The organism is Salipiger pallidus, assembly GCF_014643635.1.
Taxonomy (GTDB): domain Bacteria; phylum Pseudomonadota; class Alphaproteobacteria; order Rhodobacterales; family Rhodobacteraceae; genus Salipiger; species Salipiger pallidus.
The window spans coordinates 1-56,296 of record NZ_BMJV01000010.1; the positions used below are offsets into that span (position 1 = coordinate 1).

Sequence of the window (56,296 nt, forward strand, 5' to 3'; positions counted from 1 at the left end):
TCAATCATTTTGTTCGAACTACACCTTCCGGCACCTCGCCGCGACGCAGCACATATAGGAATATCGAAACATTCTTGTTGACCGACGCAGATGGTAAGAACAATAGTACATCAGAACATTGATTTGTTCTAATGTGAGTTCTGCCGGTCTCAGGGGGCCTTTCCGGGAGGGAAAGGAAGGAGAGGGCGGCACAGACCATCAAGGGAGGAAACTCGATGGGTATCAGCGGAAAGCTGTCTCGGAGATCGTTCATAACGCGCACATCCGCCTTCGGCCTTGCAGCCGGAAGCACCGGGTGGGCGGGGCGCGCAATCGCGCAAGGGTCGCTGCCCGATCCGCAAAGCATCCTGAACGACATCTCGATCTCGAAATACGTGCGGCAGGACTACCAGGAGCTCTACGGCATGTCTGACGACAAGCCGATCTGGGACAACTCCAAGGACTGGATCCGCACCGTCGACTGGGAAGAGGTGCGCGCGCAGCTGTCGGGCACCACGGTGCGCTTTGCCGTAGGCGCGGCAGACGCGGAATCCGCCGCCGCAGGCCTCGTACCCTTCGAGCAGCTGTCGGGGATCAAGGTGGAACTTGTGCCGATCCCGGACGACAGCTTCTACGATAAGGCGCTGGCCGAGTTCATTTCCGGCAACGCTTCGTTCGACGCGCTGCAGTTCTTCTCGCCGTGGATCGGAGATTTCGCCGCGCCGGGCTTCCTGCACCCGCTGCAGGAATTCGCTGACAAGTGGTCGCTGCCGCTGGACGATTTCTACGACACCTACCGGATCAACTACGGCTACTTCAACGGCGAGATGTACGGCATCCCGTTCGATTGCGACGTGCAGATGGTCCACCTGCGCAAGAGCTATGTCGAACAGGTCCTCGGCGGCCCCATCGACCTGTCGCAATCGGTCCCGACCTATGACGAGCTGATCCGCCTTTCGGGCGAACTCAACAAGATCGAACCGGGTGTTTCGGGCGTCGGCCTGATGTGTGCCCCTGGCATGTGGTCCACCTACACGTGGGAGCATATTTCGGCGCAGGCAGGCATGATGCTGTTCGACGAGAACTGGGAGCCGATCTTCAACGGCGACGCAGGCCAGAAGGGCATGGACATCATCATGGCCCTGTCGAAGAACGCCAACGAAGGCTTTGCCGGCTCAGGCTGGCCGGAGAACCGCGCCGGATGGCTGGGCGGGCAGGTCGCCACCAACATCAGCTGGCAGGACAGCGGCACCCAGGCCATGCGCCCGGACCAGAGCCAGATCGTGGGCGATTTCGTCACCATCTACGAGCCGCGCATCTCGGGCGGGCGGTTTGCTCCGCCGAACATCGCGGGGTCGACCTCCTGCGTGGCGGCGGCGGCGCAAAACCCCGAAGGGGCGTTCCTCATGCTGGCGTTCCTCACCACCGCGTCGATCATGGCAATGAACGAAGCCAACGCCAACGGCGTGGGACCGGGCTACAAGTCGGTGCTGCAGAACCCCAACCTTCAGGAAGTGTCGCAGCCAGCAAAGGTCTGGGGCGAAAGCCTCGAGCATGCTTGGTGCGCCCCGCGCCTGCCCGGCGCCTTCCCCATCGAGCAGGCCATCGGCAACGAGATCAACCGCGCCGTCGTGGGCCAGATCTCGGGCAAGGAAGCGCTCGACAACGCCGCCGCGGCGGTGCGCGACATCATGGCATCCAACGGCTTCTACCAAGGCGCGGACCCGGTGGACTACGCCGAGGCGCTGCCCGGTCTTTATGTCGGTGAAGGCCGCGATTTGCCCTTCTGAGGGCCGGACGCATCAAGGACAGTGCAAAGGAGCTCGTCATGAGCAACCCATCCCTGTCGGTGTCCGGGGCGGCCAAGGCTGCCCCGGCCAACCCGGCACGCCCGACGATGAGACGCCGCAGCAAGCGCATGAAGGCCGCCCTGCCCTACCTTCTGGTGGCGCCCGCGGTGATCTACCTCATGCTGATCACGCTTTATCCCGGCGTCTACGCCATCATCCAAAGCTTCCACGAGGTGAAGTTCGGCCCGTGGCGGCCCGTCGGGCTTGCCAACTATGAAAAGCTGCTGACCGACTACCAGTTCTGGGGCGCGCTCTGGAACACCTTCGTGATCGGGTCGATCAGCCTGATACTGCAGTGCGTGCTGGCGCTGGCGCTGGCCTTCTACGCCTACCGCGATCCGTGGGTGAAGGGCTGGCGGATCATCTTCCTGGTGCCGATGCTGTTCATGCCCTCGGCGGTGGCCTTCATCTACAAGCTGTTCTTCCTCGATGGCCGGGTCTTTGCCGACCTGCTGATGAAGATCGGCCTGATCGACGGCAACATCGCCTTCCAGTCCTCCACCTGGATGAGCCGGGGCATCCTGATCCTTGCTGATGTGTGGCAGTGGACGCCGTTCCTGTTCATCATCTTCGTCGCGGGCCTTCAGGGGCAGGACGAAGAGGTCGAAGAAGCCGCGCGCCTTGATGGTGCGTCGTGGTACGCGATCTTCTGGAACATCTCGCTTCCGATGATGAAACCGATCATCGCCGTGGCGCTGATCCTGCGGGCGATCGACATCACCACGATGTTCACCAACGTCTTCATCATCACCAAGGGCGGCCCCGCCTTCGGCACCGAGACGATCAGCTATTTCATCTACCGCACCGGCTTCAAGTTCTTCAACTTCGGCTATGCCTCGGCAGCGTCGGTCATCATGCTGATCATCACCATCGTCATCGCGCAGCTTGTGGTGAAGCGCGCCTTCGTGTCGTCGAGGAGCTGACCCAATGGCATCCCAACGCAAGAAATCCAAAGGCGAGAACCTTGCCCTGCGCTATCTCATCCTTGGCGGATGGGCGCTGTTCTGCCTGGCCCCGGTGCTGTGGTTCCTGTCCATCGGTCTGCGCCCGAGAACGGAAATCATCACGCCGCAGCCGATCTATTTCCCCAGCTTCTCCTTGGATGCGTGGCACATGATCTGGTCGGACTGGCCCATGGGCCAGTATCTGCGCAACTCGGTGGCGGCCATCATAGGGTCGGTCATCATCGACCTCGTGCTGGCGATCCCGGCGGCCTATTCGCTGTCGCGCTTCACCTACAAGGGCCGCGAGGACATCGGCTTTTACATCCTGTCCACGCGGATGATGGCCCCGGCCATCGTGGCGGTGCCGATCTTCTTCCTGTTCCGCAACCTCGGGCTGCTCGATACGATCTGGGCGCTCATGCTGATCTATGCCGCGATCAACCTGTCCTTCGTGACGTGGATCATCCGCAGCTATATGCTCGACATCCCTAAAGAGCTCGAGGACGCCGCCAAGACCGACGGCGCCGGAGAGCTGCGCATCCTGTGGGAGATCATCATTCCCGCCATACTGCCGGGCATCATCACGGCCTCCGTCATCGCGATGATCTTCGCGATCAACGAATTCCTATTCACCCTGCTCATCGCCTCGACGCCCGACGCCTACACCATGTCCGTCGCGCTCTCGAACTTCACCGGCGGCTCGGACGGGGTCATCTACAACGCAATCGCTCTTGTCGCCTTCCTCGCCTTCGTGCCGGTCTTTCTCGTGGTGGTCGCCATCCAGAAGCACCTGTCGCGCGGGCTGACCATGGGCGCGGTGAAAGGATAACACCAATGGCACGCATCGAACTGAAGGACATCCAGAAAAGCTGGGGCGCGGTGAAGGGGGTGTCGGACGTCAACATCGACATCGAGGACGAGGAGTTCATCGTCTTCCTCGGCCCGTCCGGTTGCGGCAAGACCACCACCATGCGGATGATCGCCGGGCTCGAAGACCCCTCCGAAGGCGCCATCGTCATGGACGGCGAGACCATGAACGAGATCGACGCCCGCGACCGCGACGTGGCCATGGTGTTCCAGGGCTACGCGCTTTACCCCAACATGACCATCTACGAGAACATCCGCTTCCCGCTGCGCATGCGCGGGGTGCCCAAGGATCAGCATGACGCCAAGGTCCGCCGCGCGGCGGAATTCGTTGAGCTGACCGACTACCTCGACCGCAAGCCCGGCGCGCTGTCCGGCGGGCAGCGGCAGAGGGCGGCTCTGGCGCGGGCCATCGTGCGCCAGCCGCAGGTGTTCCTCATGGACGAGCCGCTGTCGAACCTTGACGCCAAGCTGCGGCAGGCCATGCGGGTGCAGATCAAGCACATCCAGCGTGAATTGAAGATCACCACCGTCTACGTGACCCATGACCAGATCGAGGCGATGACCCTGGCGGACCGCATCGTCATCATGGAAAAGGGCGCGATCCAGCAGATCGGCACGCCGGACCAGATCTACAACGACCCGGCCAACACCTTCGTGGCGGCCTTCATCGGCTCTCCACCCATGAACCTTGTCGAAGGCACGCTGGAGGGCGGCGTCTTTCGCGCGCCGGGCATTGCGGTCGAGAACCTCTCCACCCGCCATTCGGGGCAGGTGACGCTTGGCGTGCGCCCCGAGGATTGCACCGTCACCGGCATTCCGACGCATCTGTCGGGCACGGTCTACGGGGTCGAACCCACGGGGGATGTCACCTACCTGACGGTGAAGGCCGGGGACAAGCTCATCGAGGTGAAGGCCGACCGCGACTACCGCGCAACGCTCAACACCCCCGAGACGGTGACCTTCGATCTCACGCGGATTTATCTTTTCGACACGGCCACCGGTCAGCGGCTACGCTGACCCCGGAGGCCGGTTCGGGGCGGAGGAAGACCCGCGCCGAACCGGCAGGAGGAGGACATCATGACTTTCGACTACACGGCCCTTGGCTTTCATACCTTCGACGCGCTGGTGCGCCCGGTGAACGACATCCCGCCCGCGGGCGGCACCTATTTCGTCGATGATTTCGCCCTGGCGCTTTCCGGCGCGGCCGGGTCCGCCGCCGTGGTCGCTGCCAAGCACGGGCTGAAGGTGCAGGCGGTGGGCGGGGTCGGCAATGACCTCATGGGCGATTGGGTGCTGCGGCGCTTTGCCGATTTCGGCGTCGACACCGCGATGATGCAGCGTTGCGACGGGGTGGCCACTTCGTCCAGCGTCGTCACCACCCGCCCCGACGGCCAGCGCCCTGCCCTGCACAAGCTTGGCGCGACGGGGGCGTTCTTCGTCGGTGATGACCAGCTGGACCAGGTCCTTGATACGAAGATCCTGCATGTGGGCGGGGTCGGACTGATGGACGCCATGGACAAGGCCCGCAACGCCGAGATCATGGCCGAGGCCAAGCGGCGCGGCATCACCACGACGCTCGATGTCTTCGCCTCGACCCGGGACGATTTCGCCCGGATCAAACCGCTGCTTCCCCACACCGACTATTTCATGCCCTCCGAAGAAGAGGCCGCCGCGCTGTCGGGCCTCACCGACCACGAGGACATTGCGCAGTTCCTGCTTGATCAGGGTGCGGGGGCGGTGATCCTGACGCTGGGGGCCAATGGCGCCATGTACCGCGACACCACCGGCGCGCGCATCGACATTCCCGCCTACCGGATCGACATGATCTGCTCCTGCGGCTGCGGCGATTGCTTCAATGCAGGCTTCGCCACGGGGCTGCACCTTCGCTGGGATCTGGCGGGTTGCATCCGCATCGCTCAGGCGTCTTCGGCGCAGAACGCCACCGGGCTTGGATCACAGGCGGGGATCACGACGCTGGACGGCACCCTGAAATTCATGGAAACCACCCCCTTGCGTGTCTATGCTGAGGGAGACACCAACGGACGCAGTGATGAGACCAGCACCCTTCTTCCCGGACCCGAAGATCCCCCTGCGCGACGCGCTGCGCGGAGCGGCTAGCATCGCGGACGGCACCCACCACGCGCTTGGGCCGGCGGCAAAGATGCTGCCCGAGCCGCTGCGCGCCGGGCTGTCGGCGGCGTTCCGGTCAATCCGCTCCACCGGCAAGCGGCTGGTGAGCGCGCCGCTGTCGCCGGAGCAGATCGCCCTTGCCGCACGGCTCGTGCAGGGCGGCACAGACGAGCGGGCAGCGGCGGAAACCACCGCCGTGGTCATCGGCCATGCCTGGAACCACCTCGACCACGCGCGGGGGCCGGACACCTACCACCCGCTTTTGTCGGAGACCCTGCTGGCCAGTGAGCTGGCCCGCCTGCCGCAAGGCGCAGGCACACCGGGCGAGAATGCCGCGCGGCTGGTTCAGGCCGTGCTCGGGGCCGGGGTCATCGGAACGGCGCCGGGGCTTTACACCCACCTCGACGCAGGCGAGAAGGCCGACATCACCCTGTCGCTTCTGGCCATCGCGGTCTGGCTGCTGTCGGACCGGTGCACCAGCCTTGCCGAAGAGGACAAGCTGGTGGACCTCGCCCTTGCGCTGGTGCTTGCCACCAAGGGCGATGCCCTCGCCGCCATGCAGGACGAGGCGCAGCTTGCCGCCTTCCTCACCCGCGCGTCGGACCACCTTTAGGAACCTGCCATGACCCTGCCCGAGGCCCCCACCGTCCAGCCGCTTCACAAGGCCGCGCAGCGCCTGCGTTGGTTCGTGCGCGCCTTCGAGGAACAGGCAGACAAGACCGAGGCTGAAACCGGCAACCGCTTTGCCATCGACCATGCCGCGCTGGCGAAGGTCTTTGCCGAATGGCTCCGCGCCTTCGAGGCGCAAAAGCCGATCCACGCGGATGACAAGCAGGCCTATGTGGGCTTTGCCGCCGGGCTGATGCTGCGCACCCTGCTGGCGCTGAAACCCGCCACGCTGGAGGCGCGCCCCGAGAATGCGGACCAGTCGAACCCCGCGTATTTCTGGCCCGAGGGATACCTTTACGTGGCCTTCTGCCTCAACGTGCGGGGGCTGGTGCTGGAAAACGACTTCCACCACGAACAGCACGTCAGTCCCGCCATGGCCGAGGCCCGCACCTGGTGGAGCTTCCGCGAGAACGTGGAACAGGACCCGTCGCTGGCCATCGCCTTCCTCGACCTGTTTGCCGGGGACGAGCCGGAATGGTCGATGCCGGAACTCTTCCGGTCGGGCAAGATGCGCGAGATCGCCTCGCGCTTCTACGCCGCGCCCGCCATCGGCGAGGACGACTAAGCCTAGCACGCCAGGCACAGCCCCCCTACCCTATCGGCGTCGGACGTCACCCGGATGGGCGCTGATAGAATTTATCCCATCTTTACAAAACGATAGATTGCACAGCTGCGGCAAGCGGCAAATGCGGCGCGCCCCAGTCAATCCGCGGATCAGCGCCTTTTGCGCACCGACCCGCTGTCATCGCTGCCCATGGTCTGTCACGCCTCGTCCTCGTCCAGAAAAGCGCCGACGCGCTCCAGCAGCGCCTCGATCCGGGCCTCATCCATGTCAGCCCCGGCAAGGCGGATCGCCCAGCCCTGCCCATCCTCGACCGCCTGCAGCGTGATCCCGGCGCGGGTGCGCACCGCTTTGGCCTTGCGCTTTGGCGCGGGCTTTTTCGGGCGCCCGCCCTTGCTTGGCGCGCTTGCCGGGTCAAGCTCGGCAATGGCGGCGTTGATCAGCTCGGCTTCGTCGGCGGCGCTGTCAGGCACCCGTTCGGCCAGAGCATCGCGCAGCTTGGCCTCGGCGCCGCCCCGCAGAGCAGTGGCAAGGCGCAGCCCGTCCTTTTCCTTGAGCTGATCGGGGAAGGTCAGCATGTCGCCCAGTTCCTCGAAGATCAGGGCAAAACTGCGGATCTTCGACCGCTTGGCCTTGGACGCCGCCGGGAACAGCGCGGCGACGGCGGCATCGGTGCCAGCAAACGCCCCCTGCTGCGCCGCGATCACCGCGATGCGGCCGCGTTCGAAGGGCGACAGGGCGGCGCGGATCTCGTTCTCTTCGATCATCGCAGCGAAGGTGCCGCCCATGGCGGACGGGTCGCGCACCACCGCTTTGACGGTGGCAAAACGGTCATCGCCGGTCTGCGCATGCAAATCGCGGATCGCCCGCAGGCGACGATAGCCCGACAGCAGCCCCCAAGCGGGGCCTTCGCCATCGCGGGGAAAGACCTCGACGGGCAGGCGCAGACCGTTGGCGGCGATGGAGGCGCGCAGCTCTTCCATCTCGGCGGGGTCCATCACCACCCGGTCACGGACCAGCGCGTCGGCGTCGATCTCGGCGGTAGGCAGCTCGAGCATCACAAGCCCCCTGCCCTTCGCCTCGCGCAGCGCAGCCGCGTCGACCTTGTCACGGGCAGACGCCTCGCGCAGCTCCATGGGGCGCGGATCATGTGCGCCGGCGGCATCGGCGGCGATCTGCGCGATGGGCGCGGCGCGACCAAGGGGGCTGCCGGTATATTCTGCCTCGAGCTTCGAGAGTTCCTCGGCCGAGGGGGCCTCGAGTTTCCTGCGTTTCGCCATCAGCCTGCCTCCTCGTTGCGCTCGGCTTCCGCCATCTTGAGATCCCGCCACCAGGTGCCAAGGATCACCTCTTTCACCTCTGCCCAGGTGCGGTCAAAAGTCTCGCGCCCGCGCACGTAGGTGTCGCGGTTGAAATCTCGGTAATCGGTCTCGTAGATGCCGCTAACCTGTTCCCCCGCCTGCCCCACCATGGCGGTGACCTCCTGGCGGTATGTGGTCATGAACTCGCCGAAATAGGCCTGGATCACGTTGGCGAGGTCGGTCTGCTGGGCGGCGTCAAAGCGCGTCACCAGCGCGCGCACCGCGTCCCATTCGAACCGCGTCTCGGGCAGTCCCTCGGCGCGGCGGCGGGAATTCTCGCCCTCTTCGATGGAGGCGAAGGTGGAATAGATCATATCGAAGAACCGCCCCGTGCTGTCGAACTCGAGGAAGCTCGCCCCGAGCGGCACCAGCAGGATGTCGGCTGCGCTGAGCGCGTTGATGGTCAGATACCCCAGCGCTGGCGGCGTATCGAGCAGGACGATGTCGTACTCGTCCAGCATCCCGCCTTCGTCCAGCGCATTGAGCAGGCTGTCCCAGAGCGGCCAGCTGCGCGCCCGCATGCGCCACACCGGCACCTGGAATTCCGACCAGTAGAGGTTCAGCTGTGCGCCGATGAGATCAATGTTTGGCCAGTGGGTTTCCTGCACGAGGTTTCGCGGCGAAACCGCAAGCGCCTCTTTCAGGGTTTCGTCGAATTCGACGGGGGGCAGACCTTCGGCTTCACGAACGCGGTTCTCGGCTTCGAGGTGCTTCGCGAAATCACGGGCGAGCAGCGGGAAGACCGTCTGCCATTCGTCATCGACCTTGCCGCCCATGATGGAGGTCATGGAGCCCTGGCTGTCGAGGTCGATCACCAGAACCTTGTACCCGTCAAGCGCCGCGCTCATCGCCAAGTGGGCGCAGGTCGAGGTCTTGCCCACACCGCCCTTGAAGTTGGCGACAGCGACGACCTTCGCAGGCAGCCCCTCGGGTCGCCAGGCGCGGTACTCTCGATCCTTGGCGCCTTCCTCGGCGAAATGCTCGCGCAGGCGCAGGATCTCTTCGAGGGTGAACCACTTGGAATTGCCCTCGCCCTCGCCCTGCGGCAGGTCGGGGTTCTGGCGCAGCACCCGGCGCAGGTGTGCCGAGGCGACGGGGATCAGGTAGCGGCAGACTTCCCAGGTGGAAAAGCGGCGCAGGCGCTTCTGTCCATCCGGCGCATAGCCCCGGCGGGCGAGGTCATCGCGCCCCCGTGCGGCAAAGGCGGCGGCCTTGGCAAAGCGCGCGGTGTCTATCGGATCTCCAAGCTTGCCTTCGGCGGTCTCGGGGTCAATGTTGAAATAGGGCGGAAGATCAGGCTTCGAAGAAGCGCCGGGTTTCTGTGCCATTTTGCCTCTGATGTTCGCTTGTTGCCGCGATATGCGCTGAACTATGGCACATGGGGCTGCGGTTGGGAATCTCGGATGCACCCAAACAGTCCCTAACTAAGGAAAATCCTGCAAAGACAACGAGCAGTGTCTTTGATTATTTTTGAATCTTTAGAATCTTTCCGTTTTGATTCATCGTTTCATGGCAGTGACTTACGATACCCAAGGTGCCCATGTTCGGGATCGAGGGTACCCCGACGCGGGTCCAAGGGCACCCGGATACGGGATCTTTGGTGCCGATTCGCGGGGAACGCCGTCTGATTCGCAAATTCTCTCAGGAAAACGGCATGTATAGAGCCTTATTGCACCGTACGGTCGTTCTGCTCGCGCAATAGATCCCGTAACCGGGTACCCTTTGCGGACTAGGGTACCCGGTTACGGGAGCGGTCTTGAGGTGCCAGCGCCATTCTTGCCAGCGGATACCTTTTACCGGATACTGGGCGCAATCGGGGCGATGCCGAGTCGCATGACGACCCCAAACGCGTGAGGCAACGCGCCCAGCTTGGGCAGATGAGGGCAGCTATGGAAGACATTCCCCGGGACCGCCTGACAGGCCCCCTTCGCCGCGGCGCGGTCAAGAAACACGTCGCCGCCATCCACGTGTCGGGAAAGCTCACGCTGCTGCAGCGCAAGCTTTCGAACGTGCTGTTGCTCAACGCCTATGACACCATCACCTCGCAAAGCCGCCACCAGATCGACGCGCGCACGCTTTGCCTGATGATCGGTTACAATTCCAATGACATGGATACGCTCAAGGCCTCCCTGAGGGGACTGGCCGAGACCGTGGCGGAGTGGGACATGCTTGACGAGGAAGGGCGGCAGGAATGGGGCGTGTCCTCGCTGCTGTCCTACGCAAAGCTCAAGGGTGGAGTGTGCGAATACGCCTATTCCCCGGCACTGGCGGAAAAGCTGCACGACCCCAAGGTCTTTGCGCTGATCAACCTCAACATCCAGCGGCGGTTCACGTCCGGTCACGCGCTGGCGCTGTACGAAAACTGCTATCGCTTCGTGCGCACGGGCTCCACCGGATGGTGGTCTCTGGACATCTTCCGTCGGCTCATGGGCGTGGCCGACAGCCCCTATTACGAGACCTTCAAGCACCTCAACGCCAAGATCATCAAGCCCGCCGTGGCCGAGGTGAACAAGACCTCGAACATCGTTGTGACCCCGGAAGTGCGCAAGATGGGCCGGTCTGTCACCGACATCCGCTTCCGCATCAACGAGAACCCGCAGCTGGCGATCCTCGATCTCGACGATGGCGAGGGGCTGCGCAATTCGCCGGTCTATGCGCGGCTGCGGGCGCTTGGGGTGTCCGACCGGCTGGCGCGGCAGTGGATGGGCCAGCACGGTGAGGATTTCGTGCGCGCCAAGATGGATTACGTGGCCGGGCAGGGCGGTGTGACCAACCCCGTGGGTTACCTCACGCGGGCGCTTCAGGAGGATTACGGGGCAGGGGATGCGGCCCCGGTTTCGCCGCGAAACCCCGCGCCTGCGACGGCCACCTCCCCCCGGGCCCGGCGTCTTGCCCGCGTCCGGGAGCTGTCTCAGGCCCGCACGCCGACCCAGAGGGACGCGGACAAGCGCCTGTTCCTGACCCGCCTCGAGGGTGCGCAGCGCGAGGATTTTGAGCGGCATGGCTGGATGTCGGCGCTGAACGCCGACGCCATCGTTGCCTTCTGGGAAGACCTGTCGCCCGGGGCCTTTGACGAGGCGGAGTGACTGTCAGTCACCGTGGTGCAGGTTCATGCTCGCGGCAATGTCCCGGACGATCCCGCCTAGTTCCTGCTGCACCTCGGGCCGCGCTTCGGCGCTTGTCATGGAGATCGCGATGCCCGCGACGGGCCGTCCGCCGGGACCGATGATCGGCGCACCGAGGCAGACCATGCCGTCGCGGATTTCGCCGTTGTCGATGGCATAGCCCAGTTCCTTCCAGCGCTCTGACGCCTCATCGAAACTGGCAAGATCCGCCACGCTGTTGGCGGTGAACGGCGGATGCCAGGGCCGGGCCAAGATAGCGTGGCGTTCCGGCAGGGGCAGGCGGGACAGCATCGCCTTGCCGGTGGCGGAATAAACCGCCGGCAACCTCATCCCGATGCGGAAGGTGAACCCCAGCGGGCTGTCCGAGTTGCGGCAGGCCAGATAGGTGACCTGGTCGCCTTCCAGCGTCGAGAGCGTGACGGTGTACTGCGCCAGCCGATTGTCCCGGGACAAGATGCGCTGGAAGTCCGACACAAGCGAGGAGCGTTCGATATAGGCCCCGCTCCAGCGCAGGCAGTGGGCGGCAAGGCTGTAGCCGCGATCTTCGGAATTTAGCACCCCGGCCTCTGCCAGCGTCTCGCAGATCCCGTAGACCGAGCTTTTGGGCGCGCCGATGTCGCGCGCAAGGTCTGACACCCCCAGCGGCTCTGGCGTGGCGGCGAGCCGGTCAAGGATATGAACAGCGCGCAGCACGGCAGGGGCGCGGCGCTTGGCAGGATCGGTCATGGGGCCTCCAGCATGGGGTCGGAACGTTGCGTCACGTCTAGCATGAGCTTGACTCCGTGGCATACGGTCGCATACGTTCCAAATAAAGAACGGTGTTTCATATATGGAACAACTGGACAAATTGCAAGCGCCCGGAAGGACCGACATGCTCAAGCTCAACGACCCCACACTTCTCAAGGATGCCTGCCTCGTGAACGGCGCATGGGTCCAGGCGGCCTCGGGCAACGTGACAGAGGTGACCAACCCCGCCACCGGCGCCGTGGTCGGCACCGTTCCGGCCATGTCCCCCGATGAGATCCCCGCCGTCATCGAAGCCTCGCGGGTGGCGCAGCTGGACTGGGCGCAATGGGCCGCTGCCGAACGGTCGGCCGTGTTGCGCAAGTGGTTCGATCTGATGATGGCCAACGCCGATGACCTCGCGCTGATCATGACCTCTGAACAGGGCAAGCCCCTGGCCGAAGCCAAGGGCGAGATCGGCTATGCCGCGTCGTTCATCGAGTGGTTCGCCGAAGAGGCGAAGCGTGTCTACGGCGACACCATCCCGTCGCCCAAGCGCGGCCAGCGCATCACCGTGCTGCGCCAGCCCATCGGTGTCACCGCCGCGATTACCCCGTGGAACTTCCCCGCGGCGATGATCACCCGCAAATGCGGCCCGGCGCTGGCAGCGGGCTGTTCGATGATCGTGCGACCCGCCGACCTGACGCCGCTCACCGCTCTGGCACTGGGAGAGCTGGCGCAACGTGCGGGCATCCCGGCGGGTGTCTTCCAGGTGGTCACCGGCCCCGCGTCGAAGATCGGCAAGGTCATCACCGACAGCGACGTGGTTCGCAAGCTGTCCTTCACCGGCTCCACCGAGGTGGGCCGGCTGCTCATGGCGCAGTGTGCCGACACCATCAAGAAGGTCAGCCTTGAGCTGGGCGGCAACGCGCCCTTCATCGTCTTCGATGACGCGGACCTCGATGCGGCGGTCGAAGGGGCCATGGCCTCCAAGTACCGCAACGCCGGGCAGACCTGTGTCTGTGCCAACCGCATCCTCGTGCAGCGCGGCGTCTACGACAGTTTCGCCGCGAAACTGGCCGAGAAGGTCGCAGCCCTCAAGGTCGGTGACGGCACCGAGCCGGGCACCGAGATCGGCCCGATGATCGAGGCCAAGGCGCTCGACAAGGTCGAGGCGCATATCGATGACGCGGTGTCCAAGGGCGCTACGCTGATCCAGGGCGGCAAGCGCCTTGGCGGGCTCTTCATGGAGCCGGGTATCCTGACGGGCGTGACCCCGGACATGCAGGTGGCCACGGATGAAACCTTCGGCCCCCTCGCGCCGCTGTTCCCCTTCGACACCGAGGAAGAGGCCATCGCCATGGCCAACGACACCATCTTCGGCCTTGCCGCCTATTTCTACACCAAGGATCACGGGCGCATGGTGCGCGTGTCGGAGGGCCTCGAGGCGGGTATGGTCGGGCACAATACCGGCCTCATCTCGAACGAGGTGGCGCCCTTCGGTGGCGTGAAGCAATCGGGCCTTGGCCGCGAGGGTTCGCGCTACGGGATCGAGGACTACCTCGAGATGAAATACATCTGCAGCGCCATCTGAGCCGCTGCCCCCGCGCGCCCCGGGGAGGGGCGCGCTGACCCATGAGGAGATCAAGACAATGACCGATGGTATCAAGCCGTTCACCTTCGACACCCCCGGATCGACGCTGGTCGAATGGGGCGCGGCGAAGCGCCTTGGCGAGCTGATGGGAGACTGGTTCACCGAACGCAGCCTTCTGATCGTCACCGACAAGTTTCTGCACGAGAACGGCCTCTTGGACCCGGCCAAGGCATCGCTCGAGGCTGCCGGTTTCACCGTGACCGTGTTCGACGACGTGGTCGCCGATCCGCCCGAGGCGGTGCTCATGTCCTGTGTCGAAAAGGGCAGGGCGGCGGGTGCCGACGTGGTCATGGGCCTTGGCGGCGGATCGTCCATGGACATCGCCAAGCTGGTCGCGGTGATGCTGGTCAGCGAACAGCCGCTGTCCGAGCTTTACGGCATCGGCAAGGTGCAGGGCAAACGCACCCCGTTGGTGCAGGTGCCCACCACCGCCGGCACCGGGTCGGAGGTGACCAACATCACCATCCTGACCACCGGCGAGACCACCAAGATGGGCATCGTGTCCCAGCAGCTTTACGCCGACAAGGTGCTGCTGGACGCCGAGCTGAGCATCGGACTGCCCGCCGTGCAGACCGCCGCCACCGGCATCGACGCCATGGTCCACGCGATCGAGGCGTTCACCTCGGTCCACAAGAAGAACCCGATGTCGGATGCGCTGGCCAAGGAAGCGCTGCGCCTGATGGCCGCGAACCTTGTCACCGCCTGCGAAGACGGCAACAACCGCACCGCGCGCGAGGCGATGCTGCTGGGCGCGAACCTTGCGGGGCAGGCGTTCTCGAACAGCCCCGTGGCTGCCGTGCACGCGTTGGCCTATCCGCTCGGCGGGCATTACCACCTGCCGCATGGCCTCACCAACGCGCTGATGCTCGGGCCGGTGCTGCGCTACAACATGGCCGAGGCCGCGCCGCTTTACGCGGAGCTGGCCGACGTGGTCATGGGCCCGTCGGACGAGGGCGTGCAGGCCCGCTCGGCGGCCTTCGTGGCCTTTATGGAAGACCTCATGGACCGTTCCGGCGCCCCGCGCCGCCTGCGCGACTGCAAGGTGACCGAAGACAGCCTTCCGACGCTTGCGTCCGATGCCATGCTTCAGACCCGGCTTCTGGTCAACAACCCCGTCGAGGTCACCGAGGAGGATGCGCTCGCGCTTTACCGCGAAGCGTACTGACCCCTTAGCGATTACCCCTGCGCGGCCGCGCATCGCAGGCGCCGCGCGGGCTTCCCTTTATCACACTGCCCGCTGAACCCTCCGATCCGAGAGGGGCGGGCAACTGCGTCTTGCGAGGAGACATATGAGCATAGACCGTACCCCGGGGCAGGAAACCCCGTACTGGCCGGCGGGCCCGTTCAAGATCCGCCTGCCGTTCGTGCACTACCGTTTCGAATGGCCGGACTATTTCCAGGGCCTTCTGATGTGCGCGGTGGACCTTGCGGCGATCCCGCTGATGGCCGAACTGCTGGGCATGCCCTTCGAGGTGGCGCTGGCCATCGTCATGATGAACGGCGTTCTCTACCTGCTGCACCACCTTCTGGGCGACCCGGTGGTGCCCGGCTGGATTACCCCGGCGATCCCGCTGCTCATGGCCTATTGCTCGACCTTCCCGGAGGGCCCGGAGAGGGTGCATGCGCTCATTGCCTTCCAGCTGATGCTGGGCCTGTTCTCGATCTTCATCGGGGTAACGGGGCTGGCGCACCGGGTGGTGCAGGCGATCCCCCAAGCGATCAAGTCCGGCGTCATCGTGGGCGCGGGCATCGCGGCGGTGATCTCGGTCTTCCAAGTGGGCGGGCGGTTCGACAGCTTCCCCTTCACCATCTCGATCGCCGTGGGCATCGCCTTCTACGTCATCTTCTCGCGTCATTTCGCCAAGCTAAAGAACTCGAACGGGCTCTTTAACCTGATCGGCAAGCTGGGGATCTTCCCCATCGTGGCACTGGCCATCATCGTCGCGCCGATCTTTGGCGAAGCGCCGTGGCCGGACATCGAATGGGGCATCTCGTCGCCCGACTTTGCGACGCTGTTTGCGGAATACACGGTCTTCGGCCTTGGCCTGCCGCCGCTGTCGATGTTCCTCACCGCGATCCCCACGGTGCTGGCCACCTATATCGTGCTTTTCGGGGACGTGCTGCAAAGCAAGTCGATCCTCGACGAGGCCGACGCCCTGCGCACCGATGAAAAGATCGACTACAGCCCCGACCGGGCGCACATGATCTTTGGTGCGCGTAACGCGGCGATGTCCATCGCCGGGCCGGATGTCGCCATGTGCGGGCCGCTGTGGTCGGCCATGCACGTGGTCATCGTGGAACGCTTCACCCAAGGCAAGAAGGCAATGGACAGCATCTTCGGCGGCGCGGGCTCGTTCCGCTGGGGCACCAACACCGGCCTGCTGCTGATGCCAATCGTGACGCTGGTACAGCCGATTCTCGGCATCGCCCTTGCGCTGACGCTGCTGATCCAGGGCTACGTGTCGGTGCGCATCGGCATCATGGAAGCCCGCTCGCAGCGCGATCTCGGCATCGCCGGGGTGGTGGCCGCCGTGCTGGCGACCCGTGGTGCGGCCTGGGCTTTCGGCGTGGGCGTGGTGCTGTGCATCCTCGTCTACGGGCGTGACTTCTTCCGCGGCGAGAAGGACAAGACCTTCGTCAAGGATCAGCCCGCGGCGGAGTGACGCCGCGCGCTATGGACAAGGGACGGGCCGGGGGCAGCTGCCTCCGGCCCTTTTCGTTGGAAGGGGCGTTGTGATTGCCCGCAACACATGCATACAATTCGCCGCGACAATAAGGGCGGGCAAGGCAGGGCGACACGGATGGCACGCGCGGCGACACAGAAGAACCGGTCCGAACTCATCTGCGGCGCGCTGCGCTCCGCCATCCTGGAAAGGGCGCTGCTGCCGGGGATGAAGCTGCCCGAGGATTCGCTTGGTGAACGCTTCGGCTCCAGCCGCACCATCATCCGGCAGGCGCTGGAACGCCTCGCCGCCGAGGGGCTGGTGGAGCTGCGCCACAACAAGGGTGCCGCCGTCGCCACCCCCAGCCTCGAAGAGGCACGCGACCTCTTCGAGCTGCGCACCCATACCGAGGATCTGGTCATCGCCCGCCTTGCCTCTGGCCTAAGTGCCCAGCAGAAAGCGCGGCTGGAAGAGCACATCGCTCAGGAAGAAGCCGCCAGCGATGGTCCCGAGCCACTGTCGATCCGGCTGGCGACCGAGTTTCACATTCTCATGGCGGAACTCACCGGCAGCCCCGTGCTCCTGCGCTACGTCAAGGAATTGAGCTATCGCTGCGGGCTGACCCTTTCGCAGTTTTCCCGGCCTCATTCGTCCAACTGCGGTATACAAGAACACCGCGACATCCTTGCCGCGATGGAGGAGGGTGACGTGGAAAAGGCCCGCGGCATCGCGCGGGCCCACCTTGATTCCGTCTCGAGCCGGGCGCAGTTCGACACCGGCGGCAAGAACGGGTTCTCCTATCTCGACGCGCTCGAACCCTATGCCTCGGGGGTGCGCGGAGCCGATTAGGCTTCGATCCCGCGGGCGGTGAGGATGCGTTCGGCGCTGTCGTTCCACACGTCCATCTTCACGATCTTGCCGTTCTCGACGACGAACCGGTCGATGTAGCGGTTGCCCTCGAAAGCGGTGCCGTCGGGCCATTCGCCGTAAAGATAGCCGGTGGAATAGACCACGACGCCCTCGGCGCCCTGTGCCACGTCGAACTGGCGCATGTCCTTTTTCACCCAAGCATAGCGCATGGCGTTGAAGCCGGTGGGGCCGGTGGGGTGATGGTACACGCGCCCGCCGGTGAAGGTGATGGTGACGCCCTCGGACATGTAGGTGGCGGCCCGTTCAGGGTCGGGGACCATCGACGCCTCAAGGTAATCGTGGACGATTTTCGCCTCGGGCGGCAGCATGTCGTAATCAAGCGCAAGAGCGGCAGTCATCGGGAAGTCCCTTCTTCGTGTTGATGCAGGTCACGCTGGCATGATTCGCCACGCCGTTAACCTGTCTGCGATCATTTCATACAAAAATTGCATGCGATTTGCCTGCCGAATGTGCAGGCAATTTCTCAAAGTCGTTTTTTGCGTGCTTTTACGCCCCGGCGCTTTGACCCCGGGGCTGGGCAGGGGGGCATATGAGGGCACGACAACACGCAACAAGACGTACACCCCGACAGCCGGAGACACGCCCAATGCCCAAGTTCACCCGCCGCGCCGCCCTTGCCGGTGCCACCGCCCTTTCGATGCTGGCCAGCCTCCCCGCGCATGCGCAGGAAGACCCGATCAAGATCGGCCTCGTTGCCGCGCTCAGCGGTCAGTCCGCCAAGTCCGGCGAAGCGATCACCCGCGGCATCGAGCTTGCCATGGACGAGATCAACGAGGCCGGCGGCGTGATGGGCCGCCCGCTCGAGCTTGTCAGCCGCGATGACGAGGCCAACCCCGGCACCGGCATGGTCGCCGCGCGCGAGTTGGTGCAGCGCGAAAAGGTCGCCGTGCTGATGGGCGGTCTCGACACGCCGGTGTCCATGGCCATCGTGCCCTTTGCCAACCAGGCGCAGGTGCCCTTCGTCGGCCCGTGGGCCGCTGGCACCGGCATCACCATGAACGGCGCCGAGGAAAACTACGCCTTCCGCGTCTCGGCCGTGGACGAATACGTCGACGAGGCGATCACCGAATACCTCGTGACCGAGTACGGCTCGGAAAAGCCGGGGATGATCCTCATCAACAACCCCTGGGGCGAATCCAACGAAGCGGGCCTGACCAAGGCGCTCGACAAGCGCGACATGGAAAGCGCCGGGATCGAGAAGTTCGAAAGCAATGACGTGGACGTCGTCCCGCAGCTCACGCGCCTGCGCGAGAACGGCGCCGACGGGCTGTTCCTCGTGGGCAACGTCGGCCCCTCGGCGCAGGTGGTCAAATCGCTCGACCGCATGGGCTGGGATGTGCCGGTCGCTTCGCACTGGGGCCCCTCGGGTGGCCGCTTCACCGAGCTTGCCGGCGACGAGGGCGAGAAGGTGCACTTCATCCAGACCTTCCTCTTTACCTCCGAAGAGCACCCGCTGTTCCAGAAGCTTCAGGCCAAGTACCCCGAGATCGAAAGCCTTGCGGACGTGACCCCGGCCACCGGCATTGCCAACGCCTATGACGCGGTCAAGCTGATCGCCGCCGCGATCGAGATCGCCGGCAGCACCGAAGGCCCCGCCATCCGCGAAGCCATGTACGAAATCGGCACCGTCGAGGGCGTCATCAAGACCTACGAAGATCCGTTCTCGCCGGACAACCAGGATGCGCTGGGACCAGACGACTATATCTTCGCCCATTTCGTCGAGGGCGAGATCGTCCCGCTGGCCGACTGACCCCCCCTGACACAGGCTCCCGGCGATGCGCGCCGGGGGCATCCCCATAGCGGAGCATCCAATGACCCTTCTTACCGCTGCCATCCTGACCGGGCTGGGGCTTGGCGCCATGTACGGCCTGATCGCCCTTGGCTTCCAGATCACCTATTCCGTCTGTTCACGGGTCAATTTCGCCCAAGGCTCCATGGTGATGCTTGGCGCTGTGCTGGGCTACGTGTTCACCCAACGCTGGGGTCTGCCGATCTGGCTGGGCTACCCGTTTGCCTTGGTCGGCTGTGCGCTCATGGGGATGCTGGTGGAGCTGTGCCTCATCCGCCCCTTCGCCATTCGCGGCAACGAAGGCTGGCTGATGGCCACCGTCGCGGGCGGCATCCTTCTGGACAACGCCGTGCTCTTCACCTTCGGGAACGAGCCGCGCAGCCTGCCCTCGCCGCTGGTCGAGACCAGCTGGCAGATCCTCGGCACCGGCATCTATCCGTTGCAACTGCTGATCCCCGTGGTCGCCATCGCGCTGGCCTTCGGCCTGCAGCTGCTGTTCCGCCGCACCCGGCAGGGCAGGGCGCTTCTGGCGGTGGTGCAGAACCCCGAGGCCGCGCGCCTCATGGGGATCAACACCACGATGATGATCTCGGGCAGCTTCGCGCTGTCGTCGATGCTGGCCGGGGCCGCCGGTCTGCTCATCGCGCCGCTGTTTTCCGTGCATTCCGACATGGGCACGCTCTTCGGGATGAAGGCCTTTGCAGTCGCCATCCTCGGCGGCATGACCTCGGCCTGGGGGGTGATGCTGGCGGGCTTCCTCTATGGCCTTGTCGAGGGGATGGTGACGTCCTTCCTTGGCTCGTCCTGGACCTACATCGTGGTCTTCGCCCTGCTGATCGCCGTTCTGGCGGTGAAACCGAACGGTCTTTTCGGGGCCGCCAAGCTGAAGAAGGTCTGAGCCATGAAGCGCCCCTCCGACGCCCGCATGATGGACCTTGCCATCGTCGCCATCACCTTTGCCGGACTTGCCCTCCTGGGCGGGGTCGGCGGCTACATGCAGTTCGTCATTGGCCTTGTCGCGGTCTGGACGATCCTGTGCACCGGCCTCAACCTGCTGTTCGGCCTAACCGGCCTCGTGTCACTGGGGCAGGTGGGGTTCCTTGCCATCGGCGCCTATGCCCACGCCATCGCCGTGCAGGCGGGGCTTGGGTTCTGGGCGGGCCTTGTCATCGCCACGGTGGTCAGTGCGGCCACCGGCTGCCTGCTGGCGGTCCCGGCGGTGCGCATGGCCGGGCCGTTCCTTGCCATGGTCACCATCGCCTTCGCCTTCATCATCGAACACCTCGTCATCGAATGGCGCGGCGTGACTGGCGGGCAGAACGGGCTCATGGGCTTTGATGCGCCTAACCTTGCGGGCATTACCTTCGGCGAGACCGAGATCGTGATGCTGGCCATCGTGCTGGCGGGGGGGCTGCTGCTGGCTTACCGCCGGGTGACCGCCTCGGGGCTGGGCATGGCCATGGTCGCCCTGCGCGATCAGGACATCGCCGCAAGCTCGCTGGGCTACAACCCGTTCCTGACCAAGCTTGTGGCCTTTGCCGTGGCGGCGGGGACGGCGGGGCTTGCGGGCGGGCTATTTGCGCAGCTCATGCAGTTCATCGCGCCCAGCAACTTCGTGCTGTCGCAATCCATCCTCTTCCTCTTCGCGGTCATCGTGGGCGGCGCGGGCACCGTGCTTGGCCCGGTGGTGGGCGCCGCCGTGGTGGTCTTCCTGCCCGAGGCGCTCGCCGGTCTTGCCGAATACCGCCTGCTGTTCTTCGGCGCGCTTCTGGTCGCCGTCCTGCTGCTGGCGCCGCGTGGCATCGTCGGCTCCATCGCCGCCGTCCTGCCCCGCCGCCGGTCCGAGGCCAAGGCTGCCCCGCGCACCGAAGTGCTGCGCTTCATCGCGCCGCAGACCCGTCAGGGGCTTGAGGCCCATGATCTCGGCATCACCTTCGGCGGCGTGCGCGCCGTAGCGGGGGCCAGCTTCAGCGCCACGCCGGGCGAGGTGACGTCGATCATCGGGCCGAACGGCGCGGGCAAGACGACGCTGCTCAACATGATCTCGGGCTTCTATGTTCCGGGCACCGGGCGGATCACCTCTGCCGGGCAGGACATCGCGGGCTGGTCCATGCACGACACCGCCCGGCTTGGCGTTGCGCGGACCTTCCAGGCGACGCGCCTGTTCGGCAGCATCAGCGCCGAGGACAACGTCATCGCCGCCTTCCCCCGTGGCCGCTTTGGCGCGCCCTTCGGCAAGCTGGGCACCGATGATCGCCGCGCCATGGCGCTGGGTCTGCTCGATCTCGTGGGCTACACCGGAGACTCCGGCACCCCCGCCGCCGATCTGCCCCACGTGGACCGCCGCCTTGTGGAGGTCGCCCGCGCCCTTGCCATGCGCCCCCATGCGCTGCTGCTCGACGAGCCTGCGGCGGGCCTGATGCACGGTGACAAGATGGCGCTTGCCGGTCTGCTGCGCAGCCTTGCGGACGAGGGCATCGCCGTGGTGCTGGTGGAACATGACATGGACATGGTCATGGGCATTTCCGACCGTATCCTCGCGCTCGACGCGGGCCAGCCCATCGCCTTTGACATCCCCGAGCGCATCCGCGCCAATGACAAGGTCATCGCCGCGTACCTGGGCGAGGGCACGCTGTCCGCCCCGCCGCGCAAGCTGGCGCATCAGCCGGGGGCGATGGACACGCTCATCACCGACGGGCTCACCGCCGGGTACGGCGCTGCGGACGTGCTTCAGGGCCTGCGCATCCGCGTGGGGCAGGGGGAGCTGGTGGCGCTTCTGGGCGCGAACGGCGCGGGTAAGTCCACCTTCCTGCGCACCCTTGCGGGGTTGGTGCAGCCCACCGCCGGGCGGATCATCATGAATGATGCGTCGATCCACGGCCTGCCGCCGCACCGCATCGTGGAACACGGGCTCGCGCTGGTGCCCGAGGGGCGGCAGGTCTTCCCGGACCTCACCGTCGCGCAGAACATCGAACTGGGCGCCTATCGCCGCAAGGACCGTCCCGGCCCCGAAGAGCTCGAGACCATCCTGCGCCGCTTCCCGCGCCTGCGCGACCGGCTGCACAGCCCCGCCGGGCTGCTCTCGGGCGGTGAACAACAAATGATGGCGATTGCGCGCGGCCTCATGGCGAAACCCAAGCTGCTGCTGCTCGACGAGCCGTCGCTGGGCCTTGCCCCCGCCATGACCGAAGAGCTTTACGCCATCCTTGCGGAACTGCGCGACGATGGCATGACGATCCTGCTGGTGGACCAGATGGCGACCCTTGCGCTGGCGGTGGCCGACCGGGGCTATGTGCTGGAACAGGGCCGCGTCGTGGCCGAAGGCTCGGCGGATGAGCTGCGCGCCGACAAGGCGCTGATCGACGCCTACCTTGGCGGAGATGCCCCGGCGGAGGCGGCGCAATGAGCCTCGATCTCGTGATCCGGCAGGCGCGGCTGGAAGACGGGGCCGCGCCGGTGGATATCGGCATCCGGGGCGGCGTCATTGCGGGCATCGCCCCGCGCATTGCCTGTGATGCACCACAGATGCAGGCCGGTGGAAACCGGGTGATCCGGGGCTTTGCCGACAGCCACCTGCATCTCGACAAGGCCTGCCTTCTGGACCGGGTGGAGAACCGCGAGGGGACGCTCAAGGGCGCGCTTGCCGCCGTCACCGCCGCCAAGCGCGACTTCACCACCCGCGATGTCTACGAGCGGGGGGCAAGGGTGCTCGACAAGGCGATCGGGCAGGGGACGACCCTCATCCGCACCCAGGTCGAGATCGACCCGGTGATCGGCCTTGCGGGCTTTGACGCGGTGCGCCAGCTGAAACGAGATTACGCCTGGGCGCTGGATCTGCAGATCTGCGTCTTCCCGCAGGAGGGGCTGCACAACTACCCCGGCACCGAGGCGCTCTTGCGCGAGGCGCTGGGGCAGGGGGCAGACCTTCTGGGCGGCTGCCCCTACACCGACAGCGACCCCAAGGCGCATATCGCAACGGTGTTTGCCATGGCGCGGGAGTTCGGGGTCGACCTCGATTTTCACCTCGATTTCGATCTCGATACCTCGTGGCGGCATCTCGACGAGGTGGCGCGGCAGACCATCGCCCACGGGATGCAGGAGCGCGTGGCCATCGGCCATGTCACCAAGCTGTCGATGCTGCCGCCCGATGCGCTGGCGCAAAGTGTGGCGCTGATGAAGGACGCCGGGATCGCGCTTACGGTGCTGCCCGCGACGGACCTTTTCATCACCGGGCGCGCCCATGACCACGCGGTGCCGCGCGGAGTCGCACCCGCCCATGCCTTCCACAAGGGCGGGGTGTGCTGCACGGTGGCGACAAACAATGTTCTGAACCCGTTCACGCCCTACGGCGATTGCAGCCTGCCGCGCATGGCGAACCTCTTTGCCAACGTGGCACAACTCGGGGCCGAGGCGGAGCTTGCGGCCTGTTTCGAGATGATCTGTGACGCACCCTTCCGGCTGCTAGGAGTGGATTCCGCCCTGGCTGTGGGCAGCCCTGCGGACATGGTCCTGCTGCCGAATGCCAGTGGCGCTGCGTCCGTGGCGGAGATCGGGCGACCGCTTTGGGGGATCAAGGCCGGGCGGCAGACGTTCGATGCGCCAGCGCCAAGGCTTCTGCGTCCGCGTCATGCACAAAGCGCGATGGCAGACCTGTCGTCTGCCATGTGACACGTTAGCCTGAGGATTGCCCTTGGCAGCCGTGGCCGCCGGTCTCAGGGGGCGCTGGACAGGATATTTGTGTTGGAGGCGATCCGGCGCAGGATCAGCTGGCGGCGCGGACCGCAGTCCGTTCCATGAGTGCGTCCTGCAGAAGCGCCATGTTCACTGGCTTCTGGCAGCAGGCAGCGCCGGGATAACGTTCGAATATCTCATGATCGTAGACGTGACCCGAATGGAAGATCAGGGGTACACCCTGTTCCTGAAGCTTGTCCGCAAGCGGAAAGACCTCGCCATCCTTCAGGCTGACGTCCAGAACGGCGACGTCCGGAAGGTTTCCAGGCAGGACACTGATAGCTTCTTCGACGCTGGCATACGGGCCTGTCGTGTCGAACCCAAAATCTTCGATCATCATCTGAAGATCAAGAGCGACTACGAATTCGTCCTCGCATATCAACACCGTACCATTCGACATCTTAAGCCCTTTCCTGCGGCTCATAAACGAGGACCATTTTCCTCAGGTTGCCCGAAACCTCGGTCTGAACGCGCCCGTTAAGCTGGCTTGCGCTCAGCTGAATAAGAGTGGAACCAAAGCCGCTGCCGTCTTGCTGCACCTCAACAGTGTCCGAATGGTATTCGTTCCATTCCAGTACGATTTCTCCGTTCTGCTGTTCCTTCCATGTCACTTCGAGCCGCCCGCCCGAGGCATTGAGCACCCCGTACTTGGCAGCATTGGTGGCCCATTCGTGCAGCAGCAGCGACATGGCGGTCAGATCTTCGCGCGACACCCTCAGCGAAGGCCCCTCATAGCGAATGTCGCTCCGGGCGTTCTCGTAGGGTTGCAGCGCCACGCCGACCACCTCTTTGAACGGCAGGCCTTCTGTATGGGGGCCACGCTGGGTCAGGTCGTGGGACCGGGCCAGCGCGCTGATCCGGGCCTGAATGTTGTCCACCAACTCGGACACGTCGTCGGTGTTGCGACCTGCAAGACGGACCAGTCCCGAGATGATCGAGAACATGTTCTTCATCCGGTGGTTCATCTCGCGCAGCATCATCTCGCGGATGGAGCGGGCTTCCTGTTCGTTGGTGACGTCAAAGATCACCCCCAGCAGGCGGGTGTTGCCCTGCCCGCTGACCCGGTGGCCGACCAGCCGCACATGGGTAAAGCGCGGGCCGCTGCCACTGAGGCGGAAGGTCAGGTCCAGCGGTCTACCATCATCCATGGCCGCGTTCAGCGCCGTTTCGACACCCTCGCGATCCTCGAGCGTGACGGTGCGGATGAAGCGGCGCAGCGCAAGACTGCCCTCCCCCTGACGCAGGATGGCGCTGCCGGGCTTGTCCACGCGCATTGTCTTGGTGTCGGGATCGCATTCCCACACCCCGAGGCCCGACACGTCAAGCGCAAGGCGCAGGCGCTCGCCCTCGTGACGCAGGGCCTCTTCGAGGCGCAGGGCGTTGGTGATTTCGGTGAACACCAGCGTGGCACCGCTCTGCACCCCGTCGCGGGTGCGGTAGGCGGTAACCACGAGAGACCATGTGCGCTGCCCTTCGCGGTCGCCCACGCGCAGATGACGCGGTTCGCCGTCGGCGATGACGTCCTGCGTTGCATCCAGCACCGCCTCGTTCTCACGCAGGGTGCTGGTGACCTCGGTCAGGGGTCGGCCCCGGTCCGAGACGCGGAACGGGTAGATCGCGGTGATCGCATCGGTGAAGTTGCGGATCTCCATCGTCTCATCCACCACCACCAGCGGCAGGGCGGTCGAGGCGAAGAAGTTGCTCAGGTCCGAATTGGCGACCGACAGCTCGTCGACCTTGCTCTTGAGCTCGTCGTTGACCGTGGACAGCTCCTCGTTCGTCGACTGAAGCTCCTCGTTCATCGACATCATTTCTTCGTTCGAGCTTTTCAGCTCCTCGTTCGCGGTCTCGAGCTCCTCGACGGTGGTGTGCAGGCGGATACGGGTGCTGCGCAGCTCGTCCTCGAGGCTCTGGACGTGGCCGTCCATGGGATCGAGCTCCTCGAACTCATCCTCGTCGAGCGGCTCGAAGCGGCTACGTTCGCGGAAGATCAGAAGGATGGTGCCGTCGCCCACCGGCTCGGCGATCAGCTCGAAGGGCTGCTCGCCGAACTCGGACTGCGCAACCAGATCGCGCGACACGATGCGCCGCTTCTGCCGCGCCCCCTGCCGGATGATGGCCGACACCGCCTCGCGCACGCCGGGGCGCGCGGTGGAGGGCGCAAAGCGGTTGGTCTCGGAATTGCCCGAGAAATCGAAGTACTTGCCGAGGCGCCCGCCGGTCTTGAGGATCTCGCCCGCAGCCGACACGCGCATGGTGGGCGGCGCGTATTTCTCGGTCAGCCGGTCGATGCTGTCGTCGTCATTCCAGTCAAGCCGGGTCGACGGCGCGCTGTCGGTGGCGGGGCGGCGGCGCGGACCGCTCTGGTTGCTGTCCTTGCCGCGCAGGTGCACCGGGTATTCGGGGCGGCCCTCGTTGCGGCGGAAGATCCGCGCCTGCTGGTCGATGGGCGAGAAGACATGATCGTAGCGGCCCACGGTTTCGGACGGGCCAAGGAACAAGATGCCGCGCGGCTTGATGGCGTAGTGGAAGATCGGCAGGGCCGTCGCCTGCAGCCGGTCGCCGAAATAGATCAGCAGGTTGCGGCAGGACACCAGGTCGATGTTGGAAAACGGCGGATCGCGCACGACGCTGTGCAGTGAGAAGCGGATCATGTCGCGGATGCGCGACACGATCTGGAACCGCCCGTCCCGGGCCACGGAATAGAGATCGCGCATGCCCTCCGGGATATCGGCCAGCGCCGCCTGCGGGTATGTGCCCTCGCGGGCGATGCGCAGCATCTGCTCATCGATGTCGGTGGCGAAGATCTGGATGTTCACCGACCGTTTCTGGATGCGTGCTTCCTCGGCAAAGAGCATGGCGAGGGAATAGGCTTCCTCGCCGCTGGAACAGCCGGGAATCCAGACGCGGATCTCGTCATCGTCGCGGGCATCACGGATCAGCGGTTGCACGCAGACTTGCCGCAGCGTTTCGAAATGCTCGGAATCGCGGAAGAAGCGGGTGACGTTGATCAGCAGGTCGCGGAACAGCAGTTCGCATTCCTGCGGATCGGACCGCAGGTGCTGCAGGTAGGCCGAGGCATCGGCCATGTCGAGCACCTGGATGCGGCGCTGCACCCGGCGGATCAGGGTCGAGGTCTTGTAACCCGAAAAATCGTGCCCGACGAAGTTGCGCACCACCGAGCAGATGTCGGGCAAGGTGTCCGACACGGAATTGGCGATCTGCGCATCGACGGTATGTTGAAGCGAATGGGCGTAGAACTGGGTGATCGTCTCGACGATCTCCGACGGGCGGCGGACGAAATCCACGAGGCCGGTGTTGCGGGCTGACAGCGGCATGCCGTCGTACTTGGCGGTCTTGGGATCCTGCACGATGCACAGCCCGCCATGTTCCTTTATGGCGCGCAGCCCCGCGCTGCCGTCGGCACCGGTGCCCGACAGGATCACGCAGGCGGCAAAGCGCCCTTGGTCCACCGCGAGACTTTCGAAGAAATCATCGATGGGCCGGCGCAGGCCGCGGGGCTGGGCAAACTCCGTCAGCTCGAGCACACCATTCTTCACGGACAGTCCGTAGGCGGGGGGAATGATGTAGACGTTGCCCGCCTCGATGGTCTCGCCACCGTTGACCTGGCGCACGTTGAGCGAGGTCTGCCGCGCCAGCAGCTCGGCCAGTAGGCTTTCGTGGTTCGGATCGAGGTGCTGCACCACCACGTAGGCCAGATCGTTGTCCGGAGCGGCACCGGACAGCATCTCGCGGATCGCCTCGAGCCCGCCGGCGGACGCGCCGATGCCGACGATGGACAGGCGGTTGTCGTCGGAGGCGCGCTCTGGCGTGGGGGTCTTCTGATCGTCGTCGTTCATCGCGTCGCTTGTGTCATTCGCCGGGCCGGCGCCAGTGCCGCCGGAAGGTTTCCAGGATCGCCGGACCGGCGCGTGCCGTCAGTAGGGGTCATCTAGCGTCAGGCGCGCCATCACCGCCACGGAATCCGCCAGAAGCTGCGAAGATTCCTGCATGGCCAGCCCGAATTCGCGGGTGATCTGACTGATGTCGGTCAGTGCATCGTAAAGTGTGCCGTCGTTCTTGCGCACCTTGCTGCGCTGCAGGGCGCCAGTCATGTCGAACTGCGAGGCCAGGATGAAGATCACCTCGCCCGATCGGTCGCGCATCCGGGACATGTAGACGTAGTTGTGAAACGGCGTGCCGTCCTTGCGGTAGTTCAGCACCGGAAACCGGCCCGCATCGGGACCTTCGCCATGAACGAAATCGTGCAGCGGCTGACGCATGGCATGCGTGGTGTCTTCGCCCTGCAGGAAGCGGCAGTTCTGTCCGATCACGTCTTCCTCGGCATAGCCCGTCAGCGCGCAGAAGCTGTCGTTGACCAGCACCAGCGGCGCGTCCTCGTCCGTCGACGAGAGGGCGAGCGCGATGTTCGACTTGCGCAGGTAATCCGCCAGCTTCTGCGGCGGCATGGTGAGGTCGGGCATAAAGTCGGGATCTTTCGGAAATCTGTGAACCCCTAAAGATGCATCTCTGTTGCCGCAAGACAAGCGCTGCACCGCCGATATATGCAGTTTTGACCATTCTTCGCGAAATGATGATGTACTCGCGCGACGCAATCCGTTAGGGACACGGATCTGCCGGCACCCTCAGGGGCGCGTGGCCCTTCGTTTTTGTCTGCCCTTCCCGATATCCGGAATATTCCTGTCATGATCGCTCCCCTGTCCGAAGCCCTTGCCCAACAAGGCTTCGATACCCTTACCCCCGTGCAGGAGGCCGTCTCCGACCCCGCCCTCGTAACGGAGGATCTGCTGGTGTCGGCCCAGACCGGCTCCGGCAAGACGGTGGGATTCGGCCTTGCCATCGCGCCGACCCTTCTGGGCGATGAGGACCGTTTCGGCCCGGCAGGCGCCCCCATGGCACTGGTCGTGGCCCCGACGCGCGAACTCGCGCTGCAGGTCATGCGTGAACTCGACTGGCTTTACGCCAAGACCGGCGCGGTGGTGACATCGTGCATCGGCGGAATGGACCCGCGCACCGAACGCCGGGCGCTGGAGCGCGGCGCGCATATCGCCGTGGGCACCCCCGGCCGCCTGCGCGACCACATCGAACGCGGCGCCCTGCAGCTGGGCGAAGTGCGCGCCGTCGTGCTCGACGAGGCGGACGAGATGCTCGACCTCGGCTTCCGCGAGGATCTCGAGTTCATCCTCGGGGAAGCGCCCGAGGAGCGCCGCACCCTGCTGTTCTCGGCCACCGTGCCGCCGATGATTGCCAAGCTGGCGCAGGAATTCCAGAACGATGCCAAGCGCATCAGCACCATCGACACCTCGCAGCAGCACTCCGACATCACCTACCAGGCGGTGAAGGTGGCGCAGCAGGACGTGGAGCATGCGATCTTCAACATGCTGCGTCTGCATGACGAGGAAAGCGCGATCGTCTTTGCCAACACCCGCGCCGCGGTGAACCACCTGACCGCCCGCCTTGCCAACCGTGGGCTCGCCACGGTGAGCCTCTCGGGCGAGCTGAGCCAGGCCGAGCGCAGCCATGCGCTGCAGGCCATGCGCGACGGTCGGGCGCGGGTTTGCGTGGCCACTGACGTGGCGGCGCGCGGCATCGACCTGCCCAAGCTGAGCCTCGTGATCCACGCCGATCTGCCGAGCAACACCGAAACCCTGCTGCACCGTTCGGGCCGCACCGGCCGCGCCGGGCGCAAGGGGATTTCCGCGCTCATCGCCCCGCCGCGCGCGGTGGGCAAGGCGCAGCGCCTGCTGAAATGGGCCAAGCTCGATGCCGAGTGGGTGTCCGCCCCCTCCGCCGACGAGATCCTTGCCCGTGACGAAGAGCGCCTTCTGGCCGACCCCGCGTGGGAGCAGGAGGTGAGCGAAAGTGAAACCACCTTCGCCGAGAAGCTGCTGGCGCAGCGTTCGCCCGAGGTGATCGCCGCGGCTTACCTGCGCCTTTACCATTCGCGTCGCGCCGCCCCTGAAGAGCTGCTGCCGCCCGATGCCGCGCCCGAACGGCGCGAACGTCGTGAAAAGCGTGAATTCGGCCCTGCGAAATGGGTGTCGCTGTCCGTGGGCCGTGACGACAAGGCCGAGCCGCGCTGGCTGCTGCCGATGCTCTGCCGTGCCGGCGGGCTCGACAAGAACGACATCGGCGCGATCCGCGTGGGCGACAAGGAAAGCTTCGTGCAGCTGACCGAGGCCTCGCTGGATGGTTTCATGACGCGCCTCGGCGACTCCAAGGCGCTGGAAGAGGGTGTGACCGTTCGCGCTGTCGAAGGCGAGCCGGACCTTCCCCCGCCGCCGCCGCGCGGCAAGCCCCGTGGTGATTTCGGCGGCCGGGACCGTGGAGATCGCGGCGACCGACCCCAGGGCCGGGGCCCGAAGCCCCCGTTCAAGGGCGGGGATCGCCCCGATCGTGGTCCGCGTCCCGATCGCGGCCCACGGCCCGATTTCAAGGACCGTGGCCCGCGCCCCGAACGCTCGGACCGGAACGCAGGCCCGGTCAAGCCGCGCCCGGACACGGACGCTGGGGATCGCCCGCGTCCTGCCGGCGCGAAGCCGGGTCCGAAATCCGGTCCCAAGCCGTCGCCGCGCCCCGCAGGCAAGGCAGGCTTCAAGCCCGGCCCGAAACCCGGTGGAGGCGCCGGTTTCAAATCCGGTTCGAAACCTGCTGGCAAACCCGGCCCCAAGCCGGGGCCGAAAGCGGCTGGCGGTTTTGCGGGCAAGTCCATGTCCGACCCGTCGGCCAGCCTGCGCAGCCGTCCCGGCGCGAAGCCGGGTGGCAAGCCCGCAGGCAAGTTTGGCGGCAAGCCGGGCGGTAAACCCGGCGGTGGTTTCAAGTCCGGTGATGGCATCAAGACCGGCGCCCCGCGCGGCGGCAACAAGCCTCCCAAGCGCAAGGGCTGAGCGACACCAACGCAAACGGCGGAGCCTCAGGCTCCGCCGTTTTTCGTCAGGACGCGTCTCGTCACCGGATGACGGGGAGAGGCCTGCGGTCCGGTTGCCGCGCTGCAGGGCGACGAGGTCCAGTCCGTCATCACCCGGCAGGTCGAGCAGGCGCGCCAGTTCGGCGCGGCGGTCGAGAATGACGATGCCGGGGATCATGATGACGCGGAAGATGATGATCCGCCGGGCCGCATCTTTGTCGAACAGCCTGTCGGCGGCGCCAATGGCCTCGAGCACATCGGTCTTCGGGCCGAACCCTGGCGTGGATGTCGACGAGGATACGCTCTGCCCGTTCTTCCAGCACGGCGCCCCGACAGCCTGAAGTATGCCCTTCGCGATACCTACTGGCCGGGCATCGCGATGATCCCCGCAAACCTCGGCCTCTATGATGCCGAGTACGAGTTTGCTGCGCGGATGGTGCAGGAACAAAGCCTCGTTCTCGACAAGCTTCGGGCCGACACCCGAGCCGAAACCCACAAGCACTGCAGGGTCTATCTTGATGCCGTGGGACGCGAGGTCGAAACCGTGGTCTGCAAGACCTGGCCCAGCCATCATGCGGCGCTGAAAAAGGGATCCTATGAGCAAGAAGCACGACGCCTTTTCGACGATATCCTTGCCGGGCTTGGCGAAGACGCGGGACTAACCGGAGACAGGGCAGGAGCGCTTCCTCAAACGGTCCAACTCCCTGGCCGAGCAGATGCCCGGCGGGCGGCAGGACAAGGTGCTGCGCCTTGTGGACCCGGCCACCTGCATCATGTAGGAGGGGCACAACCGCGCTTACGAGCTGCTGACCGAAGGCAACACGCGTGATCTGATCGAGGGAACGCTGTCTCACGGGCGGCAGGCATTTGCCGCCATCGTGCGCCGTCTGCGCCCGCCCCACGACACCACCGGCCCCGAGTTCGAGGTGATTTGCGGCGCCCGGCGCCATTTCGCAGTGAGCTGGCTACGGGCCAACACCTCCCCTCGGTTCCGCTACCTGATCGAAGAGCGCGAGCTGACCGATGAAGAGGCCTTCCGCCATGCGGACATCGAGAACCGCGACCGCGAGGACATCTCGCTTTACGAGCGGGCCCGCGATGACGCCCGTGCGGTCGAGGCCTATTACGGTGGTCGGCAAAAGCGGATGGCTGAGCGGCTTCAGGTCTCTGCCGGTTGGGTGTCGCGCTACCCGCAGCTGGCAAAGCTCGATCCCCGCATTGTGGCGGCCTTTTCCGTCGCCGCGCGGTGTGAAAGAGCTCCATGCGCGCCAGCTGAAGCCGCTGATGCAGACCGCCGCCGCCCGTGAGGCGGTGCTGGCCAAGGCCAAGGACATAGCCACAGAAGCTGCGGATGGGCAGGCGGTACCTGTGGCCAAGGTGCTGTCACCGCTCAAGCAGGCGGGGGAGCCCCCGAAAGAGCGCAAGGTGGCAGACCAGTTGCTTAAAGCGGGCAAGGACGGCACAGTTCACGTCCGCCGCAAGGGCCGCCGCATCCAGATTGAATTCGACGGAATGCTTGATGATGATGAACTCAGGGCCGCCGTCGATCAGTTCCTTGCCGTACGCAAGGAAAGCGCGCTCTGACCGGTTGCCAGTCGGCAATCGCGCGGATAATCTATGTTTCTCAGTCGGTTGTCAGGGATCTACCGGATGGCGAAAGGGCGATTTTCAGGAGCGAGGGCGGCGTGAAGTGTGTCGCCTTCACCGGCCATTGCCTCTGCCAGCAGCGTTCCTGTGGTCGGCCCGAGGGTGAAGCCCTGGTGCCCATGGCCAAAATTCGCCCAAAGTCCGGTGTGTCGGGGCAGGGGGCCTGTCAGCGGCAGCATGTCCGGCAGGCATGGCCGATGCCCGAACCACGGTTCGGGTGCGGCACGCGTCCCTAGCTCGATGTCATGGCGCAGCGCCTTTTCCGCGCGGCCCAGTTGCGCCGGGTCGGACGGCGCGTCCATGTCCACCAACGCCGCGCCCGAGGACATCCGTAGCCCGGCCCGCATGGGGGACAGCACCACGCCGTTGTCGGTGTCTACAAACGGGCGGTTGACCGGTGCGGCGGCTTTGAAATGGCGATGGTACCCACGTTTTCGCAGCATAGACACGCGGTATCCGAAGCGTGCCAGAAGCTGCGGTGACCACGGACCAAGGCAAACCACCACGTGTTCGGCCTGGGTGGGGCCAAGCCTCCAGCCTGCACCGGCAGCTGCCACCTCATTTGCATCGCCCTTGATGATACGACCGCCGCGCTGCATCAGCAGGTTGGCATAGCCTCGGACGAGGCCGCCGGGATCCGCACAGCTCCAGGCACCGGTCCAACGGATCGCTCCGGCCATCCGGGTCCGGAACCCCGGCTCATCAATGCAGAACGTGTCGGGACCCTGGACAAGATAGGGAATGCCGAAGCTCTCGGCCATGCGCGCTGCGTACGCGGTGCGTGCATCGAAGGCGGCGGTCGAGCGGAAGATCTCGTTGAAGCCGTCCCGCCGGATCATGGGCTCCAGTCCGGCGGCGTCGATTAACGGGCCATGATCGGTCGTGGCGCGTGAGGTCAGTTTGGCATACCGAAGAGAAATGCGGGCGTGATGGCCGGGGGAAGAGTTCTGCCAATAGCGTGCCAAAGATGGTGCCATGCGCAACAGGGCGGGCAGGGCGTAGCGCAGGTCATTATCGCGTCCGGCAAGGTAGCGCAGCATGACGCGAGGATCGCGGGGAAAGGCATAGGGTTCGGCCGCCTCAGTCTGGATGATCCCGGCATTGCCATGGCTGGTTTCTTCGCCGGGGCCGCGTCGGTCGATGACGGTCACGTCGTGACCACGGGACTGCAATGCGAGCGCGGTCCCGATCCCCACCATTCCAGCACCAAGAACAATGATTTCCGACATTTGAGCTGTCCCATCATGAGCTGTGATCCCATTAGCAACCGGATGAGGCGCGGCTGTGCAAGGGAAGATGCCAATGATTGTCTCGGTTTTGCACAGCGCCTTAGTGGTGTGGCTGAGACGTTTGAGGCAGGCGAAATATGTATTCCGAAATTGGAATTTGATGAGGCGTAGTGACGAGGGCGATGCCCACTGCCTAGGCCACTGTTCTCGATCAGTTTTCGGGTCTGCAACGGACGATCGCGTCGGTTTGCCTGTTAGGTCCGTGTTGCGTGCTTTGCAGACGGCTAACTCAGTGAGAGTACGGATGGTCTGCGCACGCCGCCCGTAGCTCGGAGTCTGCTTGCCCTCAAGCTCCCAGACCGCAGGGGCCTGAAAGCCATTGCAGGCCGCGGGCGGGGTGACGGAACAGAGACAAGCAAAGGCCTGCAACGTGGTTCGACACGCCGCAGGCACTTTGCATGGAATACGCTGACTGGAGTTGGGGAAACGCCACGTGTGGGACGGCGGGGGACAAGGCCCCGCCGCCTGTTGTTACCCGGGCAGGGTGATCGCCTTGGCGTTGACAAACTCGGTCATCCCGAAGCCGCCATGCTCGCGACCATAGCCACTGTCCTTCACGCCACCGAAGGGCATCTCGGGCGTCGCGAGGTTGAAGTGGTTGATGAAGACCATCCCGGTGTCGAAATGCTCTTTCGCCAATGTCCGGGCGCGATCCTCGTCCTTGCTGATGATGCCCCCGCCAAGGCCGAAACGGCTGTCGTTGGCTATCCGCATGGCATCCTCGTCATCCTTGGCGCGGATCACGGATGCGACGGGGCCGAAGAGCTCGTCGTCATAAGCTGGCTGCCCGGGGGCGACCTCCGTCAGGACCGTGGCGGGATAGAAATACCCCTTTCCGTCCGGCATCTCGCCGCCGACGGCGATCTTGGCACCCTTCGCGACGGATTGCTCGACCTGCTCGTGCAGCGTTTCTCGCAGGTCCTTGCGGGCCATGGGGCCAAGGCCGGTTTCATCTTTTGTCGGATCGCCCAGCGTCACGTCGCCCATCGCCTTCAGGTAACCGTCGACGAAGGCGTCATAGACCTTGTCGGTGACGATGAAGCGCTTGGCATTCACGCAGGTCTGACCGTTGTTGTAGATCCGGCCCGCAACACAGGTCTTGATCGCAACATCCAGATCCGCATCCTCGAGAACGAGGTAGGCGTCGTTGGAACCAAGCTCCATCACCGTCTTCTTGAGGTGCTCACCGGCCTTTGCGGCGATTTTGCTGCCGGACGTTGCACTGCCGGTCATGGTGACGCCGCGCACCAGTTTGTGGGCGATCAGGTCATCGGACTGGTCATGGTCGATCAGCATGACGGTAAAGAGGTTCTTCGGCAGCCCCGCCTCTTCGAAGATATCTCGCAGCATCAGGCCCGATCCGGTGCAGATCTCGGCGTGTTTCAGCAGCACCCCATTACCTGCCATCAGGTTGGCAACCGCGTAGCGCACTGCTTGGTAGGCCGGGAAGTTCCAGGGCTGGATGCCGTAAATCACGCCAATGGGGGAGTAGGTGATGACACCCTTTCGCCCGTCCTGCAGACTGCGTTCTTCATCGGCAAGCACGTCGGGCCCGGCTTTGGCGGTCCAGTCGCAGATGCCGGCGCAAAGATCGATTTCGTCGCGGCTGTCCTGAAGACGCTTGCCCATCTCACGGGTCATGAGCTGCGCGAACTCTTCCTTGCGGTCGCGAAGCTTCTGGCCGACGGCCTTCAGGATTTCGCCTCGCGCTTCATGCGATTTGTGCCGCCACTGTTCGAACGCCGCGTGACAGGCTTCGAGGGCAGAGATCGCCTCTTGGTCGGTCATCAGTGGATAGGTTTCCAGCGTCTCTTCCGTCGCCGGGTTCGTGGTAGTCATCGCGCTCTCGGAACTGAATGGGTCCCTCATATCTTTTCCTTTCAAATTCGCTTCTTGCTGCCCCAACGTAGTGGGAAGGCGAGCTGTTCCTGATGCGCCGTTCACGACATGTCTCCTCAAGGTGACCCGTTCACGCGTTCCCGAGCCAGGGATGCATGGCTGGCAAGGATTTGGAGCAAAGAAAGGTGGGAAGCCTAACGTGGCGGCACCGCCGTTCGGAAAGGGCAGATCCGGCACTGTATAGGCCAGCCCCTCACGCGGCGCACAGACATGGGGCGCAGGTGGCAACCTGAACCGCGCATGCCGGGCCTCACCCGAGGCAGGCAGCCGCGTCAGGAGATGCGGGGGAAGCTCATTTCCACGGTCACGCCACCGCTGACGTCAACCGTCATGTGGCCCATGTTGCTCGACACCGTGGTGCGGATCATGCGCCAGCCCAGCGAGCCCGAACGCTCGGGCTTGTGGCCTTCGGGCAGTCCGACGCCATCATCGCTGAATCGATAGAAAATGGTGTCGTTCTGCGTCACCAGGCGGATCGAGATCCGCCCCTTGGACCGGTCCGGGAAGGCATGCTTGAAGGCATTGGTCACGAGCTCCCCGGTGATCAGTCCGAGGTCTAGCGCCAGCCGGGCAGGGATCGGCATGTCATCGCTGTCGATCTCGACCTCCACCTGCAGGTCGGCGCGGTTGAAGGTCTCGGCCAGCGCGGAAATCTGCTGGAGGTAGGGGCCTGGCTCCACCGTTTCCCCGGTGCCTGCCTGCAGCAGCTTGTGGGTGCGTGCCATCGAATCCACACGGATCCCGAGCGAGGCGAGGACATCACGGGTTTCATCGGCTTCGGCGCGGCGCTGCTCCATGCGGATCAAGGAGGCAATCATGGTCAAATTGTTCGCGGTGCGGTGATGCACCTCACCGATGGTCAATTCGCGGGCGCTGAGGTCTGTTTCAAGCTGGCGGATGCGGCGGTCCGCATTGCTTTCACGCATCAGGATCTCGTCGCAGCGGTTGCCCGCGTCTTCGGCGACACGCGCCAGGTCCGACGTTTCGACCGGAGCGGCAAAATCGGCATGGATGCGGGTGCCGGTGGCACCGGTATCGACGTTGAACGCATCGGCCATGCGGCGTACTCCCGCCAGCCCTAGGCCCAGGCCATCACCCATAGCCCGCGTGCCGTGGCCCGCCAGCGCTTCTTCAAGGTCATCGATGCCCGAGCCCTGATCCGCGAAAGCAAGACGCAGCATCACGGCGCCGCCGCGCGGCTCGTGCAGGCTGAGCCGGGCAAAGCCGCCGCCGCCGTGTTCGATCACGTTGCGCGCCAGTTCGAGGGCGCAGGTGACCAGCCGCGTGGCATGAAACCGTTTGAACCCCAGCGTTTCGGCGACGGCCGTGGCGATCTGTTGCAGGATCTTGACGTCGTCTGCGGCTGTCAGGGACAGCGAGGTAATCGTCTGGGCCATCGTCGTCTCCGGATGGGCTGCGGTCTGCGGGGTAAATGGGCTGTCAGCCAGTGGGTGTCCAGCGGGCAACAGCCACGGAAATGTCGTCGCGCCTGTGTTTTTCAGGATCGGACAGCAGGATTGCCGCGATCATCAGCGCGCTCTGGGGCGCAGTGGCCAAGGCTATGTCCGGACCGATGGTGCGAAGACCGTCACTGTGCAGCACGAAGACGTCACCAGGCTCCAGATCGAGCAGCTCTTCCATCGGGCGCGCCGTGGGGCTCCCGATGAAGCCGTCACGTGACACGAGCCGTTTCTGCTGGCCGTGGCGCAGGTAGAAGCCGCTGATGTTGCCAAGGTTGCCGTAGGTCACGCGCTGGGTGTCGGGCTGAAGGTCAAGCACCGAGATCACACCGCCGCGAGTCCGGGCCAGCTCGTCCGTAAGCTGCGCCAGCCTTTGCTTCGGCGTGTGGAGCGGGCGCCGGATGGCCCCATCGACCATGGCCTGCCCTGCCGTGGCGGCAGCCGCGCCGTGGCCCATGCCATCCGCCAGCACGAAGCGCACGCCGCCGCGATGCGTCACCGTGCCCCAAGCGTCTCCGCAGACCTGCTCGTTCGGGTGCGACAGCCGCAGGCCAGCGATATCAAGATCATGCGGTCGAGCCACGTCCGGACTGTCGAAGCTGCAGGCCCAGATCGTGCCCGTCGGGCCGGTAAGGACCTCCGCGGCGTCAGACAGCCGTTCGATCGCGCCGATGCCGATACCGGCACTGTCGCCGCCGCTGACCCTGTCCTGACGCATCTGGTCCAGGTTCTCGATCCCGGGGCCGTCGTCGCTGGCGATGAGCGCCAGCGACATGCCCTCGGGCTGAGGCATTGCCTGGGCAAGGATCTGGCCGGTGCCCGCATATTTCAGGATATTGGTCGAAAGCTCGGTCGCCACGATGGCGATGTCCTCGGCCCGCTGCACTCCAAGACCGGCCAGCATGGCTTCGGCCCGGGCCTGTTGGCGCGCGGCGGCTACGTCGGGTCGTGAGTTGATTGTGAGCCATTTCAGCATGGTGCGGGTCTCCTTCTTGCCGCGCTGGGGCTCACGCCCGCCCGGCCAACCTGACTTGCGTACCGACCCCGGGTTCGGAGACGATCTCGAACTCGTCGGACAGGCGCTTTGCCCCGCCAAGCCCGCGCCCGAGCCCGCCGCCCGAGGTATAGCCGTCGCTCAGCGCAAGCTCCATGTCCACGATGCCGGGACCGGTGTCCCGACAGTCGATCCAGACCATGCGATCGTCTTCGTCGCAATGGATGATCACCACCGCGCCGCCACCATAAATCAGCCCGTTGCGGAAAATCTCGCTCACGGCGGTGACGAGGCGGGTCTTGCGGATGACCTTCGCCTCAAGCGCATCCATTGCCCGTCCGACCGTCTGCCGAGCGCGAAAGATATCGGCCTCGACAGTGATCTCGTGCCGCTCGAACAGAGTTCCGGGCAGCTTGGGCAGTCGTCTCACCGGGCGGCCCGCAGGCGGGTGACCGCGTGCTGCAGGTTGCGCGCCGTTTTGACCGACGGCAGGGTCATGCCCAGCTCAACCAGCGTCATCGCCACTGCCGGGCGCATCCCCACCAGGTAGGTGGGGGCGTCCAGAAGAATGCCGATGCCTGCCAGCTGCGCGATGATCCGGCCCACGAAGGTGTCCACGATCTCGAGCGCGCTAATATCGATCACGATGCCCTGCGCATCGTTGGCGTAGACCTCTTCCGACAAGCGATCCTGCAAAGCGACGATATCGCTGTCGTTAATGTCTTCGTCGATTGCGACCAGCATGATCTCGTCGACCATGAACAGCCCTGCTGCCTGTGCCATCCTCGCGTATCCTTACTTAGCTGTCCGGATAACCACGTCGGTTTCAAGCGTGCGGAACGCATCAGCCAGCGCCATGCGCAGCGAACTGCGGGTGCGGATCTCACCGGTGTCGACGCCAAGCTGAACCATCGTCTGTGCAATGCGGGGGCTGATCCCGCTGATGATCGCTTCGCCGCCCATCAGGCGCACGGCGGCGGCGGTGCGGATCAGGTGCTGTGCTACTTGCGTGTCCACGGTCACCACGCCGGTGATGTCGATGATCACGATATCGGCTTTCTTGTCTACAATGGCCGACAGGGTGTTCTCCATCACCTCCTGCGCGCGCATGGAATCGAGCGTGCCCACCAACGGCACGGCGATGATCCGATCCCAAAGCTCGACCACGGGTGAGGCAAGCTCCATCATCTCGTCCTGCTGACGCTTGATGGTCTTGTCCCGCTCCGAGATGCACAGTTCGGTCGTGTAAAGCGACACGGCATCGATCAGCCGGGTGAACTGGTTGATCGCCTCGATCAGCACGCCGCCGTTGGTGTCGTCCACGGTCGCGCCGAGACGCTCGAAGAGCGGGTATTTCAGTGCAAGGACAAAGGCGGCCATCTCACCGGTGGAGACGCCGCGCTTGGTACGCTCGCGGGTGACTTCGGCCAGAGCCGCGCGCAGATCGTCCCAGCAATCGGCCTCGGGATCCAGGGCGTCACTTTCTATGCTGGCACTGACGCCCTTGGTCAGGGCATCGTACAGCATCTCGATCTGTGAACGCGCTTCGCGCTCCGAGAACAGGTCCTTGCGGATCAGGCCCTCTTCCGCCTGGGTCGATCCCCAGGCCCTAAGAAGGGAGGCTCGCTCATTGTCGAGAATGACGTGGATGTGGCGCACGGGCATGTTGTGAAACTCGGTCATGAGAAAAAGTCAGGTCTACCGATCAGGTAGCATGGCAAATTCGCGAGCAACAGGTCAAAGCGTCCGAGGATCGCGGGATGTCGGCTCTCACCCACGGTGGCGGCGAGGGGCTGCCCCTGCGGTGAGCTATGGCATGCCGACCGCAGGGGCATCATGATCGAGCTGGAACGGTGTGCCGCTGCACCGTGGACGCCCTGGCATGCCTTAGGGCGTTTGCCCCCCCGCGCTGGCGGAGCGCCGCCGGATCACCTGCACGACCGACATTGCGATGAGACCCGCCGCCGCGATGATGAACACTGCAGCCAACGGCCGTTCGAGAAACACCATGGGATCGCCCCGGCCGATCAGCAGGGCGCGGCGCAGGTTGGTTTCGATCAGCGGCCCCAGTACGAATCCCAACAACAGCAAGGCGGGGCTGAACCGTGCGAGGGACAGCGCGTAGCCGATGATCCCGATCAGGGCGACGGCAAACATGTCAAAGCTGGAGCCGCGCACGGAATACACCCCGAGGCAGACGAAGATCAGGATCGCCGGGTAGAGCAGGCGGAACGGGATGCGCAGCATCGACACCCAGATCCCGATCAGCGGCAGGTTCAGGACCAGCAGCAGGAGGTTGCCGATCCCGAAGCTGGCGATGAGGCCCCAGAACATGTCGGGCCGCGCCTCGAGCATCAAAGGCCCTGGCTGGACCCCGTGGATGACCAGCGCGCCCAGCATCAGTGCCATGATCGGATCGCCCGGAATGCCAAGCGCCAGCGTTGGGACGAAGGCGCTGATCGCTGCCGAGTTGTTGGCGGCCTCTGGTCCGGCGATACCCTCGATGGCGCCATTGCCGAACTCCTGCGGGCGGCGCGACAGGCGGCGTTCCAGCGCGTAGGCAAGGAAGGACGAGATCGTCGAGCCCGTGCCCGGAAGCGCTCCGAAGAAGCTGCCGAGGCTGCCACCCCGCAGGGCAGGCAGTGGGATCCGTCGCAGCTCGGCCTTGCCGGGCAGAAGATCGCGCAAGGCGATGCGCGGCGGCACCCCGGTGCGTTCCGCGACACGGATATTGGCAATGACCTCGGCCACGCCGAAGAGGCCCATGGCCAGTGCCACCAGGTTGATCCCGTCCATCAGTTCGGTCTGGCCAAAGGTAAAGCGCTGCACGCCGGAGTTCACATCCGTGCCCACACAGCCGAGGATCAGTCCCAGCACCACCATCGCCAGGGCCTTGCTCGGCTGCTTTGCACCCACCGTAGAAGCCGCGACAAGGCCGAGGATCATCATTGCGGCATATTCTGCCGCGCCGAAGGCGACGGCGGCCTTGGCCAGTGCGCCGGACAGCACGATCAGCACGAAGATCCCGATCATCGAGCCCGAGAAGCTGGCAATCATGGAGGTGAACAGCGCAACCCCGGCGCGCCCCTTCTGGGCCAGCGGGTAGCCATCTAGCGTGGTGACCGCAGATTGGGGCGTGCCCGGAAGCCGCAGCAGGATCGACGCCACCGCGCCGCCGTATTGCGAGCCGTAGTAGACCCCGGCCAGCATCACCAACGCCGCCTCGGGCGACAGGTAGAAGGTGATCGGCAGAAGCAGCGATATCGTTGCCATGGCCCCGATACCGGGGAGCACGCCGACGAAGGTGCCCAGCAGCACACCGAACATGCAATAGATCAGCACACCGGGTTGTGCCGCGACGCTCAACCCGTGCAGGAACCCGTCCCAACCGCTCATAGTCAAAGGCCTCTCATCGTCCCGGCCAGAGCGGAACAGTCATCTTCAATCCAACGGAAAACACCGCGACCGACAGGATGGTGACCGCGATCGCCAGGGCGATGCGCCATCCGATCCGGCGGTCCGGCGTTGCCAGCGTGGCAATCAGCACGCTGGCCAGAGTCGCGATCACCAGCCCGAGCCGATCGAATCCGGCGGCGAAGACAAGGATCGCCGCCAGAACCGCGAGGCATTCCTTCCAGGCGATGTGAAAGGATGTGCCCCGCCGGCCAAGCGCGGGAAGCGCAATCATTCCCCCCAGAACGGCAAGCACTCCGCCAAGAAGCGCCGGGAAGAACCCGGGCCCCATGCGGCGCAACGATCCGATCTCGTAATGAGTCAGCGAGTAGACCGTGACCAACAGACCGATGGCGGCGAGGATGACGCCGCCGGCCAGATCGGGAATGTCGCGTTTCATCGTTCAGTCTTTCGCGTCGATCCGGTCGAGCACGCTGCCCCAGACCTCGGTGTCCGTGGCGATACGCTGCGCCAGGACATCGGCCGAGCCGCCGGCGGCTTGCCAGCCCATGTCCAGCAGGCGCTGCTGCACGGCCTCGTCGCCGAGGATCGCGTTGATCTTGGTGTTGAGCGTCTCGATCACGGCCGCGTCGGTTCCTGCGGGCGCAATGAAGGCGTTCCACAGCTCGGCGCGGAAATCATCTGGAAGGCCGGCTTGGCCAGCCATGACCGGCACGCCGGGGGCCTGCGCGAAAGGCTCCGCAGAGGTGATCCCGAGGATCTTCAGCTGGCCCGCCTCGACGTATTGCATCGCGGCTGACGGGGCCATGAAGCCGCAGTCGATCTCGTTTCCGATGATCGCGGTGGTGACTTCGGCGTAGGATGTGAAGGGGATGTGCAGCATCTCTACACCGGCGCGGTCCGAGAACAGCTCGGCGGTGAGATGCGCGCCCGACCCCTGGCCGACCGAACCGTAGGCCAGCGCCTCGGGTTCTGCCCCGGCGGCGTCGACGAAACCGGAAAGATCGTCGGCCTCGAACTCCGCCGACACGACAAGAACCAGCGGCGAGGTCGCGATCAGTGCGACCGGGGCGATGTCGCTCTCGACATCGTAGCCGAGGTTCGGCGTCAGGCGCGGTGCGGTGGTCAGTGGGCCGTTGATGGTGGCGGCGAAGGAATTCTCGATGTCCTGCGCGTTGAGCATCTGCTGCACGCCGATGACCCCGCCTGCGCCGGGCTTGTTCTCGATCACGAAGGGCTGGCCCAGCGTGTCGGACAGCGGCTCGGTCACGATCCGTGCCAGCAGGTCGGGCGAGGAGCCGGCGGGGAAGCCCACGAACACGTGTTGCGGCTGGCTCGGCCAGCCGGCCTCCTGCGCGAGGGCGGGCTTGCAGAGCGATGCAGCGGCAGCGCCCAAAAGGGCAGCACGGCGCGAGATGATCATGGCGGAACCTCTCAGATTCATGTCCTGGCACGAATGCCATCAGTTGCGCGCAAGATCGCGGAAACTGCGGGCATTGGCAAGGCGATGACGTAAAATGCCTTGGCCCGGCATCACCAGGCAGATGCGGACGGGCGGACGGGATTCGCGCGGGGTCGAGGCCCGGGGTTGCCGCGGTAGCGCATTGCCCCTTGCGGCCGCGGCCCTCGGGGCTCTTCGGTGCGCGGGACAGGGACGCGCAGGGTGAAAGGGCAGGGCGGGCCTGTTTCCGCTAGGGCCCGACCAGCTGTCCCGCCTCCAGCCGCAGGTCACGGTGAGCGAACCGTGCCCGCAGGGCCGAGCCGTGGGATATCAGCAGAACCGCAATGCGGCGCCGGGCTGCAAGATCGGTCAGGGCGTGCAGCAGGCGGTCCTGTTCCAGCGCGTCCAGCTGGCTGGTGATCTCGTCGCAGATCAGCACCTTGAGATGCGGGTTGAAAAGCCGGGCCAGGGAAACCCGCGCCAGTTCACCGCCGGAGAGCTGGCCTGGCAGACGATCGAACCACGCCTCCCTGATGCCCAAGGCCGTCAGCGCCTCGGGATCCGGCTGCCCGGCGTTGGCCAGAATCTTGCGCACGGCCCACCGGGGATCCACCGCGAGCTCGGCGGATTGCGGGACATATTGCACCGGCGCAGGACGTCCCGGGCGGGGCGGTGATGGTGGCGCCCCATTCAAAACGATAGCCCCACGGTCTGGCGTCAGCAGGCCTGCGAGGATCCGCCCCAGTGTTGATTTGCCAGCCCCCGATACACCGCCGAGCCCCAGGATCTCGCCAGCAGCGAGGTCGAGGTCGATCCCCCTCAGGACCGCTCGGCCGCCATGGGCGCGGGTGATGGATCGGGCGCTCAGCACGTGAAACGAGTGCCGGGTTGGGCCTGCCACAGGGCGCGGGAAAAGGCATGGTGCAGTCTCTGTTCCGTTGCCATGAAGGCACTTGCGGGGGCGGTTTCCACAGGCTGGCCGTCGTGCATGATGAGAATATGCGACGCGATTTCAGCCAGTCTGATCAGGTCATGGGAAATGACGATCACGCCACGCCCCGAGGCCGCCAGTTCTGCGAGCAGCGACATGATCCGACCCGCCGCCTCATCATCAAGACCGACGGTCGGTTCATCCGCCACGATCCACTCTGCCCCCGTCGCGAGGGCCGTCGCAAGAAGGACACGGCGGGCCATGCCGCCTGACAGCTCGTGCGGGAATTTCCGGGCAGCGCCTTGCGGCAACCCGACGTCGGCGAGGGCGCTGTGCAGGTCCACCCGTCGCCCGGCGAGGCGCGCAAATCTGTCGATCTGGGTGCCCACGCGCGCCAGCGGATCCAGCGCGCCCAGAAGTTGCGGCGCAAGGGCGATGCTGCCGTGCCCTGCCGCAGCGCCATCAATGGTGATCCGCCCCGACAGGACCGCGCCGGCGGGCAAGGCTCCGGCAATGGCGTCGGCGATGACGCTCTTGCCCGCACCCGAACTGCCGGTCAGGCCGACGATTTCGCCGCGGTTCAACGCCAGGGAGACGCCACTTAGAACAGGGCCCCCCGGCATGCTGACCGACAAGGCCTCAACGCGCAGGCTCATGCCACACCTCCTGCCGGGCTGGTTGTCCGGCGCAGTGCCTCGCCAAAGCGTTCGAAGGCAAGGGCCACCAGCATCAGGCCCAGCCCGGGCGCTGCCCCGACCCACCAGTTGCCCGCCATGATCTCACGCAGGCTGTCGGCCAGCATGACGCCGACCGACGGCAGGTGTGGCTCGATCCCGAGGCCTATGAAGCTCAGCCCTGCTTCGTGCAGGATGGCATGGGGGAAGATCACGATGAACCCGGCGACGATCTGCGGAACGAGGTGCGGCACGAGGTGGTGCCGGGCGATCCAGCCACGCGACCGGCCAAGCGCGCGGGAAATGGCGACGTAGTCCGAGGCGGCGATGCCCTGCGCCTCGTGGCGCAGGACACGGGCGAGGCGCGGCCAGTGGGTCAGAGCCACGGCGACGATCACGCCCGTGGTGCCGCCCCCGGCGGCAAAGGCGATCATGATGAGCAGGACGAAATGCGGCAGTCCAAGGGCCAGTTCTGTCAGGGCCCCGACCACGTGGTCGGCGGCGCGCCCGAAGGTCGCGGCAAGCCCGAGCAGGACCGCCACCATGGTAGAGCAGCCCGCCGCAAGCAACCCGACCTGAAGGCTTTGTGCCAGCGCGGCGAGGGTCCGGGCCGCGATGTCGCGCCCCAGAAGATCTGTTCCCAAGATGTGGCCGGGCTGAGGTGGCAAGGCCCTCGCGACGGCATCGACCGTCTGGGCGCTCTCGGGCAAAAGCGCCGATCCGGCAAGCACCGCGCCCAGAAGCACCAGTGCGACACCGCCCTGCAAGGCTGCCCGACGACGCGGGCTGCGGCGGCTTGCTGCAACGCCGTTCACGCCTGCCCCCGCAGCCTGGGGTCCGCGAGCCGTGCGGCGATATCCGCCAGAAGATTGCCCGCGAAGACAAAGATCAGCGTCGCAAGGCCGATCCCCATCAGTAGCGGCTCGTCCGCCCCGGTGGCTGCCCGCACCGTAGCCTGTCCCAAGCCCGGCCAGGCAAAGACCGCTTCGGCAAGGACAGAGCCACCGAACAGCTCTCCGGCCCCGGCAAGGTGCAAGGTCAGCGCAACGCCCACCGCGTGACGTAGTCCCGGACCGAAAGCCAGCCGCAGAGGGCTCGCCCCATGGGCCGCCAGATGTCCCGCGGCTGGACTGTCGAGAAAGGCGATCAGGCTCTGACGTGTGTGCAGCACGAGGGGCGCGATGCCCACGACCGACAGGGTCACGACCGGCAGCACCATGTGATGCCAGCGCTCCGCAAGGGTCACTTCGGATGCCAGCCGGCCCGGCGGCATCGCGCAGCAGCTGGGCAACCAGCCAAGCCCGACCGCGAAGACCGATACCAGGAGGATCGCCACCCAGAACCCCGGGCTTGCGGCCAGCACCACTGCCACCGTGCGGATCAATCGGTCTGGCCACTGCCCGCGCGTGGCCCCTGCCACCAGTCCCAGCAGCGCCCCGAGGACGAATGATGCCACGAAGGCTGTGCCGATCAGGGCAAGAGACGCCGGCAGCCTGGCCGCGATAACCTGCGCCACCGGCGCGTTGTAGCTGATGGATTGTCCCAGATCTCCGCGCAGAAGCTGGCCCAGCCAGCTGGCAAACCGCTCCGGGGCTGGCAGATCAAGCCCCCATACTGCGGCAATCGCGGCCCGCTGCTCAGGCCCGATCTGTGACGTGCGGCCCCCGACATAGGCTTGTACAGGGTCGATTGGCGCAAGCGAGATTAGCGCGAACAGCCCGACCGCCGCTACCGGCAGAAGCCATGCCAGGCGGACCAGCCGCCCGGCCAGCAGAGGCACAAGCCATCCGGTCATTCGCAGGTCCAGCGCCATGACGCCAGATCATGGGTGATGGGAAAGCCATGACCATGGGGGTGTACCTGCAACGCCCCGAGGTCGAGGCACTCAGAAACCCAGTAGGAATGTTCAAGATTGACCATCCAGGCCCATGCGGCATCCCCCCTGGGCCCGAACCCCGTCTCACCATCCCAGGCAGCGGCCTTCCACCGGGCAAGGGAGGCATCCACCCCGCTCGCGGCTTCCGCTGCCTCGAGATGCGCGTCCACCGCAGGGTTCGCGTAGTGCCCGGTGTTGTAGTAGTCGACACCGGAGTAGTTGCCATGATGAAGGAAATAGATCTCGGACGGGTCATGAGCCCCCCAGCCCAGCACGACCACCTGGGAATGCATGAGGGCCCCGATTTCGTCCCAGCTGCCGCCCGTGGGCCGGGCGTCGATGCCGATGCCGCGCAGCTGCTCGGAGGCACCAAGCGCCAGCGCCTGCCGCGTGCTGTCACTGGCGGGATAGAGCAGCTGGAATGCGGCGCGCAGGCCATCTTTCTCACGAATGCCGTCGCCGTCCTCATCGGTCCAGCCGGCGGCATCGAGCGTGTCCATCGCGGCAGCGGGATCGTTGCCGGGGATGGCGGCTTCGGGGTTGTCCCAGGGCAGGCCGTCGGCCGGGCCCATGGCAGGGCGACCATGCCCATCGAGGGCCAGCGCCACGAGCGCATCGCGGTCGAGCGCCTGGTTCACGGCGACGCGGATGGCCCTGTCTGCCGTCACGTCATTGCCGATGGCGGCGCCCGCATCGGTGGTTCTGCCCGTGGAGGGCAGCATCGGAAAGGCCAGCCCGCGGTTGTCTACGCTGTCCACGTGAAGATCCTCCATCCCCGGTGGTGCGCGGTCGGCCATAGAGGGTGGCACCGCCACGAGATCCGCAGCCCCGGTACGCGCCAGCGCCTGTCCGGCCTCTTCCGAGCCGAAGACGAAGCTGACCCGCTCGAACGCGATTTCCCCCCCATGCCAATGCGGGTTCGGCTCGACCACCAGTTGCTCGCCCTCGCGCCATTCGACCATCCGGAATGGCCCCGAGCCCACGGGATGGCGTGCGTACTCCGCGCCGTAAGAGCCTGCCGGCACGATCCCAAGGGTCGCCAGCCGCGCTGCGAAAGTGATCCGCGGCTCGGTCAGCGCCAGTTCCACGGTGGTCGCGTCAATGGCTCGGGCTTCCCTGAGCACGCGAAGGTCCGCAAGCCCCCCGGCCGTGCGCGCGGTGTTGTAGGTAAAGACGACATCTTCCGCCGTCAGTGGCCTTCCGTCCGAAAACACAGCATCGTCGCGCAGGCTCAGCCGCCACACCAACCTGTCCTCCGAAAGCTCCCAGTTCGTGGCCAGATCGCCGATCAGCTCGAGCTTGGCGTCGTAGCGCAGAAGCGTCGACTGAAAGAGCGGGCTACCATAATGCCCCCAGCCCATGATCGGGTCGAAACCGCCGTCAGGCTCGCCACCGATGGCAAGCACGAGAGCGCGCGCATCGGCCTGCGACGGCACTGCAAGAGACAGCGCAAGGGCGAGAGCGGGAAGGGAACGGATCATGATGGGCGTCTCGGTATGAAATACTTTGTCAGATTTCATACTTTGGCCGTACATGATGTAAAGCGTGGCGCCACTTGCGATCCGTTACCATAGGGCGGATGCTGTCTTTCTAAGCACGGAGAGGGTCATGCAACGGATAACAATCGCGATCGAAGATGACCTGCTTGGGGAACTCGACCAGCACATGGGGCGGTCGGGGGCCACAAACCGCTCCGAGGCGATCCGGGATCTTCTGCGCCGTGCGCTGGCGCGTGATGCCGCTCAGGACGCGGATTGCGTCGGGGTGGTCAGTTACACGCTGGACCTGTCGACCCGTGACCTTGGGCGCCGCGTGCCCCAGACCAGACACTCGCGCCATGATCAGGCCGTGGCGGCACTATCGGTGCCTCTCGATCATTCGAATGCCGTCGAGGTGACGGTGATGCGCGGCAAGGTCGCCGATGTCGAGGATTACGCGCACGGGCTGTTCGCGGAACGGGGTATCCGCCACGGCCAGCTGTCTCTGGTGCCGGTGGAGGATGTGGAAGAGGTTCACCAGCACGGCACGGGCGCGCCGCACCGGCACAGCCACCTCAAGATCAAGGATGCGTTCTGACCGGCGCGTGGCTTGGTGCCGCTAGCCGCTCGGCCGTACTTGTCGCATGACCCACAACAAAGACCGTGAGCGCCGAGCACGCGCATGTCGGATCGGGCAGGGCACGTCTGTATGGACAATCTCGTCCATCTTCCTGCCCGGTAAAGTCAGGGGATGTGTCGCAGCGGAGTTTAGAATGTGCCCCCACCATCCTGGTTATCCCGTAATGAGGGTTATGTGTAAAAACCCATGAGGCGCATCCGAAACCGAAGGTTCAGCCGTCTGACCAGAGCGCCATTTTGCGGTCGATGGTCTTGCGCGACACACCAAGGCGGCGGGCGGCCTCGGCGCGGTTGCCGCCGCATTGCTGCAGGATGTGCAGCATGTGGCGCTGCATCACGAGATCGAGACTTTCAATCGCGGCGGCGCCTGTGACTGTGCCGTGACCTGCGAACTCCTCGGGAAACTCCCCTAGGATGACAGACCGTTCAATCATATTGCGCAGCTCGCGCACGTTGCCGGGCCAGTCGTAGCGGCGCAGCTTCATCAGCGTGCCGTTATCGAGCCGCAGCCCTCCCATGCCGAGGCTGGACTCGAACTGCGACAGGAACAACGCAGCAAGGTCCGTGATGTCCTCGGAGCGATCACGCAGTGGGGGCATCTCGATGCGCATCACGTTGATGCGGTGGTAGAGATCGGCGCGGAAGGTGCCCGCTTCCATCGCCGCCGGAAGATCGGCATTGGTGGCGAAGACAAAGCGCAGATCCAACGGGATCTCTCGTTCCGATCCTTCTGGCCGCAGGCGCTGGTCCTCGAGCACGCGCAGCAGAGCGGCTTGCAGCGGCTCGGGCATCTGCGCCACCTCGTCGAGGAAAAGCGTGCCGCCATCGGCCAGAAGCAGAAGGCCGGGAGTGGCATGGTCGCGGCCTTCGACGGTGCCGAACAGTTCGGGCACGATGCGGTCCGGCGCGATGGCGGCGCAGTTTACCGCCACGAAGGGCTTGTCACGCCGAGCCGACAGACCGTGCAGGTGGCGCGCCGCCAGTTCCTTGCCGGTGCCGCTCTCGCCGGTGAAAAGGACGGGGGTCGGCAGCGGGGCGAGCTTTTCCAGCATCCCGCGCAGGCGGGTCATGGGTTCTGACTTGCCCAGCATCTTGCCTGCGCTGCTGCCGCCCGCCGACAGCTCCCGCCGCAAAAGCGCGTTGTCCCGGCGCAGCGAGCGGCGGTCGAGCGTGCGCGCCACCGCGCCAAGGATCTGGTTGGCGCGGAACGGCTTCAGCACGAAATCCCCCACCCCGACGCGCAGCGCGGCGATGGCGGTATCGAGGTCGGCATAGGCGGTGATGAGGATGGTTTCGGCGAAGAGACCGAGGCGGCGCTGGTCTTCGAGCCACTGCAGCCCGGTCTTCCCGGGCATGACGTTGTCGACGATGACAAGGTCGAAATGCGCCTGGTCGAGCATCCGCGACGCCTCGGCAGGCGAGGCGGCCTGTTCGACACGAGCCGCACGGGGGGCCAGGATCTTGGACAGGAAATTGCGCATACCCGGCTCGTCGTCGATCACGAGGATCGACGCGCCACCAAGCTTGTCGCCATAGTCGTCCGTCATCCCGGCCAGACCCTTCAGTCGAGCCGGACGTTCGGGCTCGAGTAGACGTCCTGAGACGAGAAATCCAGCATGTGAAGCCCGTAGTAGGCTCCCACACCGATGATGATGATTGCGGCAAAACCGCTGAACATGGCTTTCATGAGAAGCACCCTTTTCACGGGGAGATAAGAGGAAACGGCGGCCCCCGGAAGGGCCTGCCGCAATCATTCCGCACGTTTGATCGCGGGGATCAGTCCGCCTGGATCATTCGGCGGGGGTCTTGATCTTGTGCGGCTTCTTCTCCTCGAGCTTTTCAAGCCAGAGCGAGTGGTGCTGGTGCGCCCAGTTGCGGTCGACCATCCCCGAGCCCATGGCGTCATAGGCGCCTTCCATGCCCAGCGTGCCGATGTAGATATGGCCAAGGATGACCGCCATCATCAGGAAGGCAACGATCGCGTGCCAGAGCTGCGCGAACTGCATTTCCTCCTGGGGGGCAAGTGCCACCGGGAAGCTCTCCATCCCGAACCAGCCGGGAACGCCCCAGCCGTTGAGAATCTCGAAGGTGTGGCTGAACAGCGGCATCTCGAACGGGAAGAGCAGCGACAGACCCGACACTGACACCGACACCCCAAGCACGATCACCGCCCAGAAGATGATCTTCTGGCCTGCGTTGAACTTCTTGGCGGGGGGGTGGTTCTTGCCGATGATGCCACCGGCCTGTTTGAACCAGACAAGGTCGGTCTTGTCGGGAATATTGTGCCAGATCCACATCACGAAGACGATGGCCAGCGAGATCATGAAGGCCCAGCTGACGTTGTTGTGGATGTACTTCGACCCGATCAGCAGCACCGAGTTGGCGTCATGCCCGAAGACCGGGATCAGGTACTTGCGCCCGAACAGGGTGAACAGGCCAGTAAAGCCCAGCAGGATGAACGACCCCGCAAGGGTCCAGTGGGCCATGCGTTCGATGAACTTGAAACGCAGCACAAGCGTGCCGTCCTTGCCGCCGTCGATGCGGATGCGCCCACGCAGGGCGAAGAACAGGCCCAGCACGACGATGGTACCGATCAGCAGCCAGCCGCCATAGGTGCGCAGTTCGTCCTTGCGGAAGTTCTCCCACCAGATGCCGCCGGTCTGGACCAGTACATCGCCGTTGGGGTTGAGTGTGGAGTTGCGGATGTCCGCCTCGTCAAAGCGGATCTGCCGCCAGATGTCGGAATCCGACGCACCGCCAAGCGGACCCATGCCGGGCGCGTTCAGCGCGTCGCCGCCAAGGTCTTCGCTGCGGATCGGGTTGATCGGGTTTTCGCCGCGCTGGCGGCGCAGGATGTCCTCGAGGGTCTGTCGCCCGGTCGCGGTGGCGGGGCCGTCATCGACGGAGGTGCCGGCGATGGGATCAGACGAGGTCGGGTCGGTCTGAGCCGCGACTGTCAGCGGAAGCGACAGCAGGGTCAGGGTAAGGAGTGCCATCAGGTGGCGCAGCATGGGGGTTTCTCCCTGGCATGTCTTTCTGTGGGCGCGGGCCCATGGGAAAGCGGAAACGGCGGGGCATCACAGCCCCGCCGGAAATCAGGAGGCCGCGCCGATGGGCTCGGCGCGGCAGGCCATCACTGGGCCTTCTTCTCGTAGGCGGTGCCCCAGCCCCAGGCGCCCGAGCCGAAGCCACGGGCGACCACGCGCTCGCGGTAGATCGACGACACCATGTCGCCGTCCCCCGCCAGCAGGGCCTTGGTCGAGCACATCTCGGCGCAGATCGGCAGCTTGCCTTCCGCGATCCTGTTGCGCCCGTACTTGCGGAATTCCGCCTCGGAGTGGTTCTCCTCGGGGCCGCCGGCGCAGAAGGTGCACTTGTCCATCTTGCCGCGGCTGCCGAAGTTGCCCGCTTGCGGGTACTGCGGCGCGCCGAAGGGGCAGGCATAGAAGCAGTAGCCGCAGCCGATGCACAGGTCCTTGGAGTGCAGAACCACACCTTCGTCGGTCTGGTAGAAGCAATCCACCGGGCAGACGGCCATGCAGGGTGCATCCGAGCAGTGCATGCAGGCGACGGAAATGGACCGTTCGCCGGGCTTGCCATCCTCGATGGTCACCACGCGGCGACGGTTGATGCCCCACGGAACCTCGTGCTCGTTCTTGCAGGCGGTGACGCAGGCGTTGCATTCGATGCAGCGTTCCGCGTCGCAGAGAAATTTAGCGCGTGCCATGTGTATCTCTCCTTACGCCGGCATGATCTTGCAGAGGGTGGCCTTGGTTTCCTGCATCATGGTCACCGAGTCGTAGCCGTAGGTCTGTGCCGTGTTGGTGCTTTCGCCCAGCACGATCGGGTCCGCCCCTTCGGGATACTTCGACCGCAGGTCCTTGCCCTCCATGTAGCCGCCGAAGTGGAAGGGCATGAAGGCAACGCCCTCGCCCACCCGTTCGGTGACCATGGCCATGACGCGGATGCGCCCGCCCTCCGGGCCTTCGACCCAGACGTTCGCCCCGTCCCGCACACCAAGGTTGTTGGCGTCGCGCGGGTTGATCTCGATGAACATGTTCTGCTGAAGCTCGGCCAGCCAGGGGTTGGACCGGGTTTCGTCCCCGCCGCCCTCATATTCGACCAGTCGGCCGGAGGTGAGGATGATCGGGTAGTCCTTCGAGAAGTCGTTCTTCTGGATCGACGCGTACAGCGTCGGCACCCGCCAGAACGAGCGGTCGTCGTAGGTCGGGTAGTCTTCGACCAGGTCGCGGCGGTTGGTGTAGAGCGGCTCGCGGTGCACAGGCACCGGGTCCGGGAAGGTCCACACCACGCAGCGTGCCTTGGCGTTGCCGTAGGGGGCACAGCCACGGGCGATGGCCACGCGCTGGATGCCGCCCGACAGGTCGGTCTTCCAGTTCACGCCGCCGATGGCCTCGGTGAAGTCCGACGGGTACGGCCCGGTCTGCGATTGCTCGCCAAGGTCGGTGTCGGTCTCAGGACGCTCGTCGATGTAGCCCGCAACATACTCGATCATGCGCCGTTCATAGGCGGTCAGATCGCCGTCCCAGCCAAGATCGATGAGCATCTGCATGGTGAACTCAGGGTATCCGTCCTGGATCTCCGAGCCGACAGGGTACGAGCCTTCGGCCAGCAGGTTGTCTCCATCGCGTTCCACGCCGAAACGGGCGCGGAATGGCATACCGCCCTCGGCGACCGGCAGCGACTGGTCGTAGAGGTTGGCCGAGCCGGGGTGGTTCATCTCGGCCGTGCCCCAGCAGGGCCATGGCATGCCGTAGAAGTCCCCATCCGCAGGACCGCCGTTGGCGCGCAGCGTGGTCTTGTCGAAGGTATGCTGGTTCTGCATGTGCATCTTCATGCGCTCCGGGCTCTGCCCGGTGTAACCGATGGTCCACATGCCGCGGTTGAACTCGCGGGTGATGCTCTCGATGCTGGGGGTCTCGTCATTCTCCATTTCGATGTTGCGCAGCATCCGGTCGGCAAAGCCGAACTTCTTGGCGAACTTCGTCATGATGATGTGATCGGGCAGCGATTCGAACAGCGGGTCGACCACCTGTTCACGCCATTGCAGCGACCGGTTCGATGCCGTCACCGAACCGCGCGTCTCGAACTGCGTCGAGGCGGGCAGCAGGTAGACGCCGTCGGTGCGGTCGTTCATCACTGCAGAGACTGTCGGATACGGGTCCACCACGACCAGCAGGTCGAGCTTTTCCATCGCCGTCTTCATCTCTTTCAGGCGGGTCTGCGAGTTTGGCGCGTGGCCCCAGAACACCATGGCGCGGGTGTTGTCCGGCTGTTCGATGTTCTCTTTTGCCTCAAGGACACCATCGATCCAGCGCGACACGGTGATGCCGGAAAGGCCCATCATCTCCTTGGTCTTGCCGTCCTTGCCCGTCAGGGTGCCGAAGCGCCCCTTGAGCCAGTCGAGGTCTTCACCCCAGACGCGCGCCCAGTGCGCCCATGCGCCAGCGGTCAGGCCGTAGTAGCCCGGCAGCGTGTCCGCAAGAACCCCAAGGTCGGTTGCGCCCTGCACGTTGTCGTGGCCGCGGAAGATGTTGGTGCCGCCGCCCGCAACGCCCATGTTCCCCAGCGCCAGCTGAAGGATGCAGTAGGCCCGGGTGTTGTTGTTGCCGTTGGTGTGCTGGGTGCCGCCCATGCACCAGATCAGGGTGCCGGGGCGGTTGTTGGCCAGGGTCCGCGCAACGCGCTGAACCTGAGACTCCTGCACGCCGGTGACGCGCTCGACCTCGTCGGGGGTCCAGCGGGCGACTTCGGTGCGGATCTCGTCCATCCCCCAGACGCGGGTGCGGATGAATTCCTCATCCTCCCAGCCATTCTCGAAGATGTGCCACAGGATGCCCCAGACCAGCGCCACGTCCGAGCCCGGACGGAACCGCACGTATTCGTCCGCGTGGGCGGCGGTGCGGGTGAAGCGCGGGTCGCAGACGATCAGCGGAGCGTTGTTCTGCTCCTTCGCCTTCAGCACGTGCTGAAGCGACACCGGGTGCGCTTCGGCGGGGTTGCCACCGATGATGAAGATCGACCGGCTGTTGTGGATGTCGTTGTAGCTGTTGGTCATGGCGCCGTAGCCCCATGTGTTTGCAACGCCCGCAACGGTGGTCGAGTGACAGATCCGCGCCTGGTGGTCGACGTTGTTCGTGCCCCAGTAGGCGGCGAACTTCCGGAACAGGTAGGCCTGTTCGTTGGAATGCTTCGCCGAACCCAGCCAGTAGACGGAATCCGGGCCGCTTTCCTCGCGGATCGACATCATCTGGTCGCCGATCTCGTTGATCGCCTGGTCCCAGCTGATGCGCTGCCATTCGCCGCCGACCTTCTTCATCGGGTACTTCAGGCGGCGCTCGCCGTGGGCGTGCTCGCGCACCGATGCGCCCTTGGCGCAATGCGCCCCGAGGTTGAACGGGCTGTCCCAGCCGGGCTCCTGCCCGATCCAGACGCCGTCCTGCACTTCGGCGATCACCGTGCAGCCCACGGAACAGTGGGTGCAGACGGATTTCTTCACTTCGATCTCGCCGCCGGTGACGGCGGTGGCCGCATTGGCCTGCTGTACGGTGCCGCCCGTCGCGGCAATGGCGGCAAGGCCGCCGATGGCCAGCCCGGACCCGCGCAGGAACGCGCGGCGATCAACCGAGGCATTGGCCACGTCAGACAGGATACTGGTCCGCTGGGGGCGTCTCGCAACCCCGTTGGTCTTTTTCCTCAACATGGTTCTCACTCCCTGGGTGCAGGAACTGGGCCCTGCCCCTTAGGTGGCTATGGAATGACGCGGGCAGTCGGGCGTTTCGCAACCAGTCGCCGTTGTCGGGTCTTTCGTCGGTCCGTTGCCGGGCCGAAGGGTCTTAGAAACGCGCGGTGGCGTAGTAGGCGCGGGTGTGCGCCGTGTCCTGCATCTTGTCCGAGGACAGATCAGGCTGTGCCGGGGCGGCATTTGCCTCGGACCCCACGGTGGCCACGGCGACGGCTGCTGCCGGTGCCACGGTGCCCGCAAGCTTGAGGAAATCGCGGCGGCTGTTGCCTTCGGTCTTTCCGGTCATGAGAACCCTCCCTCTTGGTTGCTCTCGGTGAAGTGGCGCCTTGGCGCCGGGGTATGCGCGCCGGTCAGGCGCTCATTCGGAAACCTTCCGACTCGATCTGCATGAAGCAGCGGCCGACCGTGCCCACCGGCACATAGAAAACCGAGCCCTTGGCGGCCTCGAGATCGGAAAAGAAATGACCCGCCCAGGGGGCGATGTGCTTGTTGAAGAAGCTTTTCTGCTGCTCAAGGCTCGCGGGCGTGCCAAAGCGGCCGACGATCATCGCGCCCATCATCTCCAGCAGCGAGGCGATGTTGTCCTCTGGCTCGAAGACATTGTCGGCCCGCGCAAGGCCCCGCGCGGTCATGTCCTGACGCAGCGCCGCCAGGGGCTTTTCGTTGAGAAAGCCGGTGAGGTAGTAGCTGGCATAGGGCAGCAGCTCACCGCGCCCGAGGCCGATGAACAGCCGGTTGAATTCCGAGGTGACGCTGGCGGGCTTGGTCAGACGCGCGAGTTTCGCGAGGGTCGCGATGCCCTGCCCCAGCTCGGTGTCGTCGCCGTTCAGCTGCGCCGTCTGGTCGAGGATCATGCGATCCGGCGGACCGCTCAAGAGCAGCC

At 65.2% G+C, this 56,296-nt stretch carries 50 protein-coding genes (1 of these 50 cut by a window edge); 21 read left to right on the forward strand and 29 right to left on the reverse strand.

Annotated features, from left to right (window positions below):
* The first annotated feature begins 215 nt into the window (after positions 1-215).
* From IEX41_RS18705 to IEX41_RS18735, 7 genes are read left to right on the forward strand one after another with little or no spacing between them, the layout of a single operon-like run.
* Positions 216-1,769 carry an ABC transporter substrate-binding protein gene (locus IEX41_RS18705; RefSeq protein WP_188791846.1) on the forward strand — a complete coding sequence of 518 codons (1,554 nt, stop codon included), beginning with the start codon at positions 216-218 and terminating at the stop codon, positions 1,767-1,769.
* A 38-nt stretch (positions 1,770-1,807) separates the two neighbouring features.
* On the forward strand, positions 1,808-2,752 hold the full coding sequence (locus IEX41_RS18710; RefSeq protein WP_188791847.1) for a carbohydrate ABC transporter permease: 945 nt from the start codon (positions 1,808-1,810) through the stop codon (positions 2,750-2,752).
* A 4-nt stretch (positions 2,753-2,756) separates the two neighbouring features.
* Positions 2,757-3,602: a carbohydrate ABC transporter permease gene (locus IEX41_RS18715; protein WP_188791848.1), complete on the forward strand. Its 846-nt coding sequence runs from the start codon at positions 2,757-2,759 to the stop codon at positions 3,600-3,602.
* Positions 3,603-3,607: 5 nt separating this feature from the next.
* Positions 3,608-4,657, forward strand: coding sequence for an ABC transporter ATP-binding protein (locus IEX41_RS18720; RefSeq protein WP_188791849.1), 1,050 nt, complete (start codon positions 3,608-3,610; stop codon positions 4,655-4,657).
* A gap of 60 nt (positions 4,658-4,717) precedes the next feature.
* Positions 4,718-5,758 (forward strand): carbohydrate kinase family protein, encoded by a 1,041-nt coding sequence (locus IEX41_RS18725; protein ID WP_188791850.1) that lies wholly within the window; start codon positions 4,718-4,720, stop codon positions 5,756-5,758.
* Positions 5,691-6,383 (forward strand): hypothetical protein, encoded by a 693-nt coding sequence (locus IEX41_RS18730; RefSeq protein WP_188791851.1) that lies wholly within the window; start codon positions 5,691-5,693, stop codon positions 6,381-6,383. Before IEX41_RS18725 ends, IEX41_RS18730 begins: the two co-directional genes overlap by 68 nt.
* Before the next feature lie 9 nt (positions 6,384-6,392).
* Positions 6,393-7,004: a hypothetical protein gene (locus IEX41_RS18735; RefSeq protein ID WP_188791852.1), complete on the forward strand. Its 612-nt coding sequence runs from the start codon at positions 6,393-6,395 to the stop codon at positions 7,002-7,004.
* Between the two features lie 197 nt (positions 7,005-7,201).
* Here the strand turns inward: IEX41_RS18735 and IEX41_RS18740 are convergent, their stop codons facing one another.
* The gene (locus tag IEX41_RS18740; protein WP_188791853.1) at positions 7,202-8,281 is read right to left on the reverse strand and encodes a ParB N-terminal domain-containing protein; all 1,080 of its coding nucleotides are present in this window, start codon (positions 8,279-8,281) and stop codon (positions 7,202-7,204) included.
* Positions 8,281-9,690, reverse strand: a complete 1,410-nt coding sequence (locus IEX41_RS18745) for an AAA family ATPase (protein ID WP_188791854.1) — start codon at positions 9,688-9,690, stop codon at positions 8,281-8,283. Before IEX41_RS18745 ends, IEX41_RS18740 begins: the two co-directional genes overlap by 1 nt.
* A 561-nt stretch (positions 9,691-10,251) precedes the next feature.
* Between IEX41_RS18745 and IEX41_RS18750 the strand changes: the two genes are divergently transcribed.
* Positions 10,252-11,448 (forward strand): replication initiation protein, encoded by a 1,197-nt coding sequence (locus IEX41_RS18750; protein ID WP_188791855.1) that lies wholly within the window; start codon positions 10,252-10,254, stop codon positions 11,446-11,448.
* Positions 11,449-11,451: 3 nt separating this feature from the next.
* Here the strand turns inward: IEX41_RS18750 and IEX41_RS18755 are convergent, their stop codons facing one another.
* Positions 11,452-12,213, reverse strand: a complete 762-nt coding sequence (locus IEX41_RS18755; protein WP_188791856.1) for an IclR family transcriptional regulator — start codon at positions 12,211-12,213, stop codon at positions 11,452-11,454.
* Positions 12,214-12,358: 145 nt separating this feature from the next.
* Between IEX41_RS18755 and IEX41_RS18760 the strand changes: the two genes are divergently transcribed.
* The 4 genes from IEX41_RS18760 (at position 12,359) to IEX41_RS18775 (ending at position 17,376) form a co-directional block, all read left to right on the forward strand.
* Positions 12,359-13,804, forward strand: coding sequence for an NAD-dependent succinate-semialdehyde dehydrogenase (locus IEX41_RS18760; protein ID WP_188791857.1), 1,446 nt, complete (start codon positions 12,359-12,361; stop codon positions 13,802-13,804).
* Between the two features lie 58 nt (positions 13,805-13,862).
* Complete coding sequence (locus IEX41_RS18765) at positions 13,863-15,029, forward strand: iron-containing alcohol dehydrogenase (RefSeq protein WP_188791858.1); 1,167 nt, start codon at positions 13,863-13,865, stop codon at positions 15,027-15,029.
* A gap of 124 nt (positions 15,030-15,153) precedes the next feature.
* On the forward strand, positions 15,154-16,527 hold the full coding sequence (locus tag IEX41_RS18770; protein WP_188791859.1) for a hypothetical protein: 1,374 nt from the start codon (positions 15,154-15,156) through the stop codon (positions 16,525-16,527).
* Between the two features lie 138 nt (positions 16,528-16,665).
* Positions 16,666-17,376, forward strand: a complete 711-nt coding sequence (locus tag IEX41_RS18775) for a GntR family transcriptional regulator (RefSeq protein ID WP_188791860.1) — start codon at positions 16,666-16,668, stop codon at positions 17,374-17,376.
* Here the strand turns inward: IEX41_RS18775 and IEX41_RS18780 are convergent.
* Positions 17,373-17,795, reverse strand: a complete 423-nt coding sequence (locus tag IEX41_RS18780) for a nuclear transport factor 2 family protein (RefSeq protein ID WP_188791861.1) — start codon at positions 17,793-17,795, stop codon at positions 17,373-17,375. The two genes, IEX41_RS18775 and IEX41_RS18780, sit on opposite strands and share 4 nt — an antisense overlap.
* A 248-nt stretch (positions 17,796-18,043) precedes the next feature.
* Between IEX41_RS18780 and IEX41_RS18785 the strand changes: the two genes are divergently transcribed.
* From IEX41_RS18785 to IEX41_RS18800, 4 genes are all read left to right on the forward strand, one after another.
* Positions 18,044-19,207, forward strand: coding sequence for an ABC transporter substrate-binding protein (locus tag IEX41_RS18785; RefSeq protein ID WP_188791862.1), 1,164 nt, complete (start codon positions 18,044-18,046; stop codon positions 19,205-19,207).
* A 61-nt stretch (positions 19,208-19,268) separates the two neighbouring features.
* Positions 19,269-20,144: a branched-chain amino acid ABC transporter permease gene (locus IEX41_RS18790; protein ID WP_188791863.1), complete on the forward strand. Its 876-nt coding sequence runs from the start codon at positions 19,269-19,271 to the stop codon at positions 20,142-20,144.
* A 3-nt stretch (positions 20,145-20,147) separates the two neighbouring features.
* Positions 20,148-22,652: a branched-chain amino acid ABC transporter ATP-binding protein/permease gene (locus tag IEX41_RS18795; RefSeq protein WP_188791864.1), complete on the forward strand. Its 2,505-nt coding sequence runs from the start codon at positions 20,148-20,150 to the stop codon at positions 22,650-22,652.
* Complete coding sequence (locus tag IEX41_RS18800) at positions 22,649-23,914, forward strand: amidohydrolase family protein (protein ID WP_188791865.1); 1,266 nt, start codon at positions 22,649-22,651, stop codon at positions 23,912-23,914. The genes IEX41_RS18795 and IEX41_RS18800 overlap by 4 nt, the downstream gene beginning before the upstream one ends.
* A gap of 94 nt (positions 23,915-24,008) precedes the next feature.
* Here the strand turns inward: IEX41_RS18800 and IEX41_RS18805 are convergent, their stop codons facing one another.
* From IEX41_RS18805 to IEX41_RS18815, 3 genes are all read right to left on the reverse strand, one after another.
* A complete protein-coding gene (locus IEX41_RS18805; protein ID WP_188791866.1) occupies positions 24,009-24,377 on the reverse strand; it encodes a response regulator in 369 nt (122 codons plus the stop codon).
* A gap of 1 nt (position 24,378) precedes the next feature.
* Complete coding sequence (locus tag IEX41_RS18810; protein WP_188791867.1) at positions 24,379-27,837, reverse strand: chemotaxis protein CheB; 3,459 nt, start codon at positions 27,835-27,837, stop codon at positions 24,379-24,381.
* Positions 27,838-27,915: 78 nt separating this feature from the next.
* Complete coding sequence (locus tag IEX41_RS18815; RefSeq protein WP_188791868.1) at positions 27,916-28,461, reverse strand: PAS domain-containing protein; 546 nt, start codon at positions 28,459-28,461, stop codon at positions 27,916-27,918.
* Between the two features lie 222 nt (positions 28,462-28,683).
* On the opposite strand from IEX41_RS18815, the gene IEX41_RS18820 reads away from it, so the two are divergent.
* From IEX41_RS18820 to IEX41_RS18835, 4 genes are all read left to right on the forward strand, one after another.
* Positions 28,684-30,885, forward strand: a complete 2,202-nt coding sequence (locus IEX41_RS18820; RefSeq protein ID WP_188791869.1) for a DEAD/DEAH box helicase — start codon at positions 28,684-28,686, stop codon at positions 30,883-30,885.
* A gap of 199 nt (positions 30,886-31,084) precedes the next feature.
* Positions 31,085-31,246 carry a hypothetical protein gene (locus IEX41_RS21615; RefSeq protein ID WP_229673365.1) on the forward strand — a complete coding sequence of 54 codons (162 nt, stop codon included), beginning with the start codon at positions 31,085-31,087 and terminating at the stop codon, positions 31,244-31,246.
* A gap of 537 nt (positions 31,247-31,783) precedes the next feature.
* Complete coding sequence (locus tag IEX41_RS18830) at positions 31,784-32,212, forward strand: ParB/RepB/Spo0J family partition protein (RefSeq protein WP_188791870.1); 429 nt, start codon at positions 31,784-31,786, stop codon at positions 32,210-32,212.
* A complete protein-coding gene (locus tag IEX41_RS18835) occupies positions 32,190-32,489 on the forward strand; it encodes a hypothetical protein (protein WP_188791871.1) in 300 nt (99 codons plus the stop codon). The genes IEX41_RS18830 and IEX41_RS18835 overlap by 23 nt, the downstream gene beginning before the upstream one ends.
* 59 nt (positions 32,490-32,548) lie before the next feature.
* On the opposite strand, the gene IEX41_RS18840 is transcribed toward IEX41_RS18835, so the two are convergent.
* The 15 genes from IEX41_RS18840 to IEX41_RS18910 all read right to left on the reverse strand — a co-directional run bounded on the left by IEX41_RS18840 (position 32,549) and on the right by IEX41_RS18910 (position 48,011).
* Positions 32,549-33,781 (reverse strand): NAD(P)/FAD-dependent oxidoreductase, encoded by a 1,233-nt coding sequence (locus IEX41_RS18840; protein ID WP_188791872.1) that lies wholly within the window; start codon positions 33,779-33,781, stop codon positions 32,549-32,551.
* 531 nt (positions 33,782-34,312) lie between these two features.
* Positions 34,313-35,680 (reverse strand): NAD-dependent succinate-semialdehyde dehydrogenase, encoded by a 1,368-nt coding sequence (locus IEX41_RS18845; protein WP_373285667.1) that lies wholly within the window; start codon positions 35,678-35,680, stop codon positions 34,313-34,315.
* Between the two features lie 332 nt (positions 35,681-36,012).
* Positions 36,013-37,137, reverse strand: coding sequence for a sensor histidine kinase (locus IEX41_RS18850; protein ID WP_188791874.1), 1,125 nt, complete (start codon positions 37,135-37,137; stop codon positions 36,013-36,015).
* A gap of 43 nt (positions 37,138-37,180) precedes the next feature.
* Positions 37,181-38,176, reverse strand: coding sequence for a SpoIIE family protein phosphatase (locus IEX41_RS18855; protein ID WP_188791875.1), 996 nt, complete (start codon positions 38,174-38,176; stop codon positions 37,181-37,183).
* Between the two features lie 31 nt (positions 38,177-38,207).
* On the reverse strand, positions 38,208-38,624 hold the full coding sequence (locus IEX41_RS18860; protein WP_229673367.1) for an ATP-binding protein: 417 nt from the start codon (positions 38,622-38,624) through the stop codon (positions 38,208-38,210).
* The gene (locus IEX41_RS18865) at positions 38,621-38,977 is read right to left on the reverse strand and encodes an STAS domain-containing protein (protein WP_188791876.1); all 357 of its coding nucleotides are present in this window, start codon (positions 38,975-38,977) and stop codon (positions 38,621-38,623) included. Before IEX41_RS18865 ends, IEX41_RS18860 begins: the two co-directional genes overlap by 4 nt.
* Positions 38,978-38,989: 12 nt before the next feature.
* On the reverse strand, positions 38,990-39,877 hold the full coding sequence (locus IEX41_RS18870) for an STAS domain-containing protein (protein ID WP_229673369.1): 888 nt from the start codon (positions 39,875-39,877) through the stop codon (positions 38,990-38,992).
* A 204-nt stretch (positions 39,878-40,081) separates the two neighbouring features.
* Positions 40,082-41,590 carry a tripartite tricarboxylate transporter permease gene (locus IEX41_RS18875; protein ID WP_188791877.1) on the reverse strand — a complete coding sequence of 503 codons (1,509 nt, stop codon included), beginning with the start codon at positions 41,588-41,590 and terminating at the stop codon, positions 40,082-40,084.
* Between the two features lie 13 nt (positions 41,591-41,603).
* Positions 41,604-42,047 carry a tripartite tricarboxylate transporter TctB family protein gene (locus IEX41_RS18880; protein ID WP_188791878.1) on the reverse strand — a complete coding sequence of 148 codons (444 nt, stop codon included), beginning with the start codon at positions 42,045-42,047 and terminating at the stop codon, positions 41,604-41,606.
* Between the two features lie 3 nt (positions 42,048-42,050).
* Positions 42,051-43,031: a Bug family tripartite tricarboxylate transporter substrate binding protein gene (locus IEX41_RS18885; RefSeq protein ID WP_188791879.1), complete on the reverse strand. Its 981-nt coding sequence runs from the start codon at positions 43,029-43,031 to the stop codon at positions 42,051-42,053.
* Positions 43,032-43,299: 268 nt separating this feature from the next.
* Complete coding sequence (locus IEX41_RS18890; RefSeq protein ID WP_188791880.1) at positions 43,300-43,920, reverse strand: ATP-binding cassette domain-containing protein; 621 nt, start codon at positions 43,918-43,920, stop codon at positions 43,300-43,302.
* On the reverse strand, positions 43,914-44,636 hold the full coding sequence (locus IEX41_RS18895; RefSeq protein WP_188791881.1) for an ATP-binding cassette domain-containing protein: 723 nt from the start codon (positions 44,634-44,636) through the stop codon (positions 43,914-43,916). Before IEX41_RS18895 ends, IEX41_RS18890 begins: the two co-directional genes overlap by 7 nt.
* A complete protein-coding gene (locus IEX41_RS18900; protein WP_188791882.1) occupies positions 44,633-45,469 on the reverse strand; it encodes an ABC transporter permease in 837 nt (278 codons plus the stop codon). Before IEX41_RS18900 ends, IEX41_RS18895 begins: the two co-directional genes overlap by 4 nt.
* A complete protein-coding gene (locus IEX41_RS18905; protein ID WP_229673370.1) occupies positions 45,466-46,449 on the reverse strand; it encodes an ABC transporter permease in 984 nt (327 codons plus the stop codon). Before IEX41_RS18905 ends, IEX41_RS18900 begins: the two co-directional genes overlap by 4 nt.
* Complete coding sequence (locus IEX41_RS18910) at positions 46,446-48,011, reverse strand: ABC transporter substrate-binding protein (RefSeq protein WP_229673372.1); 1,566 nt, start codon at positions 48,009-48,011, stop codon at positions 46,446-46,448. The genes IEX41_RS18905 and IEX41_RS18910 overlap by 4 nt, the downstream gene beginning before the upstream one ends.
* Positions 48,012-48,138: 127 nt before the next feature.
* Between IEX41_RS18910 and nikR the strand changes: the two genes are divergently transcribed.
* Positions 48,139-48,606, forward strand: a complete 468-nt coding sequence (gene nikR, locus IEX41_RS18915) for a nickel-responsive transcriptional regulator NikR (RefSeq protein WP_188791885.1) — start codon at positions 48,139-48,141, stop codon at positions 48,604-48,606.
* A 253-nt stretch (positions 48,607-48,859) separates the two neighbouring features.
* On the opposite strand, the gene IEX41_RS18920 is transcribed toward nikR, so the two are convergent.
* The 7 genes from IEX41_RS18920 to IEX41_RS18945 form a co-directional block, all read right to left on the reverse strand.
* Positions 48,860-50,194: a sigma-54-dependent transcriptional regulator gene (locus IEX41_RS18920; protein WP_188791886.1), complete on the reverse strand. Its 1,335-nt coding sequence runs from the start codon at positions 50,192-50,194 to the stop codon at positions 48,860-48,862.
* 14 nt (positions 50,195-50,208) lie between these two features.
* Positions 50,209-50,334 (reverse strand): hypothetical protein, encoded by a 126-nt coding sequence (locus IEX41_RS21745; protein ID WP_277874191.1) that lies wholly within the window; start codon positions 50,332-50,334, stop codon positions 50,209-50,211.
* 103 nt (positions 50,335-50,437) lie between these two features.
* Positions 50,438-51,658: a formate dehydrogenase subunit gamma gene (locus IEX41_RS18925; RefSeq protein ID WP_188791887.1), complete on the reverse strand. Its 1,221-nt coding sequence runs from the start codon at positions 51,656-51,658 to the stop codon at positions 50,438-50,440.
* A 122-nt stretch (positions 51,659-51,780) separates the two neighbouring features.
* Entirely contained in the window at positions 51,781-52,374 is a 594-nt protein-coding gene (gene fdh3B / locus IEX41_RS18930) for a formate dehydrogenase FDH3 subunit beta (RefSeq protein WP_188791888.1), read from the reverse strand.
* 12 nt (positions 52,375-52,386) lie between these two features.
* On the reverse strand, positions 52,387-55,371 hold the full coding sequence (locus tag IEX41_RS18935; protein ID WP_188791889.1) for a formate dehydrogenase subunit alpha: 2,985 nt from the start codon (positions 55,369-55,371) through the stop codon (positions 52,387-52,389).
* Positions 55,372-55,504: 133 nt separating this feature from the next.
* The gene (locus IEX41_RS18940; RefSeq protein WP_188791890.1) at positions 55,505-55,699 is read right to left on the reverse strand and encodes a twin-arginine translocation signal domain-containing protein; all 195 of its coding nucleotides are present in this window, start codon (positions 55,697-55,699) and stop codon (positions 55,505-55,507) included.
* 64 nt (positions 55,700-55,763) lie between these two features.
* Positions 55,764-56,296: the 3' portion of a TorD/DmsD family molecular chaperone gene (locus IEX41_RS18945; RefSeq protein WP_188791891.1), read on the reverse strand. It continues 73 nt past the right edge of the window; 533 of the gene's 606 nt are visible here — the last part of the coding sequence; its start codon lies beyond the right edge, outside the window; the stop codon is at positions 55,764-55,766.

What these genes read in the sequence shown, in the direction of transcription:
- IEX41_RS18705 (WP_188791846.1), top strand. Translation starts at nt 216, where the DNA reads ATGGGTATCAGCGGAAAGCTGTCTCGGAGATCGTTCATAACGCGCACA.
- IEX41_RS18710 (WP_188791847.1), top strand. Translation starts at nt 1,808, where the DNA reads ATGAGCAACCCATCCCTGTCGGTGTCCGGGGCGGCCAAGGCTGCCCCG.
- IEX41_RS18715 (WP_188791848.1), top strand. Translation starts at nt 2,757, where the DNA reads ATGGCATCCCAACGCAAGAAATCCAAAGGCGAGAACCTTGCCCTGCGC.
- IEX41_RS18720 (WP_188791849.1), top strand. Translation starts at nt 3,608, where the DNA reads ATGGCACGCATCGAACTGAAGGACATCCAGAAAAGCTGGGGCGCGGTG.
- IEX41_RS18725 (WP_188791850.1), top strand. Translation starts at nt 4,718, where the DNA reads ATGACTTTCGACTACACGGCCCTTGGCTTTCATACCTTCGACGCGCTG.
- IEX41_RS18730 (WP_188791851.1), top strand. Translation starts at nt 5,691, where the DNA reads ATGAGACCAGCACCCTTCTTCCCGGACCCGAAGATCCCCCTGCGCGAC.
- IEX41_RS18735 (WP_188791852.1), top strand. Translation starts at nt 6,393, where the DNA reads ATGACCCTGCCCGAGGCCCCCACCGTCCAGCCGCTTCACAAGGCCGCG.
- IEX41_RS18740 (WP_188791853.1), bottom strand. Translation starts at nt 8,281, where the DNA reads ATGGCGAAACGCAGGAAACTCGAGGCCCCCTCGGCCGAGGAACTCTCG.
- IEX41_RS18745 (WP_188791854.1), bottom strand. Translation starts at nt 9,690, where the DNA reads ATGGCACAGAAACCCGGCGCTTCTTCGAAGCCTGATCTTCCGCCCTAT.
- IEX41_RS18750 (WP_188791855.1), top strand. Translation starts at nt 10,252, where the DNA reads ATGGAAGACATTCCCCGGGACCGCCTGACAGGCCCCCTTCGCCGCGGC.
- IEX41_RS18755 (WP_188791856.1), bottom strand. Translation starts at nt 12,213, where the DNA reads ATGACCGATCCTGCCAAGCGCCGCGCCCCTGCCGTGCTGCGCGCTGTT.
- IEX41_RS18760 (WP_188791857.1), top strand. Translation starts at nt 12,359, where the DNA reads ATGCTCAAGCTCAACGACCCCACACTTCTCAAGGATGCCTGCCTCGTG.
- IEX41_RS18765 (WP_188791858.1), top strand. Translation starts at nt 13,863, where the DNA reads ATGACCGATGGTATCAAGCCGTTCACCTTCGACACCCCCGGATCGACG.
- IEX41_RS18770 (WP_188791859.1), top strand. Translation starts at nt 15,154, where the DNA reads ATGAGCATAGACCGTACCCCGGGGCAGGAAACCCCGTACTGGCCGGCG.
- IEX41_RS18775 (WP_188791860.1), top strand. Translation starts at nt 16,666, where the DNA reads ATGGCACGCGCGGCGACACAGAAGAACCGGTCCGAACTCATCTGCGGC.
- IEX41_RS18780 (WP_188791861.1), bottom strand. Translation starts at nt 17,795, where the DNA reads ATGACTGCCGCTCTTGCGCTTGATTACGACATGCTGCCGCCCGAGGCG.
- IEX41_RS18785 (WP_188791862.1), top strand. Translation starts at nt 18,044, where the DNA reads ATGCCCAAGTTCACCCGCCGCGCCGCCCTTGCCGGTGCCACCGCCCTT.
- IEX41_RS18790 (WP_188791863.1), top strand. Translation starts at nt 19,269, where the DNA reads ATGACCCTTCTTACCGCTGCCATCCTGACCGGGCTGGGGCTTGGCGCC.
- IEX41_RS18795 (WP_188791864.1), top strand. Translation starts at nt 20,148, where the DNA reads ATGAAGCGCCCCTCCGACGCCCGCATGATGGACCTTGCCATCGTCGCC.
- IEX41_RS18800 (WP_188791865.1), top strand. Translation starts at nt 22,649, where the DNA reads ATGAGCCTCGATCTCGTGATCCGGCAGGCGCGGCTGGAAGACGGGGCC.
- IEX41_RS18805 (WP_188791866.1), bottom strand. Translation starts at nt 24,377, where the DNA reads ATGTCGAATGGTACGGTGTTGATATGCGAGGACGAATTCGTAGTCGCT.
- IEX41_RS18810 (WP_188791867.1), bottom strand. Translation starts at nt 27,837, where the DNA reads ATGAACGACGACGATCAGAAGACCCCCACGCCAGAGCGCGCCTCCGAC.
- IEX41_RS18815 (WP_188791868.1), bottom strand. Translation starts at nt 28,461, where the DNA reads ATGCCCGACCTCACCATGCCGCCGCAGAAGCTGGCGGATTACCTGCGC.
- IEX41_RS18820 (WP_188791869.1), top strand. Translation starts at nt 28,684, where the DNA reads ATGATCGCTCCCCTGTCCGAAGCCCTTGCCCAACAAGGCTTCGATACC.
- IEX41_RS21615 (WP_229673365.1), top strand. Translation starts at nt 31,085, where the DNA reads ATGACGCGGAAGATGATGATCCGCCGGGCCGCATCTTTGTCGAACAGC.
- IEX41_RS18835 (WP_188791871.1), top strand. Translation starts at nt 32,190, where the DNA reads ATGCAGACCGCCGCCGCCCGTGAGGCGGTGCTGGCCAAGGCCAAGGAC.
- IEX41_RS18840 (WP_188791872.1), bottom strand. Translation starts at nt 33,781, where the DNA reads ATGTCGGAAATCATTGTTCTTGGTGCTGGAATGGTGGGGATCGGGACC.
- IEX41_RS18845 (WP_373285667.1), bottom strand. Translation starts at nt 35,680, where the DNA reads ATGACTACCACGAACCCGGCGACGGAAGAGACGCTGGAAACCTATCCA.
- IEX41_RS18850 (WP_188791874.1), bottom strand. Translation starts at nt 37,137, where the DNA reads ATGGCCCAGACGATTACCTCGCTGTCCCTGACAGCCGCAGACGACGTC.
- IEX41_RS18855 (WP_188791875.1), bottom strand. Translation starts at nt 38,176, where the DNA reads ATGCTGAAATGGCTCACAATCAACTCACGACCCGACGTAGCCGCCGCG.
- IEX41_RS18865 (WP_188791876.1), bottom strand. Translation starts at nt 38,977, where the DNA reads ATGGCACAGGCAGCAGGGCTGTTCATGGTCGACGAGATCATGCTGGTC.
- IEX41_RS18870 (WP_229673369.1), bottom strand. Translation starts at nt 39,877, where the DNA reads ATGACCGAGTTTCACAACATGCCCGTGCGCCACATCCACGTCATTCTC.
- IEX41_RS18875 (WP_188791877.1), bottom strand. Translation starts at nt 41,590, where the DNA reads ATGAGCGGTTGGGACGGGTTCCTGCACGGGTTGAGCGTCGCGGCACAA.
- IEX41_RS18880 (WP_188791878.1), bottom strand. Translation starts at nt 42,047, where the DNA reads ATGAAACGCGACATTCCCGATCTGGCCGGCGGCGTCATCCTCGCCGCC.
- IEX41_RS18885 (WP_188791879.1), bottom strand. Translation starts at nt 43,031, where the DNA reads ATGATCATCTCGCGCCGTGCTGCCCTTTTGGGCGCTGCCGCTGCATCG.
- IEX41_RS18895 (WP_188791881.1), bottom strand. Translation starts at nt 44,636, where the DNA reads ATGAGCCTGCGCGTTGAGGCCTTGTCGGTCAGCATGCCGGGGGGCCCT.
- IEX41_RS18905 (WP_229673370.1), bottom strand. Translation starts at nt 46,449, where the DNA reads ATGACCGGATGGCTTGTGCCTCTGCTGGCCGGGCGGCTGGTCCGCCTG.
- IEX41_RS18910 (WP_229673372.1), bottom strand. Translation starts at nt 48,011, where the DNA reads ATGATCCGTTCCCTTCCCGCTCTCGCCCTTGCGCTGTCTCTTGCAGTG.
- nikR (WP_188791885.1), top strand. Translation starts at nt 48,139, where the DNA reads ATGCAACGGATAACAATCGCGATCGAAGATGACCTGCTTGGGGAACTC.
- IEX41_RS18920 (WP_188791886.1), bottom strand. Translation starts at nt 50,194, where the DNA reads ATGACGGACGACTATGGCGACAAGCTTGGTGGCGCGTCGATCCTCGTG.
- IEX41_RS21745 (WP_277874191.1), bottom strand. Translation starts at nt 50,334, where the DNA reads ATGAAAGCCATGTTCAGCGGTTTTGCCGCAATCATCATCATCGGTGTG.
- IEX41_RS18925 (WP_188791887.1), bottom strand. Translation starts at nt 51,658, where the DNA reads ATGCTGCGCCACCTGATGGCACTCCTTACCCTGACCCTGCTGTCGCTT.
- fdh3B (WP_188791888.1), bottom strand. Translation starts at nt 52,374, where the DNA reads ATGGCACGCGCTAAATTTCTCTGCGACGCGGAACGCTGCATCGAATGC.
- IEX41_RS18935 (WP_188791889.1), bottom strand. Translation starts at nt 55,371, where the DNA reads ATGTTGAGGAAAAAGACCAACGGGGTTGCGAGACGCCCCCAGCGGACC.
- IEX41_RS18940 (WP_188791890.1), bottom strand. Translation starts at nt 55,699, where the DNA reads ATGACCGGAAAGACCGAAGGCAACAGCCGCCGCGATTTCCTCAAGCTT.